Here is a 55,187-nt window from a genome sequence, read left to right as displayed (position 1 = left end):
CTCGACGAAGCGCTCGACCCCGGGATACGCCGGGATGCGGTCCTGTGGATCCCCCGTCGTCATCGTCCCCGTTCCCCCTCTCCTGCCCGCCCGTTGCAAAGGCGGTGGAAACGAGGGTTGTCCCCCGTGGGGAAGGGGGTCATGCGCGACGGCAGGGGGCGGGTCTCACGTCTCGCGCGCCTCCAGCGTGATCGCGCGCTCCCCCACGGCCGCGGTGCGCGGAAGCGGAACGAGGTGCTGGCGGACCTCGAACCGCAGCAGGCCGCTCTGCACGTACGCCGGGCCCGGCACGAACCGCCCGGCCAACGGCTCCTCCACCGACCAGCGGTGCGTCAGCCCGTCGCAGAGCGCCGACCCGCCGTTGAGCCCCCGCCGCTCCTGGCCCTGGGTGAGCGTGACGAGGATGTCGGCGCGCGGGATGTTCACGCCGTCGCCCGGACAGCGGTACGTCCCCGCCAGGGCGACGGTCCCGGTGGTGCCCACGTATCCGACGCGGTCCACGGTGACGTTGTCGCCCCACGGCAGCGGCAGGCCCCGCTGCCCGGTCCGCTGCATCCCGGGGAGCCCCGCGGCGCCGGCGGACGGCACGGCGGGGGACGGGGCCGCGTGGGCGGCGGGGGTGAGGGGGACGGCGATGAGCAGGCCGGTGACGGCACCGAGGAAGCGGCGGCGGTTGCGCATGGGGTGGATACCTCCGTGAGCGGGCGGGTTCCCGGTACAGCTACCGGGGCCGCCGTACGACCCGCGGGAACGTCACCCCCGTGCGGCGTGTCCGGTACCGCTGAGCGAGTGTTCCCGCGACGGCGTGTTGACCGCCGCCCGGGGGCAGGGAGAGGAGACCGGGGACGACGGCGCCCGCCGGACGCTCCCGCCGCCCTGGGGGACGCCACGGACGGCGGCAGCGGCGTCAACCCACGCGCCCAGAACGACAGTTCGCAGTACCCTCTTCATCTGACCGCCGGCCCGACCGCCTCCGCCGGATGGCCCCGGGACGGGGAGGTCAGTGTTCGATAACCATTCGACGCAGGACCATTGACACCTCTTACACCCGGTGATTACCGTCACGCCAAGATTTCGAACGAGTGACGAAATATCGAACACCGCGAAGGGTCAGAGCCTTGCGCATCACCGGAATCAGCACGCATGTCGTCGGCACCCCCTGGCGCAATCTCACCTATGTGCAGGTCCACACCGATGAGGGCATCACCGGCGTCGGCGAGACCCGCATGCTCGGCCACACCGATGCGCTCCTCGGCTATCTGCACGAGGCCGAGAAGAACCACATCGCCGGGTCGGACCCGTTCGCGGTGGAGGACCTGGTACGCCGGATGAAGTACGGCGACTACGGCCGGGCGGGCGAGATCGTGATGTCCGGGATCGCCTGTGTCGAGATGGCCTGCTGGGACATCAAGGGCAAGGCGCTCGGAGTGCCGGTCTGGCAGCTGCTCGGCGGCAAGGTGACCGACAAGGTCAAGGCGTACGCGAACGGCTGGTACACGGTCGAGCGCACCCCCGAGGCGTTCCACAAGGCGGCCACCACGGTGGTCGAGCGCGGCTACCGGGCGCTGAAGCTCGACCCGTTCGGCACCGGCCACTTCGAGCTGGACCACGCCGAGACGCTGCACTCGATCTCGCTGGTCGAGGCGGTGCGGGACGCGATCGGGCCCGACGCGGAGCTGCTGGTGGAGATGCACGGGCGGTTCAGCCCCTCCACCGCCGTGCGCATCGCGGGCGAGCTGGAGCGGTTCCGGCCGTCGTGGCTGGAGGAGCCGGTGCCGCCGGAGAACCTGAAGGCGCTGGCGAAGGTCACGGAGAAGACGAACCTGCCGATCGCGACGGGTGAGCGCATCCACGACCGGATCGAGTTCCGCGAGCTGTTCGAGTCGCAGGCCGCCGACATCATCCAGCCGGACGTCGGCCACATCGGCGGCATCCTGGAGACCCGCAAGCTGGCCGCGACCGCCGAGACGCACTACGTGCTGGTCGCGCCGCACAACGTCGGCGGCTCGGTGCTGACCGCGGCCTCCCTCCAGGTCGCGGGCTGCACCCCGAACTTCAAGATCCTGGAGCACTTCAACGACTTCGCCGACGCGGAGATCAAGAAGGTGGTCAAGGGCGCGCCGCAGGTCGTGGACGGCTACTTCGAGCTGTCGCACGAACCGGGCCTGGGCGTCGAACTGGACACCGAGGCGGCGGCCGAATTCCCGCAGCAGCAGGCCCGTTTCGACCTGTGGGCCGAGGGCTGGGAGAAGCGGGACCCGAAGGGCACGAAGCGGTGACCGCGCTCGTCCTCGACGCGCCCGGCGCGTTCCACCTCGACCACACCGCCCCGGCCGAGCCCGGGCCCGGGGACGCGCTGGTGCGGGTCCACGCGTCCGGGATCTGCGGCAGCGACCGGGAGGTGTACGAGGGGAACCGGCCCGAGGGGTACGTGCGGTATCCCGTCACCCCCGGCCATGAGTGGTCCGGGACGGTCGAGGCGGTCGGCGCGGGCGTGCCCGAAGCGCTCCTCGGCTGCAAGGTCGTCGGCGAGGGGTTCCGCAACTGCCAGGTGTGCGACCGCTGTCACGCCGGGGAGACCACGCTGTGCACGGCGGGGTACGAGGAGACCGGCTTCACCCAGCCGGGGGCGATGGCCACCACCCTGACCCTGCCCGCCCGGCTGCTGCACCCGCTGTCCGACGACGCCGATCTGACCGCGGCCGCCCTGCTGGAGCCCGCCGCGTGCATCGCCGCCGCCGCGCTCAAGGCGAACGCGCGGCCCGGGCAGCGGGTCGCGGTGGTGGGCACCGGGACGCTCGGCATGATCGCCGTGCAGTTCCTGGCCGCCGTCTCCCCGGCCGAACTGCTGGTGGTCGGGACCCGGCCGGACCGGGAGCGGCTGTCGCTGTCCTTCGGCGCCACGGCCTTCCTCACGAACGACCGTCTGGAGGACGTCCGGGGCGGCTTCGACATCGTCATCGAGACCGCCGGGTCCGCCCCCGCCGCCCGTGCCTCCGCCGCCCTGCTGCGGCGCGGCGGGCGGCTGGTGCTCACCGGCATCCCGGCGGCGGGCACGGCGGACGGACTCGACCCGACCGACCTGGTCGTCCGGCAGATCGAGGTGCGGACCGTGTTCGGGGCCGCGCCGGACGCGTGGGCCCACGCGGTGCGGGTCTTCGACGCGGGGCTGCTGACGCTGCTGCCCCTGGTGACGCACGAACTGCCGCTCACCGACTTCGCCACCGCCATCGAGCTGGTGGGGAGCGGTGATCCGAAGGTGGGCAAGGTGCTGCTGCGACCCGCATGACCCCTTCCGTTTCTCCCTGCGGGGAAGCACCCCTCGCGCCCCCGAAAACCTGAACGATCCTCAAAGACGAGGGCTTGCCCTAGTCCTTACGGCGATACAAGGAGCACCGTGACGACCGCCGCCTCAGCCCTTCCCTCCGGCCCCCGCCGCCCCGCCGACGCCGCCCTCGCCCCGCTGGGCCACGCGGCCCCCGCGCCCGACCCCGCCGACGCCTCCGCGCACTCCTTCCCCGACGGCGGCACCTGGCGCACCGAGATCCCGTCCGTCGAGGGCCCGGAGGCGCTGGCCACCGTGTTCAAGGAGGCCGGGCGGCTCGACGTACCGATCCACCGGATCAGCCAGGGCAGCGGCGTGTGGATGCTCACCGACGCCGAGATCACCGAGATGGTGGAGTCCTGCGCGGAGCTGGGTGCCGAGCTGTGCCTGTTCACCGGGCCGCGCGGCACCTGGGACATCGGCGGCGCCACCCGCTCCGACTCCGGTGGCGGGGGTCTGCGGGCCCGCGGCCACGACGCGGTCGCCGGATGCGTGGAGGACGCCCTGCGGGCCGCCTCGCTCGGGGTGAAGTGCCTGCTGGTCGCCGACGAAGGCGTGCTGTGGCTGCTGCACCAGCTGCGGGAGCGCGGTGAGTTGCCCGCGGACACCACCTTCAAGCTGTCCGCGCTGGTCGGCCCGGTCAACCCGGCCTCGTTCGCGGTGTTCGAGCAGCTGGGCGCCGACTCGATCAACATCCCCTCGGACCTGACGCTGGAACACCTCACCGAGATCCGCCGGGTCTCCCGCGCCCCGATGGACTTCTACATCGAGGCGCCGGACGACCTCGGAGGGTACGTACGGCTCTACGACGCGGCCGAGTTGATCCGCCGGGGCGCCCCCATCTATCTGAAATTCGGGCTCAGCAAGTCTCCGGGGATCTACCCCTACGGCGCGCAGCTGCGGGACGTGGCGCTGAACAGCGCGCGCGAGCGGGTGCGCCGCGGCCGGCTCGTGCTCGATCTGCTCGCCCGGCTGGGCGCGGACGGCGGGCTGTCGCCGCTGGGCTCCCGGTTGCCGGGGCCGCTGCGGCGCTTCCCCGTCACGGACGCGTCCGACGCCGCCACCGGCGCGGCACCCCAGAAGTCCTGAGCAATGACGCCCCAGGGAAGGACCCCATCACCATGCGTACGGTAAGAGGCGCACGAGTCGCGGCGACAGCCGCCGGCCTCCTCGCGCTCTCGCTGACCGCCACGGCCTGTGGCCAGGAGGCGGTCGGTGGCAGCCGGTACAAGAGCGAGGAAAAGGGAGGGACGATCGGCATCGCGATGCCGACCAAGTCCTCCGAGCGGTGGATCACCGACGGCCGCAACGTGGCCAAGCAGTTCCAGGCGGCGGGCTACAAGACGGACCTGCAGTTCGGGGAGGACGACGTCCGCACCCAGGTGGCCCAGCTCGAAAACATGATCACCAAGGGTCACCGGCTGCTGGTGATCGCGCCGATCAACGGCGGAGCGCTCAACGACGTCCTGAAGCAGGCCCATGACGCCAACATCCCGGTGATCTCCTACGACCGGCTGCTCCTGGGCACGAAGAACGTCGACTACTACGCGACCTTCGACAACGAGAAGGTCGGCAGGCTCCAGGGCCAGTACATCGTCGACAAGCTGGGGCTGGCCAAGGGCCGCAAGGGCCCGTTCAACATCGAGCTGTTCGCCGGGTCGTCGGACGACAACAACACCGGGTACTTCTACAAGGGCGCCATGAGCGTGCTCAAGCCGTACATGGACAAGGGCGAGCTGGTCGTCCGCTCCAAGCAGACCAAGCTGAACCAGCTCTACACCGAGAAGTGGAGCGGAAGCGCCGCCCAGGACCGCATGGAGGACCTGCTCAACAAGTCGTACAGCACCGACGACGTCGACGCCGTCCTCTCGCCGTACGACGGCATGTCCATCGGCATCCTGTCGGCGCTCAAGAGCGCGGGCTACGGCACGAAGGCCAAGCCGTTCCCGGTGGTGACCGGGCAGGACGCGGAGCTGGCCTCCGTGAAGTCCATCGTCCGGGGCCAGCAGACGCAGACCATCTACAAGGACCTGCGCAAGCTGGCGAAGGCGACCGTGCGGATAGCCAAGGCGGAGCTGACCGGCGGCAAGGCCCCGATCAACGACACCAAGTCGTACGACAACGGCAAGAAGGTCGTGCCGACCTATCTGCTCAATCCGGTCAGCATCGACAAGTCCAACACCCAGGTGCTGGTGGACCAGGGTTACTACACCGCGTCACAGCTCAAGTAGGGCGGGGTACGGACTATGAGCACCATTCTCGAACTGCGCTCCATCACCAAGACCTTTCCCGGTGTCAAAGCCCTCTCCGACGTCAACCTCCGGGTGCGCCAAGGCGAGATCCACGCCCTGTGCGGGGAGAACGGCGCCGGCAAGTCCACCCTGATGAAGGTGGTCAGCGGCGTCCATCCGCACGGCAGCTACGACGGCGAGATCCTCTTCGAGGGCGAGCCGTGCGCGTTCAAGGACATCCGCGCGAGCGAACAGCGCGGCATCGTCATCATCCACCAGGAACTCGCGCTGATCCCGTACCTGTCCATCGCCGAGAACATCTTCCTCGGCAATGAACACGCCACCCGCGGTCTGATCAGCTGGAACGAAACCCTCAGGCACGCCAACACGCTGCTGAAGCGGGTGGGCCTGACGGATTCGCCGCAGACCCGGGTCACCGACATCGGCGTGGGCAAGCAGCAGCTCGTGGAGATCGCCAAGGCGCTCTCCAAGGAGGTGAAGCTGCTCATCCTGGACGAGCCGACCGCGGCGCTGAACGACGAGGACAGCGGCAAACTCCTTGATCTGCTGCTGGAGTTCAAGGCCCAGGGCATCTCCTCGATCATCATCTCCCACAAGCTGAACGAGATCCGCAGGGTCGCCGACTCCGTCACCATCCTGCGTGACGGCCAGACCATCGAGACCCTGACGGTGCGGGAGACCCCGGAGTCCGAGCCGGAGGTCTCCGAGGACCGCATCATCCGCGGCATGGTCGGCCGCGACCTCGACCACCGCTTCCCCGAGCGCACCCCGTACGAGGGGAAGGACGCCTCCCAGGTGGCCATGGCCATCGAGGACTGGACCGTGCACCACCCCATCGACCAGCAGCGCAAGGTCGTGAACGGGGTGTCCCTGAACGTCCGGCGCGGTGAGATCGTGGGCATCGCCGGGCTGATGGGCGCGGGCCGCACCGAGCTGGCGATGAGCGTGTTCGGCCGGACCTACGGCCGCTACGCGGGCGGCCGGGTCCTCCGCGACGGCCAGGAGGTCCGCACCCGTACCGTGCCGGAGGCGATCGACCACGGCATCGCGTACGTCACCGAGGACCGCAAGACCTTCGGCCTCAACCTCGAGGACACCATCAGCCGCAACGTCTCGCTCTCCTCGCTCGGCAAGGTGGCGCGCCGCGGTCTGGTCAACGAGCACGAGGAGTCCCGGGTCGCCGAGGGGTTCCGCAAGACGATGAACATCAAGGCACCCACGGTCTTCGAACGGGTCGGCCGGCTCAGCGGCGGCAACCAGCAGAAGGTCGTGCTCAGTAAGTGGATCTTCGCAGGTCCCGAGGTGCTCATCCTCGACGAGCCGACCCGCGGCATCGACGTCGGGGCCAAGTACGAGATCTACACGGTCATCAACGACCTGGCGGCGCAGGGCAAGGCCGTCGTCTTCATCTCCTCCGAGCTGGGCGAGTTGCTGGGGATGTGCGACCGGATCTACACGATGGCGGCCGGACGGCTGACCGGGGAGGTGCCCCGGGCCGAGGCGACCCAGGAAGTACTGATGCGCCACATGACCAGGGACAGGGACAGAGGAGACGAAGGATGAGCACGGCCACCCAGAAGACCGAGAGCCCGGCCCCACCGCCGGCCGAGGGCTCCAAGAGCATCGGGACGCTGCTGCTCCAGGGCATGCGGACCAACATGCGGCAGTACGGGATGCTGGTCGCGCTCGCCCTGATCATCGTCATCTTCCAGATCTGGTCGGACGACATCCTGCTGCGGCCGGGCAACGTCACCAGCCTGGTGCAGCAGAACGGCTACATCCTCATCCTCGCGATCGGCATGATGATCGTGATCATCGCGGGGCACATCGACCTGTCGGTCGGATCACTCGTCGCCTTCGTCGGCGCGGCCGCCGGCGCGATGATGATCAAACACGATATGCCGTGGGGCCTCGCGGTCGTCCTCTGCCTGCTCCTCGGCGCCGCCGCCGGTGCGTGGCAGGGCTTCTGGATCGCGTACATCGGCATCCCGTCCTTCATCGTCACCCTGGCCGGAATGCTGGCCTTCCGCGGCGGCACCCAGATCCTGCTGGACGGGCAGTCCCTGTCGCCGTTCCCCGACAGCTTCGAGAAGCTGAGCACCGGGTTCATCCCGGAGATGGGCCCGTACACGCAGTACCACAACCCCACCATGGTGATCGGCCTCATCGTCTGCGCCGCCGCCGTCTGGCAGGAGTGGCGCGGCCGGCAGCAGCGGGCGGCCTATGAGCTGGACGTGGCGCCGCTCGGGCTGTTCTTCGTCAAGTGCGCCGCCATCGTGGCCGCCGTGATGGCCTTCACCATGACGCTGTCCAGCTGGCACGGGGCGCCGTACGGACTGCTGATCCTGGCCGGCCTCTTCGTGATCTTCAGCTTCGTGATGCGCAACACCGTCATCGGGCGCCATGTGTACGCCCTCGGCGGCAACCAGCCGGCGGCCAAGCTGTCGGGTGTCCGGGACAAGCGCGTCACCTTCATGGTGTTCGTCAACATGGGCATCCTGTCCGCCCTCGCCGGTCTGGTCTTCGCCGCCCGGCTCGGCTCCGCCACCCCCAGCGCGGGTCTCAACTTCGAACTGGAGGCCATCGCCGCGGCGTTCATCGGCGGCGCCTCGGCCAGCGGCGGTGTCGGCACGGTGCTGGGCGCCATCATCGGTGGTCTGGTGCTCGGCGTGCTGAACAACGGCATGTCGCTGGTGGGCATCGGCACCGACTACCAGCAGGTCATCAAGGGACTGGTGCTGCTGGCGGCGGTCGGCTTCGACGTCTGGAACAAGCGCCGCGTCGGTTCGTAAGTCGTCATCCAACTACTTCTTGTGGAGCCGCACATGACGCACCGAACGAGCACGAGCAGACGCACGGTCATCACCGCAGCCGCGGCCACCGCCGCGGTGGCGGCCACCGGGACCGGCACCGCCTTCGCGAAGGACCGATCCGACGGTGAGGGACACGGGGGACACGCGGTGAAGGAACACTTCGGCACGCTGGCCGACGGCACGAAGGTCGACCGCTGGACGATCGAGAACGGCCGCACCCGGCTGTCCGTACTGAGCTACGGGGGCGTCGTCCAGACCCTGGAGATCCCCGACCGGCACGGCCGCCGGGCCAACGTCTCGCTGGGCTTCTCCGACCTCGACTCCTACGTGGCCGGCAGCCCGTACTTCGGCGCCCTCATCGGCCGCTACGGCAACCGCATCGCCCGCGGCACGTTCACCCTCGACGGCGAGAAGTACCAGCTGCCGATCAACGACGGCCCCAACAGCCTGCACGGCGGCGACAAGGGCTTCGACAAGCGGGTCTGGTCCGTCGAACCCTTCCGCAAGGGCTCGGGCGTCGGCCTCACCCTCCGCCGGGTCAGCCCCGACGGCGAGATGGGCTACCCCGGCACGCTCACCGTGCGCGTCGACTACACCCTGACCGCGGAGGGCGACTTCCGCATCGACTACGAGGCCACCACCGACAAGGCCACCGTCGTCAACCTCACCAACCACACCTACTACAACCTGGCCGGGGAGGGCTCGGGGTCCATCTACGACCACCGCCTCCAGATCGCCGCGTCCCGCTACACCCCGGTCGACAAGACCCTCATCCCGACCGGCGAGCTGGCCAAGGTCGCCGGGACCCCGTTCGACTTCCGCCGCGCCAAGGACATCGGCCGGGACATCCGGGAGGCCCATCAGCAGGTGCTGTACGGGCAGGGCATCGACCACAACTTCGCGCTCGACAAGGGCCTCACCCGCCACCCCGAGCACATCGTGACGGTGACCGAGCCGGAGTCGGGCCGGGTGATGAAGATCGCGACGACCGAGCCGGGCGTGCAGTTCTACACAGGCAACCAGCTCACCGGCACCCTCGCGGGCACCTCCGGCCGGGTCTACCGGCAGGGCGACGGCTTCTGCCTGGAGACCCAGCACTTCCCGGACTCCCCCAACCAGCCCGCCTTCCCCTCCACCGTGCTCCGCCCGGGCCACACCTACCGCTCCACAACGGTGCACTCCTTCTCGACCCGCTGAGCCCCGCTTCCCCCTGCCCCTCCCGCCCCGCGTTCGCTCGGGGCGGGAGGTTCGTCGTTTCCCCCTTCCGAGAGGCCCCGCATGCGACCGATACGCACGCTCCTCGTCCTGGCCCTGGCCACCCTCCCGCTGACCCAGACCACCCCGGCAACCGCCCAGGACCGTGCCCCCACCGTCGAAGAACAGCGCCTCCAGGCGCCCGTCCCCCAGGAGATCCTGCGCCGCAGCGGCTTCGACGACGTGGCGCCGGACTTCGCGCGCGACCTGGCGAACACGCGGTCGTACGCGCGGGCCGAGCGGGTCGTCGCCCGTGCGGGCCGGGCGTTGTGGCGGCGTGCGGTGGACCGGGTGCAGGGGCGGGGGCCCGCCGGCGGCGATCTGAGCCGGGACGACGACCGCCCCCTGTACTGGGCACGGCTCGGGATGACCCGCGCCCTCGGCGAATGGCGGCCGGTCTTCCCGCTGCCCGAGGCGCGCCGCGCCGCGCTGCTCCAGTCCCTCGAACGCGGCTCCCGCGGACAGGACTCCCTCGGCCTCCCCGCGGGCAAGCACATCAAGCGCGTCGTCGTCACCGGCTTCGACCCGTTCCAGCTGGACGCCGACGTACGCCGCTCCAACCCCTCCGGCGCGGCGGCGCTCGCGCTGGACGGGACGACGATCCGTACGGCCGACGGCCCCGCGCGCGTCGAGACCGCCGTCTTCCCCGTCCGCTGGGCGGACTTCGCCGACGGCTCGGTCGAACACACCCTGCTGCCGGTGTTCCGCCCCGGCCCGCACCAGGTCGACGTCTTCATGACGGTGAGCCAGGGCCGGGTGGGCCGCTTCGACGTCGAGCGCACCAACGGCGCCTGGCGCGGCGGCGCCCCGGACAACGCGGGCGTCTCCCGGACCGGGACCGTCCCCATTCCGGCGGATGTGCCGACCCCGCGCCCACAGCCCCAGTGGACGACCACGACCCTGCCCCACCAGCGGATCGTCGCGGCGGACACCGGTCCCGCGCCCGTGTACGACAACACCGGCGTCACCGAGATCCCGGCGGGCGCCACCGCCCCGGTGGTCCGCCCCGACGGCCCGACGCCCGGTTCGACGGCCCGCGCGGGCGGTGGCGGCGACTACCTCTCCAACGAGATCGCCTACCGCGCCACCCTGCTGCGCGACGCCGTCGGCCTGAGGGTCCCCGGCGGCCATCTCCACACCCCGGTGCTCCAGTTCGGCCCGGACAACACCGACCCGTCGACGGGCCGGATCACCGCCCCGGACTTCGTCCGCAACCGCGAGGCCATCACCGCCCAGGTCCGCGCGGTGCTCACGGTGGCGGCCACCGGCCGGTGACGGGTCGGTGGGCGGTGCGGCCGCCCGGTGGCGCGCCTACGAGCCGTTGACGGCGCCCGGGGCGTAGCCGGGGGCGCCGTCGGAGGACTCGCCCTGCGACGGTGCCTGCGCCTCGCCCGTGAGGTCGCGGACGAGCAGGGTGGCGCCCGCCACCGCGCCCGGCATGAGGAAGACGGAGACCAGGGGGACCAGGAAGAGCAGGGCGAGGGGGAGGCCGAAGCCCACGGTGAGGAGGCGGCGGTCGCGGAGCATGCGGCGGCGCTCCGCGAGCAGCACGCCGCGCCGCAGCAACGCGACCGAGGTCAGCTCCTCGGCGAGGAAGAAGCCGGTCACGCAGAGGGCGAGGGCGGGGATCACGGTCTGGCCGACGACCGGGATGAAACCGAGCGCGAAGAAGAGCACGCTCCACAGCGTGACGCGGATGAGCAGCGCGATGGCCTCGCGGAGCCCTGTCCACAGCTCCTGCCAGGTCGACAGGCCGGACTCGGGGACCTCGCCGCCTTGCGTGCGGTCGACTTCCTCGGAGAGGGATTCGTAGAAGGGCTGGCCGACCAGGAGCGTGACCGCGGTGAACGTGATCACCGCGAGGAAGAGGGAGGCGGCGGCGAAGAGGAGCGCGAGAGCGCCGCGGAAGACACCGAGCCAGGGTGAGGACCAGTCGTCGGCGAAGGGCGTGGCCCAGGCGATGACGTCGTCGGTCCAGTAGAAGAGCACGACCAGTGCCGCCGCGTAGCCGACGAGGGTGATGAGGGCCGGGAGCATCCCGATCCCCCACCACCGTCCGTGCCGGGCCACCCAGCGTTGGCCCTTCACCAGATAGCCGATGCCCACTCCAAGATCGCGCATGGGCGAAAGCCTACTGGGCTACCGGGGCGCGTAGATGACGCCCAGCTTGTCGACCTCCTCACCGGCGCGGCCGGTGAGGCCCACGATCTGCCAGCCGTCGGGGGCGGTGTAGGTGGCGGTGTCGGCGGTGGGGGTTCCGGCCGAGACGGTGCGGCCCGTGTCGGTGGTGAAGGCGGCGGAGAACAGGCGGGTGCGGCCGTCCTTCCGGCCCCGGGTGAGGGTGACGGAGGTGAGGTGTTCGGCGGGGCCGAGGGTGAGGGTGGCGGGGGTGCCGCCGCTGCCGCCGTGGCTGAGGGTCGTACCGCCGGACAGGGTCAGGGACACGGCGTCCAGGCGGGAGCCGCCGCGCAGGGTGAGGGTGCGGGGCGCGGGGGCGGCGGGCAGGTCGTCGGCGTCGTTGAAGGCCGTGCCGTGCGGCCCGCCGAACTGGTCCCCGGCGCGCAGCGCGGCGGGCACCTTCCAGGAGAAGTCCACGGTGTGCGGGTAGTGGTCGGACAGCGGCTTGCGGTCGGCGTCGAGGAAGGCGGTGTTCTCGTTGTTGTAGCGGGTGGCGGTGAGGGAGAGCAGCGGGCCGGAGCGGTAGAGGACCTTGTCGACGACCTCGCAGGTGTTGGTGACGTTGTCCGGGTCGCACACGAGCGCGTCGGATCCGGCGGGCGGGGCCGAGCCGCCGCGGACGAGGTCGACCCAGGCGTCGGTGAGGCCGTTGCGGGTGGCGAGGTCGCGGATGTTGTCGGCGGCGCGGGTGTAGCGGGTGTTGGTGTCACCCATGACGAGCACCGCGTTTCCGGCCGAGTTGGCGGTGATGAAGTCGGAGAGCTGGGTGATGTTGGCGCGGCGGGCGGCGAGGTCGGCGTCGGTGGTCCCGGCGTTGGTGTGCACGTTGTACAGGTCCAGGTAGGCGCCTTCGGCGAGCCGCACCCGGGCCAGGGTGAAGCCCTTGGGGGTGAGGCAGTCGGTGCCGTTGCACTTGGTCCACTTGACCCGCTCGAAGTCGTCGTACGGCAGGTCGGAGAGGGTGTTGAGGCCGTCACCGAAGGCCGCGCCACCGCTGGTGGGGGTGCGGTACGGGTGGTCGTCTCCGGCGTAGAGCGCGGCGTGGTAGTTGAAGTCCTCCTGGACGTTGACGATGTCGTACGGGCCCAGGCGGGGCGAGATCAGCGGGGTGTTCTTCTCGGGGTGGCCGGAGGACAGGCCCTCGGGGAGTCCGGCCACGTTGTACGTCAGGATGTCGAACGAGCCGGAGGGGGCGGGGGCCACGGGGGCGGGCGCGCCGGTGTCCGCCTGGCCCGTGGTGGCGTCCGCGTCCTGCGCCGAGACCGCGGACAGGGCCCCGAGGGCGAGGGTCGCGGCCACGCCCGCGGCGACGGCCGTCAGGCGGCGCCGACGGTGGCCGGTGGCGGCGCCGGCGGTCGTGTCCGTCGTGAAGTGGTGGTCGCCTGCGGAGTTCATGGAGGAGCCCTCTCGGTCGGAGGATCCCCACCCGGAAGGGGCAATCGCTCGCGGGAGCGGGCGGCAAGCAGGAAGGTCACTGGGCCGGTGGAGATCGTCAAAGGTGTGGCTCTGACGGTGGCGGAATGCGCTGCCCGGCACGGTGTGGTCAGGACCGCCCCGGCAGACGACAGCCATCACAGAAGAAGCTAGTAAGCGCTTGTCGAGTATGTCAACACCGCTGACTCATAAGGGAGTTGGCGATAAGAAGAGTTGACGCGCGAAGACTGTGCCGAACTGACAGGCGCCCCGGGCCGGCCGCCCGGGGGACATCTGTCAGCCCGGTGAAGGGGACCTGACGGCCAGCCCGGTGGCGAAGGTGTCGACGGCCAGGGCCGTGCGCAGGCAGAGGGTCAGGGCGCGGGCCCGGGCGTGGGCGATGCCGTCCGGGGAGCGGTGGTCGGTGAGATCGGTGAGCCCGCCGCGCCGGGCCGACTCGTCGAAGGACACCCGCAAGGTGGCGTCCGGAATCGAAACGCCGCTGTCCAGGGCGTCGGCGAGGGCGGTCAGCCGGGCGTCGAAGAGGGCCGCGATCTCGGCGGCCTCCGGCACGGCGTCGGCCTCCCCGCGCGGTTGCGCGGCGTACAGCTGCGACGCGCACCGGCTCAGCTCCGCGATCGACCGCTGGATGGACGCGATCTCGGCGGCGCTCCAGCGGGCGTGGTGGCCGCGCGGCTCGTGGCGGACCGCGGCGACCGCGGCCTCCAGCCGCTCCCGGGTGTGGCGGCTGGAGGAGCGCAGCGCGTCGATCTCCTCGTGCCGCACCACGCCCGGCTCGGTCAGCCCGCCGACGAGTACGTTCAGCAGCCGCCGCTGTACGTCCGTCCACGCGGCGACCAGCGAGGACAGCCGGTCGTGGTGGTACGTGGGCAGGACGACGAAGACGAGGAGCCCGATCATCGCGCCGAGGAGGGTGTCCGCGGGGCGGCCCCAGGCGATGAGGTCGGACGCCTTGCCCAGCCGGGTGATGAGGACGACGAGCCAGGCGGTGATGAAGAAGTTCAGCACCAGCTGGCCGACGCGCAGGGTGAGGAAGACGCACACGGCGAGCACCACCGCGGCGATGACCAGCCCGTCCGGGGTCCACCAGGCGGGCCGCAGGGCGGTCCAGGCGGCGAGCCCGCCGAGGATCGAGCCGATGGGGCGGGCCCAGCCGCGGGCGAAGGTGTGTCCGTAGTCGGGGAACAGCACCAGCATGGTGGTGAGCGCCGCCCAGAAGCCGTGGCCCGGCAGGCCGTGGCCCCCGAAGTCGCCGAGGGCGCGGCCCGCCGCCTCACCGGCCGTGGTGCCGATGGCCACGCGCAGGGCGTGCGGGAACAGCGGGTCGCCGGGGCGCGCGGCGGACCACAGCCGCCGGAACCCGGCGCGGGCGGGGTGTTCGGCGGGGAACAGGGCCAGGACGGGGTGCGTGCCGCCGGGGGCCTCCGCGTCGGCCCACAGGCCGGCCAGCCGCCCGGCCTCCTCCAGTGACGGCAGCAGTTCCTCGGCGATCGGTCCGCGCCAGGTCTCCAGGGGCCGCGCGACGTCCGGTGCGAGGGGCTCCGGGCGGGAGGCGCGCAGGGCGCGCGCCACGGAGTCGAGCGCTTCGGCGATCTCCTCGCGGGGCGCCTTCGGGGTGTCGGACACGAGCAGCAGGGCGCGCCGGATGCGTTCGGCCTCGACGAGCAGTCCGTACAGCGGTGCCGCGCCGGAGCGGGCGAAGCGCGGCAGCAGATCGAGCGCCCTGCGGGCGGCGGTGAAGGGCGCCGGGGCGGGGTGGCCGCCGGGCCCACCGGTCCGCGCGTACGCCGCCAGTGAGGCGTAGAGCGCGGCCAGCGCCTTGCGCTGCGCGGGGTGGCGCCGCCCGTACGGGGGCAGCAGCTGGGCGGCGAGGGTCAGGGCCGCGCCCGCGGCCATCCAGCGCACCATCACGAGCCCCGCCTCGACGGTGGCGGCGAGGTCGGCGGTGATCAGGCAGCCGATGACGACGAGACAGGCGCGGATGCCGGGCGCCACGCCCAGCGCCCGCCACAGACCGGCCAGGTACGCGAGGACCGCGAGGGCGATCAGGAAGTACCAGCCGGTCCGGTGCAGCCAGACACCGGCGAGGGCGGCGAGCGAGAAGCCCGCGCCGAACGCGAACGCGTTCACCGCCCGGTGCCGGACCGGTGCCAGCAGGGTGCCGATGCCGCAGATGAAGGTGCCCACCGTCATCATGACCCAGGCCGGCGGATCGCCGGTCAGGGCGCCGAGCACCGCCGCGGCGACGACCGCCAGGACGGCGCGTGCGATCGCGGCGGGCTCCGAGGACACGCGTTCCATGGTCAGCGCGGCCCGGAAGCTGCGGCCGACCGCCGATGTCCACCCCTGTATCTCGTCCTGTGTCTCGCGCACCGTACCCATATAGGTGCACTATACAAGTTATTTGCGGGCTACCCCAAACGGATCATGTTCCAGGACATCGGCTCCAGGGTGGCGCGCAGCACGCCGTCCACCAGCGCCGTGCCCCGGCCCGGGTGCGGGGTGACCCGCTCGGGCTCGGCCAGGGTGTTGCGGGCCTCCGGGTCGGCGTCGGCCAGCACGCTGTGTTCGACGACCCGGGCGGGCGCCATCCCGTGCAGCGCCACCTCCAGCGGGAGCGGCCGGTGCTGGTCGCGGTTGACGGCGAAGACGGTGACCTCGCCGGTCTCCTCGTTCCGCACGGCCGTGGCGTGCAGCAGCGGCACCTCGCCGTACCGCGCCGTCTCGTGCGCGGGGCCGTCGGCCGCGACCTGGAGCACCCGGCCGCGGCCGTACGCCGAGGCCTGGGCGAAGGGGAAGAAGGTGGTCTGGCGCCAGGCCGGGCCGCCCGGTTCGGTCAGGATCGGGGCGATGACGTTGACGAGCTGGGCGAGGCAGGCGACCGTCACGCGGTCGGCGTGGCGCAGCAGCGCGATGAGCAGCGAGCCGAAGACGACGGCGTCGGTGACGGAGTAGTTGTCCTCCAGCAGCCGCGGCGTCTCCTCCCAGTTGGGCGGCTCGGCGTTCGCGAAGCGGCTCTGGTACCAGACGTTCCACTCGTCGAAGGAGAGGTTGATCTTCTTCTTCGACTTCAGCCGGGCACCCACGTGGTCGCAGGTCGCGACAACGTTCTCGATGAAGGACTCCATGTCGACGGCGGAGGCGAGGAAGGAGTCGCGGTCGCCGTCGTGCTCCTCGTAGTAGGCGTGCAGGGAGATGTAGTCGACCAGGTCGTAGGTGTGCTGCAGGACCGTGGCCTCCCAGGCGGCGAAGGTCGGCATGGCCTGGTTGGAGCTGCCGCAGGCGACGAGTTCGACGTCCGGGTCGATCTGGCGCATGGCGCGGGCGGTCTCGGCGGCCAGCCGTCCGTATTCCTCCGCGGTCTTGTGGCCGGTCTGCCAGGGGCCGTCCATCTCGTTGCCCAGACACCACAGCCGGATGGCGTACGGGTCCTTGTCGCCGTGGCCGACACGGCGGTCGGACAGGGCGGTGCCGGACGGGTGGTTGGCGTATTCCTGCAGCTCCAGGGCCTCGGCGACGCCGCGCGTGCCGAGGTTGAGCGCCATCATGGGCTCGCCGCCGACCTTGCGGACGAAGTCGACGTACTCGGAGATCCCGAAGCGGTTGGTCTCGGTCGAGCGCCACGCGAGGTCCAGGCGGCGGGGGCGCTCGTCGGCGGGGCCGGTGCCGTCCTCCCACTTGTAGCCGGAGACGAAGTTGCCGCCGGGGTAGCGCAGGGCGGTGACGCCGAGTTCACGGATCAGCGCGAGGACGTCGGTGCGCAGCCCGGCCTCGTCGGCGGCGGGGTGGCCGGGCTCGTAGATCCCGGTGTAGACGCAGCGGCCGAGGTGTTCGACGAACGAGCCGAAGAGCCGGGGGTCGACGTCGCCGACCGCGAAGGCGGGGTCGAGGGTGAACCGGGCGGGGGCGGTCGACTGCATGGCGGCGTCTGCCTCTCTGCTGCTCTGCTGCTCTGCTCGATATGCTTTTCTGTTCGAAATACTGGATTGCGATCGCATATCCGAACGAGACGGTAAGAGCTGGCCGCCCCCGCGTCAACGCCCCCGCGCGGCACGCGCGTGGTGTGTCAGTAGGCGGTCGGCCAGCCACCACTCCAGTTCAGCAGGTTGACACCGAGCTTGGCCGTGCCGCCCGCCTGGCCGTCGTAGTAGTGGTAGACGAGCAGGTCGCCGTCGCTGTCGCTCATGATCGACTGCCCGCCGGGGCCGATGTAGCGGCCGTGGGACTCCAGGACCGGGGAGCCGCCGTTGTTCATCATGTCCACCCCGTTCTTGTCGTAATACGGCCCGGTGGGCTTGGCGGCGCGGCCGACCTTGATCTTGTACGTGGAGCCGGTGCCCGCGCAGCAGGTGTCGTAGGACGCGAACAGGTAGTAGGAGCCGTTGCGCTTGACGACGGACGGGCCCTCGACCGCCTTGGTGCCGGTGGGCCGGGAGGCGATGCCGTAGACGGTCTTGTCGCCCGTGTACTGCTTGCCGGTGCCCGGGTCGAGGCGGATCATCTTCAGCCCCGACCACCACGAGCCGAAGGACAGCCACCACTTCCCGTCGTCGTCCACGAAGAGGTTCGGGTCGATGGCGTTGTAGTCGCTGCCGGCGCTCGTGGAGTGGACGATGCCGTAGTCGGTCCAGGTGCCGGCCCGGCCGCTGGGCGAAGTGGCGAAGCCGATGGCGGACTTGGCGGAGCCGAAGGACGAGACGGCGTAGTACATCAGGTACTTGCCGCCGTGGTACGAGATGTCCGGGGCCCAGGGGTCGTTGCCCGGGGAGTACGTCTTCCACCAGGACGGCGGGGAGTTGAAGGCGTTCCCGGAGCGGCTGAAGGCGATCCGGTCGGTGGAGGTGCGGGCCTCCAGCCCGCCGTGGGTGGAGTAGAGCAGATAGGTGCCGTCGGCGGCGCGGAGCATCGTCGGGTCGTGGACGGTGATGTCACCCGTCACCCGGCCCGGGTTCGGATAGGCGGAGGCGCTGGTCGGGAGCAGGGCGAGCAGGAGTGCGGCGGGCAGGGCGAGCCATCTGGTGCGGTGACGCGTTGTCATGCGGCGGTTCTCCTCTCGTGTTGCCTTGCGTGTGCTCACTCTTGACCAGGGTGGGGGCCACCTCTGGCGTGCGGCCGACGTTACGGAAACGTTCCGGAGGTTTTCGGAGCCCGGGAAGGGAAGTTTTCGTGATCAAGACGGTCCGTACCGCTCTCGTCGGCGCGCTCGCCGCCGCCCTGATCCCTCGGCCACGCCCTCCGTCGCCGCTGAGCAACCTTCCATCCCCGGCGCGGATTTCGGAAGACCCCTCCAGCCGATCGACGGCATCGGTTTCTCGGAGGCCTGCCGGATTACCGCGGCCGCGTCATGGCCATCTTCCAGCTGGTCTACCGCTCCGGCTGGCTGCTGGGCACCCTGCTGACCAGTTGGCTGGCCGGAGTGCTGGGTCCGCGGCCCGTGATCGGTCTCGGCGGAGCCGGTGTCACCCTCGGCGTGACGCTGATCATCATGATCATGGTGACGTTCGGGGTCATGTCGGTCTCCTTCACCGCGGCCCGCCGCCCGCGGCTCCACGTCGAACTCCCGCAGCCGCCCGAAGGCCGCCATCGGCGCCGCCCCCGCCACGCGACAGCCGATTGAGGCGGGGGCGTTCGCCGGACCGCTCCGGTCTTCAGTCCTCCAAGGCGACGATCATCTTGCCGATGTTCTCGCCGCGGAGCATGCCGAGGAAGGCGTCCACCGCGTTGTCCACGCCCTTGACGACGGTCTCGCGGTAGTGCAGCTTGCCCTCCCGCACCCAGGCGCCGACCTCCTCGAAGAACTGCGGCTGGAGGTGGTTGTGGTCGCTGACCAGCATGCCCTGCATGCGCAGCCGCTTACCGATGAGGAGCGCGAGGTTGCGCGGGGCGGCGGGCGGCTCGGTCGCGTTGTACTGCGCGATCATGCCGCAGACGGTGATGCGGCCGTGCACCTTGAGGCTGCTGAGGGCGGCCTCCAGGTGGTCGCCGCCGACGTTGTCGAAGTAGACGTCGATGCCGTCGGGGGCGGCCTCCTTCAGCTGCTCGGCTACGGGTCCGTTCTTGTAGTTGAACGCCGCGTCGAAGCCGTACTCGTCGAGCAGCAGCCGCACCTTCTCGTCCGAGCCCGCGCTGCCGATGACCCGCGAGGCGCCCTTGAGCTTGGCGATCTGGCCGACCTCGCTGCCGACCGCGCCCGCCGCGCCGGAGACGAACACCGCGTCGCCCTCCTTGAACGACGCGACCTCCAGCAGCCCCGAGTAGGCGGTGAGGCCCGTCATGCCGAGCACACCGAGGTACGCGGTGAGCGGGGCGACCCGCGGGTCCACCTTCACCGCGCGCTTGCCGTCCACCGCCGCGTACTCGCGCCAGCCGCCGGAGTGCAGGACGTGGTCGCCGACCGCGAGGCCGTCCGCGTTCGAGGCGATCACCTTGCCGACCGCGCCGCCGTCCATGGGCTGGTCGAGCTGGAACGGCGGCACATACGACTTCACGTCGTTCATCCGCCCGCGCATGTACGGGTCCACCGACATGTACAGGTTGCGGACCAGCACCTGGCCCGGGCCCGGCTCGGCCACCGGAACCTCGCGCAGCGCGAAGTCCTCCGGCTTCGGCCAGCCCTGGGGGCGGGCGACGAGGTGCCATTCACGGCCGGTGGCGGGGATCGCGGACATGGAAGTGCCTCCTCTTAATTACTTCACTAGCTGAAACAATCATTGGCATCGATATTTCATGTTGTCAAGTAAACGGGTACCCTGAGGGGCATGACGCCTCCCATCGACCCGCTGACCCTCGAGGTCGTCGAGCTGATCGGCACCATCGTGGCCCGCTATCACGAGGAATACGAGGAAGCCGCCGCCCAGCACGCCCTCACCGGCGCCCAGGCGCGCGTCCTCGGCCTGCTCTCCCGGGGGCCGACGCCCATGCGGCGCATAGCGCAGCAGCTCAAGTGCGAGCCGTCGAACGTCACCGGGATCGTGGACCGCCTGGAGTCCCGCGGCCTCGCCGAGCGCCGCCTCGACCCCGCCGACCGCCGCGTCAAGCTCGCCGCCGCCACGGAGACGGGCCGCGAGACCGCCGAGCGGCTGCGCGGCTCCCTGGACTTCGCCCGCGAGCCGCTGGCCGGGCTGTCGGCGCAGGAGCGGACGGTGCTGCGGGACCTGCTGCAGCGGATGGTGTGCGTCACCCCGTAGGTCACCCCCGCAGGTCACCCCCGCAGGTCACCCCGTAGGTCACCCCGCCTCGCGGTCCGCCCCTCCCCGCCCGGGGCCGGAGCCCCCGGTGGCGCTCCGGTCAGGCGCACCACCACAGGAATCGGGTGCAGGTCGGCGACGGGCCGGGGGCCGGGGCCGCCGACGAGGGCGGGGGTGGGTTCGGGTGCGTGGGATCCGGGCCCTGGGCCGGGGTCCTGTTCCCGGCAGCGGGGGTGTTCGGGGATGGCTCGGTCGGGTCGGTGGACGTGGGCGCGTCGTCGTCGGAGGTGGGCGCGTCCCCGGGTGCGTGAGTGGCGCCGTCGGACGGGGGAGCCGTGCGCTCGCCGCTCGGCTCCGGGCCGGCGGACGACGTACGGTCCGAGGCCGGGCGGCCCGGGGAATCGGGGGACGAGAACGTGGGCGACGGGGTGCGCCAGTAGCCCTCGGTGTCCAGCTCCGCCACGAAGACCGCGGCGAGCACAGGGCCCAGCACCGCGGCCAGGATCAGCACGCGGCGGCCCCGCCCCCGGCGGGCACGGCGGCCGCGGGTGTGGGGTTTCGGCTTTCGGCGGGAGGTACGCGGATCGTTCATTTCGCCGGGCAGGTTATGTGCCCGGCGCGGAGCGTGGGGGCCGCCGGGTGTGAGGATCTTGTGGGGAGAGCCGTCGGGTCCGGCGGTGTACGGCCCCGCTCAGCCCGCGAACGCCGGTTGCGCCAGACCTCGTCCCGCGTCCGGGATGACCAGCACCGACCCCGCGAGCGGCGGGGCGGCGGCGCCGAGGCCGACGCGGGCGGAGGACACGTACAGGTCGCTGAGTCCGGCGCCGCCGAAGGCGCATGCGGTGGGGCGGGGGAAGGGCAGCGGGATCACCCGATCGAGTGCGCCGTCGGGGGTGTAGCGGCGGACCGCGCCGCCGTCCCAGAGGGCGACCCACACACACCCGTCGGCGTCCACGCACAGCCCGTCCGGGTAGCCCGCGCCGTCCTCGATGTGGGCCAGGGGTCGGCGGCCGGTGACGCCCTCGCCCGTGACGTCGAAGACGTCGATACGGCGGGTCGGGGAGTCGACGTAGTACATCAGGCGGCCGTCCGGGCTCCAGCCGGTGCCGTTGCTGACCGCCACGTCCGAAAGGATCTCCGCCACGGAGCCGTCGGAGCCGACGCGGGACAGGGTGCCGCCGCCCGCCGCCTCGTCGTAGCGCATCGTGCCCGCCCACAGCGAACCGTCCGGTGCGACGGCCGCGTCGTTGCCCCGGCGGCCGGGTACCGCGTCCCGGACCAGCCAGCGGAAGCCGTTCGCGGCGGAGTCGTACAGCCCGATGCCGTCGCGCAGGTTGACCACCAGCCCGCCGCCCGCCCGCGGCTTCGCCGCGCCGACGTGCTGCTCGGTGGCCAGGGTGGTGTGCCGCCCGGTGGCCGGGTCGTAGGTGTGGACGCGGGCGGAGAGGATGTCCACCCAGATCAGCCGCCCGGCCGCCGGGTCCCAGGTCGGGCCCTCGCCCAGTTCGGCGGTCGCCCGCACCGCCACGTCCCATGTCCGGCCGCTCATACGCCGCGTCCCCTCCGGTGTCCGAGGCGGGCGGACAGCTCGCCCGCGCCCTTGGCCGCCAGTTCCTCCAGCTCCGTCTGGCGCTCCTCGCTCCAGCGGATCGTCGGCACCGAGATGGACAGCGCCGCCACCACCTTGCCCGCCGAGTCCCGCACCGGTGCGGCCACGCAGCTCACATCGGGGTTGGACTCCTGCCGCTCGACCGCGACACCGCGCTCCCGCACGGCGGCCAGGTGGCGGTGCAACTCGGCCGGGGACGTGATGCTGTTGTCCGTCATGGCGACCAGCGGCCGGTCCTCGGGGAACCGGGCGGTCAGCTCGTCCTCCGGGAGGGAGGCGAGCAGCATCTTGCCGACCGAGGTGCAGTGCGCGGGCAGCTTGCGGCCCGCGGCGGAGACCATGCGCACGGCATGGGTGGAGTCGACCTTGGCGATGTAGATGACGTCCGTGCCCTCCAGAATGGCCACATGGACGGTCTCGTCACAGGTCTCGGCGACGCTCCGGGCCACCTGCCGGCCCTCGGCGGCCAGGTCGAGCTGTTCCGCGTACCGGCTGCCGAGCTGGTACGGGCGCACACCGAGCCGGTAGCGGCCGGGCTGGTCGGGCACATGGACCAAATAGGAGCGAGCGGCCAGAGTGGTCACCAGCTCATGGACGGTGGTCCGGGGCAGTCCGAGCCGGCGGGTGATCTCGGGGGCGGAGAGTGTGCCGTCGCCGTCGAGGAACAGCTCGAGAATGTCCAGAGCCCGGGTCACCGCGGGCACGAGGCGTCCCATGTGGTTCGCCCACCCCTTCTGGTCCAGATGGCAAGTGTTCGAGATTACGGCCGCTGGCCGGTATCGCGAACATAGATTACGCGTAGGCCACTTCCTCCGGCAATGGTTGCGCAAAGACCCTGAAGATCGCTGACAAGACTGCCGGGGTCCGGCCGCTACGACGCGGGGGGCAGCAGGTCGCCGCGGAGCCGCCGCGCCCGCAGCACCAGCTCCAGTTCGAAGCGGCGGTCCGGATCCTCCACATCCTCGCCCCACAGCTCCCTGATCTGGCGGAGCCGATAGCGCACGGTCTGCGGATGCACCCCCAGCCGGTCCGCGATCTCCGGCGCGCCGCCCCGCGTCTCCAGCCACGCCAGCAGCGTCTCGGCGAGGCGACGGCCCTGGGCGGGGCCGCACCCGGCGAGCGGGGCGAGACGGCGGCGGGCCAGGGCGTCGATCAGCTCCTCCGGGGGCAGCAGCACCAGCGCCTCGGTGTGCTCGGTGCAGTGCAGCACCTCCCCGGCGGGCAGCAGCCCGCGCTCCATCAGGTGGACCGCGGCCGCCGCCCAGCGCAGCGACTTGGCGGCCTCGGCGAGCGGTACGGGCGGGCCGACCGCGCCCGACCACCCGGCGGTGGCGCGGCGCAGCAGCTCGGGGCGGCCCGCCTCCTCGGGGTCGGGGAGCACCATGCGCGGCTGTTCGCACTCCATGTCCAGGAGGACGTCCCGGCCCACGGCGGGGGCCAGCGCCTCGCGCGCGGGGCGCTGCAGGACGGCGACGGCGACCCGCTCGGGCAGCGGCCAGCCGATGCGGGCGGCCCGTTCGGCGAGGGCGTCGGCGTCGCCGGGGCTCTTGCGGGGGCGTTCGGTGAGGAGCAGGTCGAGCAGCCGGCGCTGGAGCCGCAGCCGCTCCCCCGCCTGGCGCGCGGCGGCCTCGGCGTAGCCGCGCATGGACTCGGCGACCAGCCCGTCCAGATACTCGAAGCCGGACTCGGCGAGTTCGTACATGGCGGGCGCGGGGATCTCGACCCGCTGGCCGATCTCGGCGAGGCGGCGCCAGGCGAGCCGTACGCCGAGCCGGTACATGGCCTGGAGGGAGTCGAGGCTGCGGCCGTGCTGCACCTGGCCGCGGCCGAACTCCTGGAAGACCTGGGGGTGTTCGCGGGGGCCGCCGGAGCCGTCCGACACATAGCCGACGAAGTGTTCCAGGGCGCGCCGGATGCCCACCAGCGCCACCGGTTCGCCGCTCTCGTCCGGGACGATGGTCAGGTTGGGGTACTCGCGGCGGATCTCGCGGAAGATGTCCTCGGCGAGGACCGGCACCTCGTCCAGGGCGAGCCGGGCGAAGTGGCGCACCCGCGACCGGGGCACCTCCCGCCAGGCGGAACGCGACGGCGACACCATCCCCGTCTCTCCCCCTACCGCTTCTCCGCCGGGGTCGCGGGGGAGGCGGAACGCGACGAGGTCGGGAAGGTGACGAGGGGGACGTTCGGCTGGTCGGGGGTGGCGCCCAGCAGGGCGACGATGCCGAACGCGGCACCGGCCGCGAGGGCGGCGGACAGGAGGCAGGTCACGGCGGCGGCGAGCAGTCTGGGCATGGCGCGGTGAGCCCCTTCCGTATGGCGTGCGCACCGGCCCGGTCCGGCAACTCACCAGCATGAAAGGAGGATTGACACTCCGTCAACCCTGCGCTTACGGTCCCGGCCTGAAGACTCGCCGGTCATATCCGGCCGCATCGAGACGGAGTGCCTGCCATGCGCCGCTCGGTACCACCCACTTCATCCGTTTTCTGGCCGCTGTCGCTGGTCCCGCTGGGGCTCGGCGTCTTCCTGCTCGTCCTCGCGCCCCTGCTGACCTGGTACGTCGAACCGCGTGCGAAACGCACCCCGATCGACACCGATGTGACCACGGTGTTCACCGGCCGGGGCAGCTACTTCGACACCGACGACGTCAAGGAGCGGCGGGGGAAGAAGCTGACCATCACCCGCCGGGTGCTGGGCGACGTCCACGACAGCGACCGCACGGGCCGCGCCGTCTGGGACGTGTCGACGACGGTCGACACCCCGCGCACCCTGCCGCTGCGGGATCCGCGCCGGGCCTTCCAGTGGAAGACCGAGCGCTGGGTCACCGACCGCCGCACCAACGAGCCGGTGCACTGCTGCGGCGAGGCGCCGGGGCCGTTTCAGGGGGACGCGTACCTGAAGTTCCCGTTCGATGTGGAGAAGCGGACGTACCGCTGGTGGGACAGCACGCTGGGCGACGCCGTCCCGCTCCGCTTCGCCGGGACCGCGAAGATCCAGGGGTACGAGGGCTACCGCTTCACCGGCACCGTGCGGCCCACCAGGACCGGCACCCGCCAGGTGCCCGGGCGGCTGGTCGGGCGGGCGAAGCAGGGCCAGGTGCAGGCCGAGGAGTGGTACGCCAACACCGGCATCGAGCTGGTGGCCGACCGCCGCACCGGCCGGATCATCTACGCCGGGATCTCGCCCAAGGTCACCCTGCGCGCGCCCGGCGGCGACCGGGACCGGGTGACGCTGCTGCGCGGCGAGGGGCTGGCGTTCACCGAGGCCACGCAAGCCGGCCAGGTGAAGCTGGCCAGGGACGACAACCGCAGGCTGAAGCTGGTCGGCGAGACGGCGCCGCTTGCCGCGGGGATCGCCGGGGCGGTGCTGACCGTGGCGGGCGTGGTGCTGGTGGTGCGGGGGAGGCGGGTACGCGTGAGTGATACTGCGGGAGGTGATGAAGCGTCAGCTTCCGGGGGCGGTCAATTTGTCACGCCGGTGAGTAGCCGGGGCGAACGAGGAAGCGAAAACTGACCACCCCACGAGCATCACGCCATCGCACACCCCCGGTTCGGCACGTCTCCTCCCGCAGTCTTCCCGCGAAGTCTCCGCATCCCGAGGCGAGTTGGAGCACCCCGTCATGCCCCAGCCGTTACGACCGTCCCCCGCCGCGACCCATGGATCATCCCCCGCGGAGGCCATCGCCCCGCTGCCGCACCGGATCGTCTTCCTCGCCCGCCGCGACCTCGGCAACCCGGCGGCCGGTGGCTCCGAGCTGCTGGTGGACCGGATCGCCGAGGGGCTGACCGCCCACGGCCACCAGGTCACCGTGGTGTGCGGCGGGCCCGCCCACGCCCGCGGCTACCGGGTGGTGTCCGCGGGCGGCAACGGGCGCGCCCTCGGCGAGCTGGGCCACTTCCTGCGCGCCCCGCACACCCTCGCCCACCGGGTCGGCCCCTGCGACCTGCTGGTCGAGGTGTGCAACGGGCTGCCCTACCTCGCCCCGCTGTGGCATCGCGGCCCCACCCTGTGCCTGGTCAACCACGTGCACACCGACCTGTGGAAGCTGCGCTTGCGGGGCCCGGCCGCCCGGCTCGGCAGGCGCCTCGAACACTGGGCGCTCACCGGCACCCACCGCGGCAACCTCATGGTGGCCGTCTCCGACTCCACCGCCGCCGGCTTACGCTCCCTCGGCGTGGACCGGACCCGGATCCGGGTGGTGCACAACGGCGTCGAGGAACCCGGTCCCCTGCTGCCCACCTCCCGTGAGCCGCTGTTCGTCGCGATGGGGAGGCTGGTCGAGTACAAGCGCGTCGACCTGCTGCTGCGGCTGTGGGAGCGGGTGCGGCCGGTCACCGGCGGACGGCTCGTCATCGTCGGCGACGGCCCCGAACGGGCCCGGCTGGAGACGATGGCCGGTCCCGGGGTCGCCTTCGCCGGCCATGTCACCGAGGAGGAGAAGCACCGGCTGCTGTGCCAGGCGTGGCTGCTGCTGCACCCCTCCCTGATCGAGGGCTGGGGCCTGGTGGTGATGGAGGCGGCCACCCGGGGCACGCCCACGCTCGGCTTCGACATCCCCGGGCTGCGGGACTCCGTCGACGACGGGGTGACGGGTGTGCTGGCGCGCGGTGAGAGCGCGTTCGCCGCCGCCTGGTGCGCGCTCGCGCTCGGCCCGGAGCGGCGCGACGCGCTGGGCCGGGCGGCGCGGCTGCGCGCGGAGCGGTTCCGGTGGAGCGCGACGGTACGGGGCTTCCGGGCCGTCGCCGCCGAGGCGTATCTGTCGGCGCCACCGCCGCTCCCCGCTGTCCCGCCCTCGCCCGGACCCTGGCGGTGAGCGGCCGTGCGGGACCCCTCCCTCCGTCGCTCCGTCGCCCTCTTCCGCGCCTTCCTGCGGGAGCAGACCGACCCCGAACACTGCTACCGGCTCCTCGCGCGGGACGCCGCACAGCAGCTGACGCGCTACGCCGGGCCGCTGCGCGGGCGGGTGGTGGTCGACGTGGGCGGGGGCAGCGGCCACTTCACCGAGGAGTTCCGGCGCCGTGGCGCCCACGCCTATCTCTTCGAGCCGGACACCGGTGAGCTGACCGCCCGGGGACGCCCGCCCGCCGGGTCCGTCCTCGCCGACGGGTATCTGCTGCCGCTCGCGGACGGCGTGGCCGACATGACGTTCTCCTCCAACGTGCTGGAGCACGTGGCCGATCCGTACACCTTCCTCAGCGAGCTGGTGCGGGTCACCCGCCCCGGCGGGCTGATCTACCTCTCGTACACCAACTGGCTCTCCCCCTGGGGCGGCCACGAGTGGGCGCCCTGGCACTATCTGGGTGCCGAGCGCGCCCGGGCCCGCTACCGGCGCCGCACCGGCCGGGCCGCCAAGCACACGCTCGGCGAAAACCTCTTCCCCCTCCACATCGGCCCCGTCCTGCGCCACGTCCGCGGCCGCGCGGACGTGTCCGTGGTCTCGGCCCGCTCCCGCTACTGGCCGTTCCTCACCGAGGCGGTCACACGCGTGCCGGGGCTGCGGGAGGTCGCGACGTGGAATCTCCTCCTGATCCTTAGGCGGTCGCCATGACCCAGGTCGTCCCGTCCCCGCCCCGGTCACGCACCCCGGCCGCCCCGCCGCCGACCGCGCCCGGTGAACGGCCGCGCGGGCGGCGGTGGCTGGTCGGGTTCTGGGCCGCCGTGCTGGTCGCGTTCCTCGCGCCCTCGCCCGGCAGGATGTCCTTCGACACCAAACTGCCGGTGGTCCTCGACCCGTTCGGCTTCCTCGCCGACCTCGGATCGTTGTGGCACGACCGGGCGGGCTTCGGCGGGATCGCGGACCAGTACGTCGGCTACGCGTTCCCGATGCTGCCGTACTACGCCCTCGCCCACCTCCTCCACATCCCGGTGTGGTTCGCCGAGCGGCTGTGGATGTCCCTCATCGTCACGGTGGCCTTCTGGGGCGCGCTGCGGCTGGCGGAGCGGCTGCGCGCCGGGAGCCCGGCGGGCCGGCTGCTGGGCGCGGCGGGGTACGCGCTGTGGCCGGTGTTCACCATCGTCGTCGGCTCCACCTCCGCGGCCGCGCTCCCCGGCGCGCTGCTGCCGTGGGTCGTGCTGCCGCTCACCGACCCGGCGAGCCGCCCCCGTATCGCCGCCGCCCGCTCCGCGCTGCTCGTGCCCTGCATGGGCGGCGTCAACGCCGCCTCCACGCTGGCCTCGCTGCTGCCGGTCGCGCTGTATCTGCTCAGCCGCCCCGCCGGGCGGCGGCAGCGGGCGCTGCTGGGGTGGTGGATCCCGGGGGTGCTGCTGGCCACGCTGTGGTGGGTCGTACCGCTGCTGCTGCTCGGGGTGTACGGCGAGAACTTCCTGCCGTACATCGAGCAGGCCGACACCACCACCGCCACCATGTCCGCCACCGAGATGCTGCGCGGCGCGGGCAACTGGGTGGCGTATCTGCACTTCGGCGAGGCCTGGCTGCCCGGCGGCTGGACCGTGGCCGCGTCCGTCGCCGCCGTCCTCGGCTCCGGGCTGGCCGCCGCGCTGGGGCTGGCCGGGCTCGCGCGGCGGGATCTGCCCGAGCGGCGGTGGCTGCTGCTCGTCGTGCTGTCCGTCGCGCTGATCACCCTCGCCGGGTACGGGGGGACGCTCGGCGGGCCGTTCCACGAGGCGGTGCGCGGGTGGCTGGACGGGTGGCTGCGGCCGTTCCGCAACGTGTACAAGTTCCAGACCGGTCCGGCCCTGGCGCTGGCGCTGGGGCTGGCGCACGTGGTGGGCGTGGCGGCCACCGGAGCGGCCGGCGCCGCCGGGGACACCGCGGCTGCCCGGCCGCGCCTGTTCCGCGGCCGCCGCTTCCTCCCCGCCGTCCTGGCCCTGCTGCTCCTCCCCGCCCTCGCCTGGCCGTACCTCAACGGAACGGTCCTCCAGCCGGGCCGCTTCAGCGCGCTGCCCTCCCACTGGAAGAAGACCGCCGACTGGCTCGACGCACACGCCGGACAGAGCCGCGCCCTCGTCGTCCCCGCCACCGCGCACGGCCTCTACACCTGGGGCAGCCCCATCGACCAGCCGCTCGACGTACTCGCGGAATCCCGCTGGGCGCAACGCGACTTCGTGCCCTTCGGCACCGCCGGATCGCGGCGGGCGCTGGACGCGGTCGAGCAGGCGCTGCTGAGCGGCGGCGAGGTGCCGGGGCTACGGGACTTCCTCGCCCGGGCCGGACTGCACGAGGTCGTCGTGCGCAACGACCTCGACCCGGACCAGATCGGCTACGTACCGCCGCAGACCGTCGCCCGCACCCTGGAGGCCTCCGGCTACCGCAAGGTCGCCGGGTTCGGGCCGCTCATGACCGGGGGCCGGATCGCGGCCGGCACCCCGGTGCAGGTGCAGGGGCTGTTCCCGCGCCGCCAGGCCGTCGAGATCTACCAGCCCGAAGGGGTACGGCGGCCGGGCGCGGTGGCGGCCAAGCCGGTGTCCCGGGCCGCCGCCGTCAGCGGCGGCCCCGAATCGCTGCTCCAGCTCTCCGCCGACCCCTCGATGGCCGACCGCCCCACCGTCCTCACCGGCGACCGCCACCCCGGCACGAACGCCCCCGCCCTGCAGGCGGTCGGCGACGGCATGCGGCGCGCCGACACCCGCTTCGGGCTCGTCAACTCGGGCACCTCGTACACGTACACCGCCGACGAACGGAACCCGTCCGGCAGCCTCACCGACCCGGGCGACGCACCGCGCCAGATCCTGCCGAAGAAGGGCACCGCACACCAGACGACCGCCACCCTGCGCGGGGCGCTCTCGGTGACCGCCTCCAGCAGCGGCAACTGGCTGTTCCAGCTGCCCCAGTACGACCCCGTGGGCGCCTTCGACGGCAACCCGGACACGGCGTGGGCGGAGGGCAGCGCGGGCAAGCCGGTGGGGCAGTGGCTGCGTATCGAGTTCGCGCGGACCCTGCGGCTGCCGGACTCCCTCCAGCTGACCCCGCTGCCCGGTGACGGCATGCGCGCCGCGCCCACCTCCGTACGCGTCGAGACCGACAACGGGTCCGCGGACAGCCCGCTCCAGCCGCACGGCACCCCGCAGCCCGTCAAGGTCCCCTCCGGCCCGGCGAAGTGGCTGAAGATCACGATCACCGGTTCGCAGACACCCCGGCCCGGCCTTTCGGGGGCCGGTTTCTCCGAGGTGTCCGTGCCGGGTGTGCAGGTCACGCGGCTGCTGTCGCTTCCGGCCGACGCGGAGCGGAGCAAGGCCCCGGCCGAAGTGGTCTCGCTGCACCGGTCCGCCGACCCGGGGGGCCTCGCGCCCGTGTCGGCGGAGGTCGGGCTGCACCGCCAGTTCCGCACCGGCGGCGGCGGTACGTACGCCATCGCGGGCCAGGCGCTGGCCGTGCCCGGTGGCGCGCTCGACGCCCTGCTGAACCGGACGGGTGCCAAGGGGCCGCGGATCGAGATCACCGCCGACTCCACCAGCCGCACCGGCACCGCGCTCAGCGCACGCAACCTCCTCGACGGCGACCTCACGACGGCGTGGATCGCGGGCGACTCCCCCGTCCTGCATCTGCGCTGGCCGGAGAAGAGACGCGTCAGCGAACTGGTCCTCGCGGCGGCCGGCGGGCTCTCCACCCGCCCCGAGGAAGTGCTCGTCAACTCCCCCGACGGCGCCGCCACCGCCGGAGTCGACGCCAATGGCTGGGTCCGCTTCCCGGCGTTCACCACCGACCGGCTCGACATCACCATCAGCAAGACCGCGCCCTTGACCTTGCACAACCCGGTCGCCGGGCAGGAGTTGCAGCTCCCGGTGGGACTCACCGAGGTCGGCCTCCCCGAACTGGGGGACATACCGCGCGTCACCCGGCCCTCGCCGAAGGCCCGTTTCTCCCTGCCGTGCGGCCAGGGCCCGGCGCTGGCGGTGGACGGCACCCTGCACGCCACCAAGGTGTCCGGGCCGGTACGGGATCTGACGGAACGGCGGCCGGTGAAGGTCGAGCTGTGCGGCGGCGAGGCCAAGGGCGGCAGGCTGCGGCTGGACGCGGGCCGCCACACGGTCGAGGCGGGCGACGCGGGCCCGCTGGCCCTGACCGATGTGACCCTGACCCGCGGCAAGCCCGCCACCGCCGCGGTGGAGACGCGTACCGTCCGGGCCGAGGACTGGTCGGGCGACCGCAGAACGGTCGAGGTGACCCCGGGCCAGGCCGTCTACCTCCAGACGTACGAGAACCACAACGACGGCTGGAAGGCCACGCTCAACGGCCACTCCCTCACCCCGCTGCGCGTCGACGGCTGGCAGCAGGCGTTCCTCGTCCCGGCGGGCCAGGGCGGCACGGTGACGCTGACGTACGAGCCCGCGACGACGTACCACGCGGCCCTCGTCGGCGGCGCGGCCGCGCTCCTGGTGCTCGCCGGTCTGGCGTTCGCCCGGCGCCGCGGGCCCGAGCCGGAGGGGGCGGAGGCTTCGGTGCCCCCGGCGCCGGGCTGGGTGCTCGGCACCCTCGCCCTGACGGCGGTGATGATCGCGGTGGCGGGCTGGCTCGCCCTGGCCGTTCCGCTCCTGGCGCTCCTGGCCCGGTACCGCCCCATCTTGCTTCCTCCCACCGCCCTCGTGGCGATGGCCGCCGCGACGGTGGTGGCGGCGACGGGCGCGGGCGAACCGGCGGCGTCCGGCGAGGGCGCGTTCAGCGGTGCGGCCCAGGCTCTGGCGCTCGTGGCCCTGACGGCGGCGGTGGTGACGCCACCGTCCCGGGCCGCCGGGCACGCCTCCCACGGCGCTCCGCCGCCACCGCCGCCTACCGGCGCGCACGGTGCCCGGCGGCCGGCCGGAGGTGAGGACCGATGACCGCGGTCGAGCGGAGCGCGGGCAGCGGCTCCGGGGCGGCCGCGTACGGGCAGCCGGCGGACCGCGCGCGGCGGATCCCGTTCCCCACCGTCGACGAGATCTCCCGGCACTGTCTGCGGGACGACGAGCCCGAGACCGTGCACATCGAGGTGCATCTGCCGGGGCGGCCCGAGCCCGACCGGTTGCGGGCCGCCTTCCGGGAGGCGCTGCGGCGGCATCCGCGGATTCTGGTGCGGGAGGCGCCCGGGCGGTGGTGGCGGCGGCGGTACGAGTGGGAGGTGACCGACGGCCCGGACGTGGAGCCGGTGAGCTTTCCGCCGTGCGCGGCCGACGCCCTCACCCGGGCCCGGGAGCGGGCGCTCGCGGTGTGCCCGCCGCTGACGGCGTCGCCTCCGGTGCGGCTGGAGGTGGTGACCGAACCGGACCGTACCGGCTGTGTGCTGGTCCTCACCGTCAACCACACCGCGCTCGACGGACCGTCGTGCCTGCGAGTGCTCGCCACCGCCGCCACCCTGTACGGCGGCGGCGCCGCCCGAACGACGCCCCCCGCGGCGCCCCCGCCGCCCACGGTGACCCCGCCGCCCACGGCGGCCGGGACCCCGCCCGCGCGGGGGCTCGCCCGGCCCGTACGGATCGCCGGGGACACCCACACGCCCCGCACCGGCAACGCCATGCTGCTCTCCGAACTGCCCGTACCGCCCCGCCCGCCCGGCGCGCCCGGCCCCGCGCCGCGCCCCACCGTCAACGACCAGCTCCTCGTCGCCACCTGCCTGATGGCCGCCCGCTGGAACGCGTCGCACGGCCGCGCGCCCGCCCCCGTACGGATCACCATGCCCGTGGACGACCGGCCGCGCGGCGCGTCCGAGATGGCCATCGGCAACGGCACCCGCCTCGTGGAGGTCGGCTTCGGACCCGAGGAGCGGGCGGATGCGCGGCTGCTGACCCGGGAGACGCCCGACCCGGCGGCGGTGGCGCGGCTGCTGCGCCGCACCGCGGCCCGCACCCGGGCGCTGAAGGCCGCGCCGGGGGCGCAGCTGGGGGTGGCGGGGACACTGCTCACGCTGCCCGCCGTACCGGTCGGGCTGCGGGCCGCCGTGACACGGGGGCTGCGGCGGGCGGCCGGGCCGTGGACGTCCACCACGCTGCTGAGCAACATCGGCCGGATCCCGTACGCGCTCGACTTCGGCGAGGCGGGCGAGGCCACCGCCGTGTGGTTCTCGGCCCCGGCCCGCATGCCCCGCGGGCTGACGGTGACCACGGCCTCGACCGGCGGGCGGCTGCACGTGACGCTGCGCTGGTCGCGGGCGCTGCTGGACGACGCGGCGGGGGCGGGGCTCGCGGGCCTGTTCCAGCGCGCGCTGGCGGCCACCGCACGAGCACACGCGGAAGGCACCACGTGAGCCCGGCGCTCCGGGAGTTCTACGAGAACCCGGCCGTGCCCGTCGCGTCCGGCCCGGACCGCAGCCGCCGCCAGGCGCGGATGCTGGCACGGGCGCTCGACACCGCGGGCCCCGGCAAGGCCGCCACCATCCTCGACATCGGCTGTGGCGACGGCACCGCGGCCGCCACCGCCCTCCCCCTCCTCCGCGGCCACCGCCTCATCGGCGTCGACTGGTCGCAGGACGCGCTGCGCCGCGCCGCGCGACGGCTGCCGACGGTCGTACGGGGCGAACTCGGCCACGGCGGGCTGCCGTTCGCCGACGGGAGCGCCGACGCGTGCGTGTTCAGCGAGGTGGTCGAGCATCTGGTCGACCCCGACGCGGCGCTGGACGAACTGCGCCGCGTGCTGCGCCCCGGCGGCCATCTGCTGCTGTCCACGCCCAACCTGGCCGCCTGGTACAACCGCGGGCTGCTGCTGGCCGGGGTGCAGCCGGTGTTCTCGGAGGTCAGCCTGCGGGGCGTCCACGGCCGCCCCGGCCGCGAGGTCGTCGGCCACTTACGGCTGTACACGGCGCGGGCGCTGCGCGGGTTCCTCACCGCGTCCGGGTTCGAGGTGGTACGGCTCGCGGGGGCGCCGTTCCACGGCGTACCGCGGGGCCTGCGGCCACTGGACCGGGCCGCCTGCCGGGTGCCGTCGCTGGCCTCGATCCTGCTGGTGCACGCGCGGCGGAGGGAGGACGCATGGGGTGGGGCGTGATGGCGGCGCTGCTCGCGAACGTCGCGTACAGCACCGGTTTCGTCCTGGAGAAGCGCGCCCTGTCGGCGCTGCCGCCGCTGAGCACCACCCGCCCGGCGCGGCTGCTGCGGCTGCTGCTGGGGAGCCCGCTGTGGCTGGCGGGTTCGGCGGCGCTCGCGGCGGGGTTCGCCGCCCAGCTGGTGGTGTACCGCACGTTGCCGATCGCGGCCGCGCAGGGCCTGTTCGTGTCCGGTCTGGTGCTGCTCCTGCTGCTGTCCTCGCGGGTGCTGGGCGAGCGGACCAGTGGCCGCGAACGGGCCGGGATCGGGTTGATCCTGTGCGCGCTGGTGATGGTGGTGGCCTCACTGCGGGGCGGCGGTGACGTCAGCCGCACCGCCACCGGCAACGGAACGCTGCTCGCCCTCTGCCTCCCCTCCCTGGCGGCGGGGGTGTGGCTGTACGGCGCGACCGAGTGGCGCGCCCGCCACTCCGGCCGGCGGCCGCCGACCGGGGTGGAGTACGGGGTGGCGGTCGGGCTGCTGTACGGAGTCAGCTCGCTCGCCATCAAGGGCGTGTCCGGGCTGCTGAGGACGGACGGCCTCGGATCGCTGGCGCTCACGCTGCTGCGCGGCCCGTATCCGTATCTGCTGCTGTTCACCGGCGCGGCGGGCCTGGTGCTGTCGCAGACCGCGCTGCAGCGCTGCCGCGCGTCGCTGATCGTACCGGTGTGCACGACGGTGACCTGCGTGTTCACGGTGGTGTGCGGGACGGTCGCGTTCGGCGAGCCACTGCCGCACGAGCCGTGGCGGCTCGCGCTGCGGCTCGGCGGGACGGCGCTGGCGGTGTGCGTCCTGCTGACCCTCCCCCGCCACGACGCCGCCCGCCCCGATCCGGTACCCGAAGGAAGTGAACGATGACCCCCGACGACCCGATCCTGACCATCCTGGCCTGCCCGCTCGACAAGGGCCCGCTGACCCTGCTGCTGCCCGAGGACGTCCTGTACAACCCGCGGCTGCGCCGCCGCTACCCGATCGTGGACGGCGTCCCGCAGCTGCTGCCGTCGTCCGGGGAACGCGTCCCGGACGAGGAACACGAACGGCTGGCGCGGCGCCTCACCCCCTAGGGGGTTACGTCGTACGCCACGATGGAGCCATGGACACCGCGCACGACCCGTCGTTCCCCACCCCCTTCCCCTTCGTCCTCGTCCTGCTGCGCCGCATGGCCGACTACCAGCCGGGCCTGGTCGAGGACGCGCTGCGCGAACTGGGCCACGGGCGTGCCGTGATGCGCGAGGCCAACCGCCGCTGGCAGGCGATGCGGCGCTCACCGCGGCGGCGCCCCGCCGTCGCCCGCTACCGCTCGGTGCTGGGCCCGCCGGAGACCACCGCGCGGCGCCGCATCGGCGATCTGACATGCGACGCGCTGAGCTGGCCGGTCCCGCTGTGGCCGGATCTGCGGTTCGAGGTGCTGACCGCGCCGGGCGGGGCGGTGTGGAACGAGTGGCTGGTCCGCGCCCCCGGCGCCCCCGCGCCCGCCCTGCGCACCGCCGCCGACCTCGCCCCCTGGTCCTGCACGGTGGACGACGTGGCGCGCGCCTTCCCGCCCGCACGGCCGATGGAGGGCTCCGCCCCGACCCGCTCCCGGCTGGCCTTCGACGCCCCGGCCGACGCCGAAAATGGTGAACTCCGCCACTATGTGGCGGAGTTCACCTGGGGACTGCTGCAGCGGGTGGCGGACGTCAGGCCAGCTTCGCCGTCAGCGTGATCTCCGTACCGGCGAGCGCCTGGCTCACCGGGCAGTTCTTCTTCGCGTCCTCGGCGGCCGCCGTGAACCCGGCCTCGTCGAGCCCCTCGACCGTGCCCTCCACCGTGAGGTGGATACCGGTGATGCCGGTGCCCGGCTGGAAGGTGACGTCGGCCTGGGTGGTGAGCCGGGTGGGCGGGTTACCGGCCTGGGTCAGACCGTGCGACAGCGCCATGGAGAAGCAGCTGGAGTGCGCGGCGGCGATCAGCTCCTCCGGGCTGGTCTTGCCGTTCGCCTGCTCGGCGCGCGACGGCCAGGAAACCGGCTGCTCGCCGATCCCGGACGAGTCGAAAGTGACCGTCCCCTTGCCCTCGGCCAGATTGCCCTGCCAGACGGTGTGCGCGGTACGCGTCGTAGCCATGCTCGCTGTTCCCTGCTTCCTCTGCTCGGTGTGTTCGGTGGCGTACGGAACTTACGGGATCTGCTGCTCCGAGCCTACGTTCCACGCCATGAGAGCCGGACGCCCGTGCTCGGTTCCCAGTCGAGAGACGGTCGCGGTCTCCAGCCGGAAGAGCGCCCCCGCGGACGGCGGCAGGCCCAGCCGGCGGGCGGTGAGCACCCGCAGCACATGCCCGTGCGCCACCAGGACGACGTCGCCGCCGTCCGCGCCCAGCTCGGGCTCGATCCTGGCCAGCACCCGGTCGACCCGCGCCCCGACGTCCCCGGGCGCCTCCCCGGGGTGCTCGGCATCGCCCGGGGCGACCCCGTCGGTCCACAGCTCCCAGCCGGGCCGGGTCTCGTGGATCTCGGCGGTGGTGACGCCCTCGTACCCCCCGTAATCCCATTCGTGCAGCTCAGGCTCGGTCGTCAGGTCGGTGAGCCCGGCGAGACGGGCCGTCTGCACGGCCCGCCCCAGCGGGCTCACCAGCGTGAGCCCGATCTTCCGCCCCGCGAGCAGCGGGCGCAGCGCCCGGGCCTGCTCCTCCCCGCGCGCCGTCAGCGGCAGATCGGTCCAGCTGGTGTGCTTTCCGGTCCGGCTCCACTCGGTCTCACCGTGCCGGATCAGCACCAGCTCAGCCACGGCCGTCGGAGGGCGCCGGAGTGGCGACAGAGGCGCGTACGGCGTCCATGTCGAGGTCCCGGGCCTGCCCGATGACGTCCTCCAAGGCCTGCTCGGGCAGGGCGCCGGGCTGGGAGAAGACGGCGATGTTGTCGCGGACGATCATCAGCGTGGGAATCGACTGGATGTCGAACGCGGCCGCCAGCTCGGGCTGCGCCTCGGTGTCGACCTTCGCGAAGATCAGGTCGGAGTGGCGCTCCGCGGCCTTCTCGTACACCGGTGCGAACATCCGGCAGGGGCCGCACCAGGAGGCCCAGAAGTCGATCAGCACGAAATCGCTGCCGGAGACGATCTCGTCGAAGTTGTCCTTGGTGAGTTCCACAGTGCTCGCGCTCATGGGTCCGTAACCCCGGGCCCGTCCCCGATATTCCGTTCCCACCACCCCGCAGGTCAGCGGCCTCTTCCCGACCCCGGTGCTGCGCCCCGGGCCCCGGGACACCGCGCGACGCCTCGACGGTGCGCCCCGGGCGCAGCCCCAGAAGCAGGGTCCAGGGCCCGCCCCGGGGCTCCCCGCATGGCGGGTCAGCGGGCCTCGGGTTCGGGCCGGGGAAGCTCGTCCAGGTCGAGCGTGAAGGTCCGCCCGTCCGCCAGCTGGATCGGGAGTTTGCCGGTGCCGTACTTGTGGGTGCGGGCCGTGATGTAGCCGGTCCCGGTGGGCTCGGTGTGGACGACGACCTCTCCGGCGTACGGGTCCACGATCGCGTAGACCGGGATGCCGTAGCGGCCGTACTTGGCGGTGCAGTCGTCGTAGTCCTTGCGCGCCGAGGAGATTGACACCACCTCCGCGATCAGCAGCACGTCCTCGAAGGAGTAGCGCTTGCCCTGCCGCTGCGCGTCCTCCCGCAGGACGGCCAGGTCCGGGGCGGAGTTCTCGTCGGCCGGAAAGTCGATGTACACATCGGAGACGGTCTTCGCGTGACGCCCGAGCGACACGATCGTGTCGTACTGCAACGACTTGATCGTGCTGGAACGCTCAACGCTCTGCGGGGTCATGACCACCTTCCCGTCGACACCGAAGAAGACCGTGTATCCGGCGGGGAACTCGGTGTGCATGATCGCATCGACGCTCATCGACTACTCCTTCCCGCTCATCCCTCAGAATACGGTCGGCATGCCGGTGAGCGATGGATGTTACCGACACAGGCCCCCGGACGGCTCCAGGGCCTTGCGTCCTCGTCCTGGCCGGCCTCCTCGGCGCCTACCAGCGGATGCGACCGAGCGTGCCGGGCCTTCGTGTAGGGGAAACCTACTGACGCCGCTGCCCCAGGACGCAGAACTCGTTGCCTTCGGGATCCGCCAATACCACCCACGACTGATCACCCTGGCCGATATCGACACGCTGTGCGCCGTGCGCCACCAGACGGGCCACTTCGGCGTCCTGGTCGTCGGGCCTGAAGTCGAGATGCAGTCGGCTCTTGGCCTTCTTGCCCTCATCGAGCCGGACGAAGTCCAGCCCCGGCAGGCGATCCGGCTCCGGGCGGATCTCGAACTCCTCGTCGGAGGAGTGGACCACAACCCAGCCAAGGGCCTCGGCCCACCACCGCCCCAAGGCCACCGGGTCCGCCGAGTGGACAATGACCTGTTCCCATTCCAAAGCCATCCGCCGAGCCTAGGGGATGCCTTGTGGATCATGCCGGACTTCGGACAACAGGCATTTCAGGAGCGGTGCGGTTCACCGGAGGCCGCGGCCCCGCCCCTCCTGCGAGAAAGCCCCTCCTCCGTTCCGGCGCCTCGGCCCGCTGCGTTACCGTAACCGCGGCCGGAAAGGGAATACGGGGGTCCGCAGTGGAGCTGGTGGAGCATATAGCGGCAGTACGGGACGGATCGGGCGATCCCTCCGCGATGGTGGGCGAGTTCCGGCGTACCGCGGTACTGGTGCCGCTGGTCGACGACGACTTCATGACGGCGACCTATGGCGGGATCCACTGGATCTACGCCTTTACGGACGAGTTCGCCCTGGCGCGGTTCGCCGAGGCCCGCGGCGCGGCGCGCGAGGAGTGGGAGTTCGCGTCCGTGCTGGGGGCCCGGCTGCTGGATGTGATGGTCCCCGCGCTGGACGGCCCGGCGGGGGTCGCCCTCGACGTGGCCGACGAGGACGGCTCGATGATGTTCCCGCCGGTGAAGGGGATCGTGCCGGACGAGGCGGCGGTGGACCTCACCGAAACCGAGGCCGCCGGGATCCGGGCCGAAGCCGGCCCGAACACCACCCCGGGGACCCCCCGATGAGCGGCGGCGGCAACGCCGACTTCAAGGTCACCCAGGAGTCCGTCGACCTCATCACCAAGGGCCTGCGCTCCGCGATCGGCGAGCTGAAGGACGTGGGCAGCTCCACCGGCGCCCTCCAGGGCAGCGGCTTCGGCGACATGACGATGTCGAAGACGGAGGCCGGTGGCGGCGGCCTGGCGGACGCGTTCGAGGGGTTCTGCGACCGCTGGGAGTGGGGCGTACGGGCGCTGATCCAGGACGCCAACGCACTCGCCGGTCGGCTGGGGATCGCCGCGGGCGCGTCCTGGGAGGAGGACCAGTACTGGGGCGGCACGTTCAAGGTGGCCGTGAACGCCCTGTCCCCCACCGGCAATCCGCACGCCACCGAGGAAGAGATCGCCAAGCAGAGCTGGGGCGACGTCCTCATGCCGGACGCGCCCGACTACAGCGCGGAGTCCTGGAAGCAGGCGGGCGCCGAGATGGGCCAGACCTGGAAGGACACCGGCCGCAGCCTGGTGACCGAGGGATACGGCGGTTTCCAGACCGGGCTGGCGAACGACATCGCCGGGGTCGACGACCGGCAGTTCGACCAGGCCGTGGACGACACGTTCGGCCCCTCCCCCGAGGAACGCGCCCAAGCCCAAGCACAACAGCAACAGCAACAGCCAGGTCAGGGCGGCGGGGGTGAGCACTGATGGGGCTCGGTGACTTCGTACCGGACGGCGTCGAGGACTGGGTCGAGGACCGGGTCGAGGACGTCGGCGACGGCATCGAGAGCGCGGGCAGCTGGACCGCGGACCGGCTGGACGACGCCGGCTGGGAGAGCGGCGCGGAGTGGGTCCGCGACAAGAGCGCCACCGCGGCCGACGCGCTCGGCGCCGACGTGGACGAGTGGCAGCTCGACCAGACCGACGACCCCAAGAAGCTGATCCACGGCGACCCCGACAAGCTGCGGTCCACCGCCGAGCACCTGACCGACTTCGCGAAGGCGTTCAACGACGTCGGCCGCGGCCTCAAGGGCGTCGACCCCGACCAGCTCATGAAGGGCGTGTTCGCCAACGCCTTCTACAGCAGGGTCTCGGTCGAGCCGAAGAAGTGGTACAAGGCCGCCGACGCCTGCGAGAAGGCGGCCGGCGCCCTGAGCGGCTTCGCCGCCACGGTCGAGTGGGCGCAAGCGCAGGCGCAGCTGGCCATCGACAAGTACAAGGCGGCGAAGAAGGCGTCCGACGACGCCCGCTCGGCGCACAACAGCAAGGTGGACGCGTACAACTCGGCCGTGTGGAAGTACAACCTCCTCCCCGCCGACCAGCGCGATCCGAGCACGCTGCCGGACAAGCCCGGCGCGTTCCACGACCCGGGCGCCGAGGGCTTCAAGGCGGCCGAGGACATCCTCGAAGAGGCCCGGCGGCAGCGCAACGAGGCGCACGACACGGCCAAGAAGTCGGTGGAGAAGGCCCGTGACGAGGCGCCCGCGAAGCCGTCGTACAGCGAGCAGGTCTCGGACGGGTTCGAGGGGCTGAAGCTGGACGCCTCGCATCTGGCGGGCGGCATCATCAAGGGCACGGCGGGCGTGGTGAACTTCGCCCGCCAGGTGAACCCGATGGACCCGTACAACCTCACCCACCCCGCCGAGTACGTCACCAACCTCAACAGCACCGCGGCCGGTCTGGTCCAGATGGCCAACAATCCGGGCGGCGCGCTGAAGGCCATGTACAACTCCTTCACCAAGGACCCGGCGGAGGGCATCGGACGGCTGCTGCCCGAGTTGATCGGCACCAAGGGGCTGGGCGCGGCCAAGGGGGCCGTCACCGCCGCCAAGACCGCCAAGACCGCCGAGACCGCCGCGGCCGCGAGCAAGGTGGAGTCCGGGCTCGCGCATCTGGCGAAGGACGGCCACGCGCCGCACTCCATCCCGAACGCCGCCAAGACCCCCGGGCCCACCGACCCGGTGGACCTGGCGACCGGCCGGATGTATCTGCCGCAGACGGATGTGTCGCTGCCGGGTGTACTGCCGCTGATGTTCACCCGGCAGGGGATGTCGGGCTACCGGGCGGGCCGCTGGTTCGGCCCGTCGTGGGCGTGCACCGCCGATCAGCGGCTGGAGATCGGTCCGGCGGGCGTGGTCTTCGTCCAGCAGGACGGGCTGCTGCTGGACTATCCGCATCCGGCGCCCGGCGTGCCGACGCTGCCGAAGGCGGGCCCGCGTTGGCCGCTGGAGCGCACCCCCGAGGGCGACTTCACCATCACCGACCCGGGCACCGGCCACGTCCGGTACTTCACCGGCCCGGCGGACGGCGGCGACGGAGACGCGCCGCTGGCGGAGATCGGCGACCGCAACGGGCACCGGCTGACGTTCGAGTACGGCGCGGACGGCGCCCCGACGGCCATCGTCCACAGCGGCGGCTACCACCTGAAGCTGACCACGCGGGACGGCCGGATCACCGCGCTGCACCTGGCGGGCGGCGCCCCGGACGGCTCGGACCGGGAGCTGGTGCGGTACGGCTACACCGGCGGCGATCTGACCGAGGTCATCAACTCCTCCGGCAGCCCGATGCGCTTCGCCTACGACGACGAGCGCCGGATCATCGCGTGGACGGACACCAATGGCCACACCTACGACTACGTCTACGACAACCGCGACCGGGTGATCGCCGAGGGCGGCACCGAGGGCCACTTCGCGGCCCGCCTCCACTACGGCGCGCCCGACCCCGCCACCGGTCACCGGGTCACCACGGTCACCTCCGCCGAGGGGCACACCAGCCGCTACGTGGTGAACGAGCGGTCCCAGATCGTGGCCGTGACGGACGGCGCGGGCCATACGGTCCGCACCGAGCAGGATCGTTTCGGCAGGGTGCTGTCCCGTACCGATCCGCTCGGCCGGACCGTCCGTTACGCGTACGACGCGGCGGGCCGCCCGGTCCTCATGGTCACCCCCGACGGCCACCGCGCCGAGGCCACCTACAACGACCTGGGCCTCCCGGTGGAGATCACCGCGGCCGACGGCACGGTCCGGCGCCACGCGTACGACGAGCGCGGCAACCGCACCGCCTCCACCGACCCCATGGGGCAGACCACGCGCTACACGTACGACGCGCGCGGCCATCTGTCCGCGATCACCGACCCGCTCGGCGCGACCACCCGGGTGCGCTGCGACGCGGCCGGGCTGCCGGTGGAGATCACCGACCCGCTGGGCGCCGTCACCGTCTACCACCGGGACGCCTTCGGCCGCCCCACCGCCGTCGTCGACCCGCTCGGCGCGACCACCCGCCTGGAGTGGACGACCGAGGGCAGGCTGGCCCGGCACATCGCCCCGGACGGCGCCGAGCAGGCTTGGGTCTACGACGGCGAGGGCAACTGCACGTCCCATGTGGACGCCGGTGGCGGGGAGACCTCGTACGAATACGCCCACTTCGACCAGCTGGTCGCCCAGACCGGACCGGACGGGGCGCGCTACGAGTTCACCCACGACAAGGAGCTGCGGCTCACCCGGGTCACCAATCCGCAGGGGCTCACCTGGGATTACACCTACGACCCGGCGGGGCGGCTGCTCTCCGAGACGGACTTCGACGGCCGGACCCTGGAGTACACCTACGACGCCGCAGGGTCGCTGGTCTCCCGTACCAATGCGCTCGGCCAGACCGTCTCCTTCGAGCGGGACGCCGTCGGCCGCGTGGTGCGCAAGGATGCCGACGGCCGGCCGACCACCTTCTCCTACGACCCGGGCGGGCGGCTGGCGACGGCCTTCGGCCCGGACGCGGAGGCGGTGTTCCGGCGGGACCGGGCGGGGCGGCTGACCTCCGAGGTGGTGGGCGGTCGCGCGCTGACCCACGCCCACGACGCGCTGGGCCGCCGTACCCGCCGGACCACCCCCTCCGGCGCCACCTCGACCTTCGCGTACGACGCGGCGGGCCACCGCACGGGCCTCACCTCCTGCGGCCACACCCTCGCCTTCGCCCGCGACGCCATCGGGCGGGAGGTCGGCCGCCACATCGGCGACCACCTCACCATCGCCCAGATCTGGGACCCGGCGGGCCGGCTGGCCGAACAGTCCGTCACCGGCCCCTCCGCCCAGCCGCTCCAGCACCGCGCCTACCACTACCGCGCCGACGGCCACCTGACCGGCATCGACGACCAGCTCGGCGGCGCCCGCCGCTTCGACGTCGACGCGGGCGGCCGCGTCACCGCCGTCCACGCCAGGAACTGGACCGAGACCTACGCCTACGACGGCGCGGGCAACCAGACCTACGCCGCCTGGCCGGCGAAGGTCCCCGGCGGCGCCGACGCCACCGGCCACCGCGCCTACGACGGCACCCGCATCACCCGCGCCGGACGGGTCCGCTACGAACACGACGCGGCGGGCCGCATCACCCTCCGGCAGAAGAACCGGCTGTCGAAGAAGCCCGACACCTGGCGCTACTCCTGGGACGCCGAGGACCGGCTGACCTCCGTCACCACCCCCGACGGCACGGTCTGGCGCTACCTCTACGACCCGCTCGGCCGCCGCATCGCCAAGCTCCGGCTCGGCGAGGACGGCGAAACGGCCGTGGAGCGGGTCGACTTCACCTGGGACGGCTTCACCCTGGTCGAGCAGACCACCACCGCCCCCGGGCTGCCCGACCCGGTGACCCTCACCTGGGACCACGACGGCGCCCGCCCGGTCGCCCAGACCGAGCGCATCACCGACGCCACCACCCAGGCCGAGATCGACCAGCGCTTCTTCGGCATCGTCACCGACCTGGTGGGCACGCCCAGCGAACTGGTCGACGAATCCGGCGAGATCGCCTGGCGCACCCGCACCACGCTGTGGGGCACCACCACCTGGTCCCGGCACAGCAGCGCGTACACCCCGCTGCGCTTCCCCGGCCAGTACTACGACCCGGAGACCGGCCTCCACTACAACCTCCACCGGTACTACGACCCGGAGACGGCCCGCTACACCACCCCGGACCCGCTGGGCCTGGAGGCCGCGGCCAACGCCGCCACGTACGTCCCCAACCCGCACGCGGCCATCGACCCGCTGGGCCTGTGCCCCAAACTCCCCCACGAACAACCCCCGCAGGGCGCCTTCGGCCCGGCCCCCGAGCCCTTCGCCCGCCCGGACGGCGACGCCGTGCTCAGCGGCCACGGCGGCATCGCCCCGGGCGACGGCGCCGCGGCCACCGTGCCCGAGGGCACGTATCTGCACATGTACAGCCGGCACGGCGAAACCATCTCGGACGCCCTGGGCAACCAGATCGAGATCGGCAATCCCAAGGCCCTGGAGGTGTACGGTCCCGGGGAGAAACTGCCGGACTACATCCTGTCTCCCCCGGAGGGCCTGAAGATCATGGGCTCGCCCACGACGGTGGCGAGCGACACCCGCCTCTCCCAACTGCTCCAGCCGAACATGGGACGCGTGCACTGGGCCGCGTGCCGCTGGGTCCCCGACATCTTGTAGCCCTCTCTCCACAGGAAGGAATCGCCACCTTGTCCCGTTTCGAGGACCTGTCCCCGTACGCCTACACCCCCGGCATCGGGGTGCCACCGGGGGTCGAGGCGTTCACCGTCGGCTGGCTGGAGAAGCAGGACGACTTCCCGCGCGGCGAGGTGCCGGTGGCCTTCGTCGAATCCCTCGGGGTGCTCTGCCGGGACGACTCGCAGAACGCCATGCGCGGCCTGTTCCCCTGCACACTCCCGCACCCGGAGGGGAAGCCGCCGTACCCCGTCGCCATCGAGGTCGGCGGCCGGCGGGTCACCCTCGGCGCCGCGGAGATCAGGGTGGTGGCCGAGGACGGCAGGTGGCTGATCGCCCCGAACCTCGTCCACCACTACATCACCGCGCACTCCTACCTTCCGCCCACGGAGTTCATCGAAGCGGTGACGGCCCGGCGCACCGCCCCCATGATGTAGCCGGGCCGTGCGGCTCAGCCCTGAAGGCCCGCCCCCAGCAGACGGCCCACCGGCTTGCGCGTGGCGAGGAGGGTGAGGCCGATGATGCGGCCGGATGGGTCGCGGTCACGCTGTGTCCGGCGAAGCCGCGCGCGACGCCGATGCCGGTGGCGGATCCAAGGTGATGCCGGGACGCGCACCGTACGGGCGTCCACGCTGCCCTCGCCGGGGGTGCCGGAGTTGAAGGCGTAGTGCGTGCCGCGGCCGCGCTCGGTGGTCACAGCGCCGGGCGCGATGCGCTTCCTGACGGCTTCGGCGTCGAGGAGTTCGGGGTCCTCCGCACGGTATCCGCCTGCGAGGTCAGCGGCCTGGGCGCGTTCGAGGCGCTTCATCACGGCCGGGGTGGTGGCCACGCGCAGGTTGCCGCCCCGGTGCTGATCCGCCTGGAATTTCCGGAACATCCCCGGCGGTGAGACTGCCGAGCAGGGACAACGCGTGTTCGGAGGGGCTGCCGGGGCGGCCTGGTAGACGACCAGCTGCCGGCCGGGGGCGCCGTTCACGGTCAGCGACTCGTCATCCAGCGTCAGCTCGCCGACCACGGGATGCCGGAAGCGCTTGGTCTCCCGCGCCTTCCGGCGGATGTCATGACGGGCCCACAGCCGCCGGAACGCCTCGCTGCGCAACGGCGCGCCCTGCTGCACACCGCCCGCGCCTTCACCGACGACCTCATCGCCACCAGCCGCCGACGGCCGCCCCGCGGACCTCGTCCACATCGGCTCGGTGGCCGGACACCTTCTGTACCCCAACTGGTCCGTCTACTCCGCCACCAAGGCCGCCGTGGCCCATCTGACCCGCAACCTGCGCGCCGAACTCGGCCCGCGCGACGTCCGCGTGACGAACGTCGAACCGGGCGTCACGGTCACCGAGCTGGGCAACGACATGAGCGACCCGCGGATGCGCGCCACCCTCACCGGAATGCGCACCACCCTCACCCCCTCACCGCCGAAGACACAGCGGAAGCGATCGCCTTCGCGGTCGCGGCCCCGCCGCATGTGAACATCGCCGAGCTGGTGGTGGTCCCCGTACAACAGGGCTGACACCGCCGCCCCCGGCCGCGACCGGGGGCACCATCGGCGACCCGGCGGTCGTCCCGAACCGGTACGCCCTGAGCCTGAGCAGCGGCACCAAGCCGTCACCGTCGGTTCTTCAGCGCTGCTGCCCCGAGGTGAGCCGCCCGGCGCTGCGGTAGGTGGAAACACCGAGGGCCAGCAGCCAGCAACTGAAGATCGCACCCATCAGAGCCGTGGTGCCCCAGCCGTTCGCCGCGTAGAAGTCCGCAGGGGTGTTGCCGAAGAACAGGGACGGCACGAAAGCCAGGTTGACCCCGGCCAGGACGTACGCGGAGCGGCTGGTCCACCGCGGGAGCAGGTTCGTACGGGAGACGGCGCAGCCCACCGCGGCCAGGAAGAACGCCAGCATGAGGCGGGAGATCGACCCGTAGAGGATGTACGTGCCGCTGACGGTGATGGTCGGATCGATCCGGTGATCCACGGCGATCACCGCACCCGCTTCCAGGCCACTGGAGACCAGGCTGACCGTCGCATAGACCAGCCCCGTGGCAAAGGCCATCGACCCCACCCACTCATACGCCGGGCTCACGCGCTTGACCAGCTCCCGAAAGGCCGTCACGAACACGACCAGGAACGCGAGCGCGACGATCCCGATCAGCAACCTGGCCAGGACGTTCGAGTCGGGCGGCGGACCCGAGTAGACGAAGTACAGGGGCACTTCGACGATGATGGCGGCCGCCGTGAGGATGCCCGCGCCACCGGTCATACGTCTGGCAAAGGTCTCGTCCATGAGTGCCCCCGGCTCGTTCCTCGTCCGTCCATCTGGTGACGAGGTACATCCTGCCGACCACGGCACTCGCCGTCGGTGGGCCTGAACACCGGATCAGGGGTGGACCTACCGACACCCCACCCGAGCGCTCGGCTTCGTCGAACACCACCGAAACCAGCACGCGCCGCTGTTCACCTCCATCCCGGAGGCGGAGCGCTACGTGCGCAAGTACACCGTGTCCCACCCGGTCCCCGCCGAGAACTACCCGCCCCGGGCCTACGACGGCCTGACGGGGATCTGGTTCGAGAACTGGGAAGACCACGACGCCTTCTTCGCTTCCGGGAACTACCGGACACTGGTCAACCCCGACGAAGCACGCTTCATCGACATGGACTCGGTGGCCGTGATGGTCACCGAGGAGAAGGAGGTCATCTGACAGACGGACTCAACGGACGGATACGGACTCAGCTCCAGCGGCTCACCCCGTACGTACCGTTGATGTCCGCGCCCGTCGCATCGTTGATGTCCCCGGCCCACTGCGCGCCCGTGGTCCCCGCGCACGCGGGGATGGTTCAGGCGATTACCCCATCGATTGCCGCTCCGTTCGACCGGGACCCATGCAGCCGGCCGGATGCGGCACGGCCGTTGGGCGCCTGGTGGCGGCCGCCGGGCGTTCGGCGTCAGCCGGGGCTGGGGCGGCCTTGGCGCCAGTAGCCGTGGAAGGTGATGTCCGGCTTCGGGATGCCGTGGTCGCGGGTCAGGTGGCGACGCAGGGCGGTGGCCAGTCCCGCCTCTCCGGCCACCGCCGAACTGGGCGGCGGCGATCTCGCCGATCGAGGGCATCTCGTCGGCCAGGGCCTGGCTCGCGGGGTCCCACAGCCGGGACCGGATGAGCGCGCGGCCGCAGTGGAAGTACGCCTCCGCGACCTCGACCACGATCGCCAGCTCCGGTGTCCTGGCCTCGGTCCGCATCCGGGCGAGGACATCGGGCTCGTCGGTGGGATAGGCGCGGCCGTTGACGCGCAGCGTCTCCCGCAGTCCGGGGATGAAGAAGAGCAGCCCCACGCCGTCGTTCTCGGCGAGGTTGCGGAACGAGTCGGCGATCTTGTTCCCGGGCCGGTCGGGGAGGGCGAGGGTGTGTTCGTCGAGGACCTTCACGAACCCCGGGTAGTCGCCGCGGGGCGAGCAGTCGGCGCGCCCCGCCGCGTCAGCGGTGGCGAGGGTCAGGAAGGGCGAATGGGCGATGAAGAGGCGGAAGTGGTCGTCGATACGGTCGCGGATCTTGGCCTCGATCATGGCTTCGGGTTCCCCGAGCCGGGCGCGGACCTCGGCCGGTGACACCCGCCGGGGGCGGGCAGGGGCATGCGTCACGAAGGCTCCTTCGGAGGCGACAGGCGGATGCGGGCGGGCGAGAGCGGACGAAGGCGCCGGGCACGTTGTCAGCGCGCATCCGCAGGGCCGAACGGTGGCGGCCACCCACCGCTCAGCCGCAGCTCATGGCATCATTGTGAGCAATCATTCAGGTTCTGCGCCACTCGCTTTCGCGGGCCCGCCCAGGAGGTGTCATGACGTCAGGCCACCGCGGACTTCGGCCACGTAAACAGCCACGCCAGGCCCGCGCCGAGCTGACCCGGCAGCGCATCCTCACCGCCGCTGCTCACGTTTTCGCCGAGTACGGCTACGCCGCCGGGACCACCAACCGCATCGCCGAGCAGGCCCGGATCTCGATCGGCTCGCTGTACCAGTACTACCCGAACAAGGACGCGATCCTGGTCGAGCTGGTGGTCCGGCACCTCGATGCCGGGGCGGCCGCCACCCAGCGCCTCCAGGTCGAGGAGCAGCCCGACACCCTCGAAGAGATGTTCCGCCGCTTCGTGCGCACCGCGATCGAGAACCACCGCGACGATCCACAGCTGCTGCGTGTCATGGTCGAGCAGGGGCCCCGGTCGCCCGAGTTGCTGGAGAAGGTCGCCGCGTACGAGCGCGAACACATCGCCTGCACAAGGGAGTTGCTCGACCGCCACCCCGAGGTCCGGGTCGCCGACACGGACGTCGCCGCCCGGCTCGTCGTCACCACGGTCGAGCTGGTCATCCACCAGCTGATCGCCGCGCCCGACCCCGTCGACGCCGTCCGCCTCGAAAACGAACTCGTCGCGATGCTCACCCGCTACCTCACCCTCGGGCAGGCCCCCTGGACGCCGGGGCCGGGCCTGCCATAGTGAGCCCATGACCGACGCGTACGAGCGGATGATGCGGGCCAACCAGTCGAACTGGGATGCCCGGACCCCCGTCCACCTCGCCAGCCGGTTCTACGGGATAGACGGGGCCGGCGGGGCCGACGGGGCCGACGGGGAGCCCGATCCGTCCCGCTGGTTCGCCCCGTGGGAGTGGGACGACCTCGGCGAGCTGGCCGGACGCGACGTTCTGCACCTGCAGTGCCACCTCGGCACGGAGACGATCGCCTTCGCGCAGCGCGGGGCACGTGCCGTCGGTCTCGACTTCTCCGCTGCGTCCGTGGAGGCGGCGACCGGCATCGCGGCGCGGGCGGGCGCCGAGGTGACGTATGTACGGGCCAATGTGTACGACGCCGTGGAAGCGCTGGGCGGACGGCGGTTCGACGTCGTCTACACCGGCAAGGGCGCCCTGTGCTACCTCCCCGACCTGGACCGCTGGGCCGGCGTCGTCGCCGGTCTGCTGCGCCCCGGCGGCCGTCTGTACGTCGTGGAGTTCCATCCGCTCCTCAACGCGCTGGGTCCGAAGCCCGCCCCCGAGGAGGGCCCCGAACTCCTCCTCCGCCACGACTACTTGGGCGGCGGCGGGCCCGTGCACCGCGACGCGACGCACACGTACACCGACGGCCCGGCCGTCGAGGGCGCGACCGACAGCTACGAATGGACGCACGGCCTGGACGAGGTCGTCAACGCCCTGGCCGGTGCGGGTCTGAGCGTCCGGCGGCTGCGCGAGTCACCCGAACTGCCCTGGCCCCGCTGGCCCCACATGACCCGCACCTCCTCCGGCTGGTGGCAGCTGCCGGAGCCGCGAATCCCGCTGCTGTACGGACTTTTGGCGTCCCGTTGAGCGAGGGGCCGCGTCCACCGCGCTCCGGCGATGTCAGTGGTGCCTGACAGACTCGGGCCGCCCCCGACCAGGAAGGAAGGCGATGACCGGTACAGCCTCCCCCGAGCACTACGCGCCCCGCTGGGACGACGACACCCGCCCGGCCCCGCCCTCCGTAGGCGGCGAGCGGGAGACCCTGAGCGCCGTCCTGGACTGGCAGCGGGCGACGTTCGAGCTCAAGTGCGCCGGTCTGCCTCCGGAGCGGCTGTCCGAACGGGCTGTGCCGCCGTCCGGCCTGTCCCTGCACGGCATCGTGCGGCATCTGGCCGGTGTCGAGCGCTGGTGGTTCCGTATCCAGTTCGCCGGTGAGAACGTCCCGATGCTCTACTACTCCGACGACGACCCCGACCAGGACTTCGACAGCCTGGACGGTGACGTCGGCGAGGCCTTCGCCGTCTGGCGGGCGGAGTGCGAGCGCTCCCGGCACATCACGGCCGCCGCCGCATCCCTGGAGGACACGGGGATCCGCAAGCGCACCGGCGAGCCGGTCTCACTGCGACGGATCATGGTGGACCTGATCGCCGAGTACGCACGGCACAACGGGCACGCCGATCTCCTGCGCGAGCGCATCGACGGCTCCACCGGGATGTGACCGGACCGGAGCCGCCGCGCCTGTCGAGGCGCCATCCGCGGCACCGGGCACGTCAGCGGTTGATCAGTTCCGCGAATCGCCGGGCGTTGATGTTGCCGCCGGAGGCGATGACGCCGATCCTGCGCGGAAGACCTTCGAGACGCCCGGTCATGAGGGCGGCCAAAGCGGTGGCGCCGCTGGGTTCGAGGACGATCTTCAGACGTTCGAAGGCGAAGCGCATGGCGTCGACGATGTCCTCGTCGCCGACGAGGGCGATCGCGTCCACCAGGCGCTGGTTGATGGCGAAGGTGATCTCGCCGGGCGTGGGCAGGGCTTGGCCGTCGGCGATGGTGCGGGGCACGGGGATGGTGACGCGCGCGCCGCCGGCCAGGGAGCGCTTGGTGTCGTCGCCTTCCTCGGGTTCGACGCCGATGACCTTGACGGTGGGGTGAAGCGCCTTGGCGGCCGTGGCGCTCCCGGCGATGAGGCCACCGCCGCCGACGGGCACGACGAGGGCGTCGAGGTCGCCGGTCTCCTCGAAGAGTTCGAGGGCGGCGGTGCCCTGCCCGGCGATGACATGGGGGTGGTCGTACGGCGGGATGAGGGCAAGGCCGCGCTCCTGGGCCAGGGCTTCGCCGAGGGCGGTGCGGTCCTGGGTGTAGCGGTCGTAGGTGACGATCTCCGCGCCGTAGCCGGCGGTGGCTTCCAGCTTGGAGCGCGGGGCGTCCTCGGGCATGAGGATGACCGCGGTGGTGCCCAGTTCGCGGGCGGCCAGGGCGGTGGCCTGGGCGTGGTTGCCGGAGGAATAGGCGGCGACGCCCTTGGCCAGTTGCCCGGCGGGCAGTTGGGCGACGGCGTTGTAGGCGCCGCGGAACTTGAAGGCGCCGACGCGCTGGAAGTTCTCGCACTTGATGAACACCTCGGCGCCGACCTGGGCGTTCAGGGTGCGGGAGGTGAGGACGGGCGTGCGGTGGGCGATCCCGTCGAGGCGCGCGGCGGCCTCACGGACGTCGTCGAAGGAAACGGACGGTGCAGCGGCCATGGTGAATCCCTTGCGCTGGTGAGAAGTCGAACCGCGTGCTGAGGGTCGCCGAGTCTAGCCTATTCGTCTAGATCTGTAATAGCAGTCCAGAACGCCCCCGCAGACATGGCACCAGATGGCACCGCATAGCGCCACCGAGGCGCCACCCGGCATCATTCCGCACCACCAAAGGCGCGCGGACCCACATAGCGCCACCCCGCCCCAGACTGACCCCTTTGCGTTTCCGCAGGTCAAGGGCGCCACACCCGCACCCACCCCGCATGCGACACCCTTCGGGCTTGCGAATGACGCCACAGTGGTGCCACTATGGCGTCATGGACCTCACGCCGTATGTCGACACCCTCCGCCGTGAACTCGCGGTGGCCGCCGAAGCCGGCGGGGAAGATGCCCGCGAGCTGGCCGAGCGGCTCACCGCTCCCCTGGAGTCGGCGACCCGTCTGACCATGCTCAATGTGCTCTCCGCCGCGATGGACGAGATCACCCGCGAGCTCGCCCCCGGCTCGGTCGACGTACGGCTGCGCGGACTCGACCCCGACTTCGTGGTGACGCCACCGCCCACCGACGGCGGCTCCATGGAAGCGGCGGCCGCGCCCGTCGAACCGCTCAGGGCGCCGGCACCCGCCGACGGCGACGAGGGCGGCACCGCCCGCGTCAATCTGCGGCTGCCGACCCACCTCAAGGCGCGCGCCGAGGAGGCCGCGAGCCGCGAGGGACTGTCGGTCAACGCGTGGCTGGTGCGGGCCGTGTCGGCCGCGGTCGACGGCGGCGCGCGGCCGCATACGCCGCAGAAGTCCCGCACCGGACAGAGCTTCACGGGCTGGGTGCGCTGACCGCGCCCCCGCCCACGCCACGCCCACGCCGCACAAAGAACGGCACTTCACCCACACCACGTCCCACCAGCGGGGACGCCCCAAGGACTCACGAGGACGGGACAGCCATGCCTTCTTTCGACACTCCCGAACCGATTTCGGTCGACGCGCACATCGGCGCCGGTTCCCTCCGGATCACCGCGAGCGACCGCCCCGACACCGTCGTCGAGGTACACCCCGGCAGCCCGAAGCGGGACAAGGACGTGCGGGCCGCCGAGCAGACCGAGGTCACGTACGCGGGCGGCGTCCTGACCGTCAGGACGAAAGAACGCCGCCTCATCGGGCCCACCGGCGCCGTCGACGTGGCGATCGACCTGCCCACGGGCTCGCGCGTCGACCTGACCGGCGCCTGGACCCCGGTAGTCGGCGAGGGCCGGCTCGGCGAGGTCCGCGTGAAGACCTCGGGCGGTGACGTCCGCCTCGACACGACCGGGCCGCTCCAGATGACCGTCTCCCACAGCTCGATCACCGTGGACCGGGTCGAGGGCACGGCCGAGATCACCACCAGCACCGGCAGCCTGCGCATCGGCACCGTCCACGGTCCCGCCGTCCTGAAGAACTCGCACGGCACCACGACCGTCGGCACCGTGACCGGTGACCTGCGGGTGAGTGGCGCCCACGGCGGCATCGACATCGAGCGTGCCGAAAGCTCGGTCACCGCCACCACCGCCCACGGCGCCCTGCGCGTGGGCGAAGTCTCCTGTGGAACCGCCCAGTTGGAGACGTCCATCGGCGCCATCGAGGTCGGCGTCCGCGACGGCACCGCCGCCTGGCTCGACGTCAGCTCCGAGCGCGGGCAGGTGCGCAACACGCTCGCCGACGCCGAGCCCCCCGCGGAGACCGAGGACACCGTCAAGATCCGTGCCCGGACCCGCTGGGGCAACATCGACGTGCGCCGCAACCGGCGCTGAGCACCGGCCCCGCCCACTCGCCCCCTTCACCAGCCACCTCATGCCTTCGAACGGGAGGGCTCCATGCCTTCGTCTGTCATGCCCACGCCCAAAACCACTGCCTCCGCCGCCGTCTCCACCGTCGGGCTGCGCAAGTCGTACGGCGACAAGACCGTCCTCGACGGCATCGATCTGCGCATCCCCGCCGGGTCCGTATTCGCGCTGCTAGGGCCGAACGGCGCCGGTAAGACCACCACCGTGCAGATCCTGTCCACGCTCATCGCCGCCGACGGCGGCCGGGCCCAGGTCGCCGGGCACGACGTCGCGGCCTCGCCCGAGGGGGTGCGCGCCGCGATCGGCGTCACCGGACAGTTCGCCGCGCTCGACGACCTGCTCACCGCCGAGGAGAACCTGCTCCTCATGGCCGACCTGCTGCGCCTCGACAAGCGCGAGGGCAGGAAGCGTGCCAGGGAACTGCTCGAGCGGTTCGGCATCGCGGATGTCGCGGGCAACCGGGCCGCGACCTTCTCCGGCGGTATGCGGCGCCGGCTCGACATCGCCATGACACTGGTCGGCGACCCGAAGGTGATCTTCCTCGACGAGCCGACGACCGGGCTCGACCCGCGCAGCCGCCGCACCATGTGGGAGACCGTGCGCTCGCTGGTCGCGGGCGGGGTCACCGTCTTCCTCACCACCCAATACCTGGAAGAGGCCGACCAGTTGGCGGACCGGATCGCCGTGCTCGACGGCGGCCGGATCGTCGCCGAGGGCACCGCCGACGAACTCAAGGCGCGGATCCCCGGCAGTCACGTACGACTGCGGTTCGCCGGGACAGAGGAGTACGAGCGCGCGGCGGCCGCCCTCTCCGGCGCGGCCCGCGACGACGAGAACCTCGCCCTGCGCGTGCCGAGCGACACCGGCATGGAGGCACTGCGTGCCCTGTTCGACCGGCTCGACGCGGCCGGGATCCGGGCCGCCGACTTCTCCGTCCACACCCCCGACCTCGACGACGTCTTCCTCGCCCTGACCGGCGACGGCAGCACCGGCACCGCCCTTCACGTCAAGGAGACCCTGCGATGAGCACCCTCACCTACGCCGTGCACGACTCGATGACGATGCTGCGGCGCAACCTGAAACACGCCCTGCGCTATCCCGCCGTGTCCCTGGGCCCGGCCATGATGCCCGTCCTGATGCTGCTGCTGTTCGTGTACGCCTTCGGGGACTCGATCGGCGCCGGCATGGGCGGCGGCCGGGACGCGTATCTGGAGTATCTGACGCCCGGCGTCATCATCATGGGCGTGGCGGCCGGAGCCATGTCGACCTCGATCGCGGTCTGCCAGGACATGACCGAGGGCATCATCAACCGCTTCCGCACCATGAACATCACGCGCTCGTCGTTCATGACGGGCCATGTCGTCGGCAGCGTCATCACGACGGTGGTGAGCCTGGTCCTGGTGGTGGGCGTGGCGCTCGCGCTCGGCTTCCGCCCGGACGCGAACCCGCTGGAGTGGCTGGCGGCGGCCGGGCTGATCACGGCCATCGCGTTCGCGGTGGCCTGGCTGTCGGCGGCGCTCGGCCTGATCTCCAAGACGGTGGAGTCCGCGAGCAACAAGCCGCTGCTCATCCAGTTCCTGCCGTTCCTCGGCTCGGCGTTCGTGCCGGCCGGCTCGATGGCCCCGGGGCTGCGCTGGTTCGCCCAGAACCAGCCGTTCACCCCGATGACCGAGACACTGCGCGGCCTGCTCACCGGTTCCCAGATCGGCAACAGCGGCTGGATCTCGCTCGCCTGGTGCGTCGGCATCACCCTGGTCGGCTACGTCTGGTCGCGTTCGCTGTTCAACAGCACCACCAAGCGCTGAGAGCCCGCCTGCCGCAGACCCGGCCCGGGTCTGCGGCAGTTGGCGTGGTCCGGCGTGGGGTCAGGGCTTGAGGAGCGCCTTGATGGCGCGGCGCTCGTCCATGGCCCGGTAGCCCTCGGCGA

At 72.2% G+C, this 55,187-nt stretch carries 54 protein-coding genes and 2 pseudogenes (2 of these 56 running past the window's edge); 32 read left to right on the top strand and 24 right to left on the bottom strand.

All coding sequences use genetic code 11. From position 1 onward, the window contains the following. Positions 1 to 63, bottom strand: partial view of a hypothetical protein gene (locus ASC60_RS13875; RefSeq protein WP_055550551.1) — the start only. The gene continues 177 nt to the left of window position 1, outside the view; the window shows 63 of its 240 coding nt (coding positions 1–63); its start codon is at positions 61 to 63; the stop codon falls past the left edge of the window. A gap of 102 nt (positions 64 to 165) precedes the next feature. Beyond that, complete coding sequence (locus ASC60_RS13870; protein ID WP_055550549.1) at positions 166 to 681, bottom strand: DUF6299 family protein; 516 nt, start codon at positions 679 to 681, stop codon at positions 166 to 168. A 437-nt stretch (positions 682 to 1,118) separates the two neighbouring features. Here ASC60_RS13870 and ASC60_RS13865 point away from each other — a divergent pair, with 437 nt between their 5' ends. The 8 genes from ASC60_RS13865 (at position 1,119) to ASC60_RS13830 (ending at position 10,919) form a co-directional block, all read left to right on the top strand. Further along, positions 1,119 to 2,279 carry a mandelate racemase/muconate lactonizing enzyme family protein gene (locus ASC60_RS13865; RefSeq protein ID WP_055550547.1) on the top strand — a complete coding sequence of 387 codons (1,161 nt, stop codon included), beginning with the start codon at positions 1,119 to 1,121 and terminating at the stop codon, positions 2,277 to 2,279. Then, positions 2,276 to 3,289, top strand: coding sequence for a zinc-binding dehydrogenase (locus ASC60_RS13860; RefSeq protein WP_055550545.1), 1,014 nt, complete (start codon positions 2,276 to 2,278; stop codon positions 3,287 to 3,289). Before ASC60_RS13865 ends, ASC60_RS13860 begins: the two co-directional genes overlap by 4 nt. Before the next feature lie 108 nt (positions 3,290 to 3,397). Further along, positions 3,398 to 4,414, top strand: coding sequence for a hypothetical protein (locus tag ASC60_RS13855; protein WP_055550543.1), 1,017 nt, complete (start codon positions 3,398 to 3,400; stop codon positions 4,412 to 4,414). Between the two features lie 32 nt (positions 4,415 to 4,446). Next, the gene (gene chvE / locus ASC60_RS13850) at positions 4,447 to 5,556 is read left to right on the top strand and encodes a multiple monosaccharide ABC transporter substrate-binding protein (protein ID WP_055550541.1); all 1,110 of its coding nucleotides are present in this window, start codon (positions 4,447 to 4,449) and stop codon (positions 5,554 to 5,556) included. A gap of 15 nt (positions 5,557 to 5,571) precedes the next feature. Continuing rightward, positions 5,572 to 7,140, top strand: a complete 1,569-nt coding sequence (gene mmsA, locus ASC60_RS13845) for a multiple monosaccharide ABC transporter ATP-binding protein (protein WP_055550539.1) — start codon at positions 5,572 to 5,574, stop codon at positions 7,138 to 7,140. After that, positions 7,137 to 8,369, top strand: a complete 1,233-nt coding sequence (gene mmsB / locus ASC60_RS13840) for a multiple monosaccharide ABC transporter permease (RefSeq protein WP_055550537.1) — start codon at positions 7,137 to 7,139, stop codon at positions 8,367 to 8,369. Before mmsA ends, mmsB begins: the two co-directional genes overlap by 4 nt. 33 nt (positions 8,370 to 8,402) lie before the next feature. Beyond that, a complete protein-coding gene (locus ASC60_RS13835; protein ID WP_055550535.1) occupies positions 8,403 to 9,587 on the top strand; it encodes an aldose epimerase family protein in 1,185 nt (394 codons plus the stop codon). Positions 9,588 to 9,668: 81 nt separating this feature from the next. Then, complete coding sequence (locus tag ASC60_RS13830) at positions 9,669 to 10,919, top strand: pyroglutamyl peptidase (RefSeq protein WP_107097072.1); 1,251 nt, start codon at positions 9,669 to 9,671, stop codon at positions 10,917 to 10,919. A gap of 36 nt (positions 10,920 to 10,955) precedes the next feature. Here the strand turns inward: ASC60_RS13830 and ASC60_RS13825 are convergent, their stop codons facing one another. The 5 genes from ASC60_RS13825 to ASC60_RS13805 form a co-directional block, all read right to left on the bottom strand. Further along, the gene (locus ASC60_RS13825) at positions 10,956 to 11,765 is read right to left on the bottom strand and encodes an EI24 domain-containing protein (RefSeq protein ID WP_055550533.1); all 810 of its coding nucleotides are present in this window, start codon (positions 11,763 to 11,765) and stop codon (positions 10,956 to 10,958) included. A gap of 18 nt (positions 11,766 to 11,783) precedes the next feature. Beyond that, positions 11,784 to 13,217 carry a jacalin-like lectin gene (locus tag ASC60_RS13820; RefSeq protein ID WP_234356938.1) on the bottom strand — a complete coding sequence of 478 codons (1,434 nt, stop codon included), beginning with the start codon at positions 13,215 to 13,217 and terminating at the stop codon, positions 11,784 to 11,786. Between the two features lie 315 nt (positions 13,218 to 13,532). After that, entirely contained in the window at positions 13,533 to 15,638 is a 2,106-nt protein-coding gene (locus ASC60_RS13815; protein WP_055550531.1) for an FUSC family protein, read from the bottom strand. 29 nt (positions 15,639 to 15,667) lie between these two features. Continuing rightward, on the bottom strand, positions 15,668 to 17,176 hold the full coding sequence (locus tag ASC60_RS13810; protein ID WP_055550529.1) for an alpha-N-arabinofuranosidase: 1,509 nt from the start codon (positions 17,174 to 17,176) through the stop codon (positions 15,668 to 15,670). A gap of 146 nt (positions 17,177 to 17,322) precedes the next feature. Beyond that, positions 17,323 to 18,294 (bottom strand): arabinan endo-1,5-alpha-L-arabinosidase, encoded by a 972-nt coding sequence (locus ASC60_RS13805; protein WP_055550527.1) that lies wholly within the window; start codon positions 18,292 to 18,294, stop codon positions 17,323 to 17,325. A gap of 306 nt (positions 18,295 to 18,600) precedes the next feature. Here ASC60_RS13805 and ASC60_RS13800 point away from each other — a divergent pair, with 306 nt between their 5' ends. Beyond that, positions 18,601 to 18,873: a hypothetical protein gene (locus ASC60_RS13800; protein ID WP_055550525.1), complete on the top strand. Its 273-nt coding sequence runs from the start codon at positions 18,601 to 18,603 to the stop codon at positions 18,871 to 18,873. Between the two features lie 31 nt (positions 18,874 to 18,904). Here ASC60_RS13800 and ASC60_RS13795 read toward each other — a convergent pair whose 3' ends face one another. Continuing rightward, complete coding sequence (locus tag ASC60_RS13795; RefSeq protein ID WP_055550524.1) at positions 18,905 to 19,924, bottom strand: NADP-dependent oxidoreductase; 1,020 nt, start codon at positions 19,922 to 19,924, stop codon at positions 18,905 to 18,907. 90 nt (positions 19,925 to 20,014) lie between these two features. Here ASC60_RS13795 and ASC60_RS13790 point away from each other — a divergent pair, with 90 nt between their 5' ends. Next, positions 20,015 to 20,443 (top strand): MarR family winged helix-turn-helix transcriptional regulator, encoded by a 429-nt coding sequence (locus ASC60_RS13790; RefSeq protein WP_055550522.1) that lies wholly within the window; start codon positions 20,015 to 20,017, stop codon positions 20,441 to 20,443. A gap of 100 nt (positions 20,444 to 20,543) precedes the next feature. Here the strand turns inward: ASC60_RS13790 and ASC60_RS13785 are convergent, their stop codons facing one another. The 5 genes from ASC60_RS13785 to ASC60_RS13765 all read right to left on the bottom strand — a co-directional run bounded on the left by ASC60_RS13785 (position 20,544) and on the right by ASC60_RS13765 (position 24,344). Beyond that, on the bottom strand, positions 20,544 to 21,035 hold the full coding sequence (locus tag ASC60_RS13785; RefSeq protein ID WP_055550520.1) for a hypothetical protein: 492 nt from the start codon (positions 21,033 to 21,035) through the stop codon (positions 20,544 to 20,546). 99 nt (positions 21,036 to 21,134) lie between these two features. Next, positions 21,135 to 21,992 (bottom strand): SMP-30/gluconolactonase/LRE family protein, encoded by an 858-nt coding sequence (locus tag ASC60_RS13780; RefSeq protein WP_055550518.1) that lies wholly within the window; start codon positions 21,990 to 21,992, stop codon positions 21,135 to 21,137. Next, on the bottom strand, positions 21,989 to 22,768 hold the full coding sequence (locus ASC60_RS13775) for an IclR family transcriptional regulator (protein ID WP_055550516.1): 780 nt from the start codon (positions 22,766 to 22,768) through the stop codon (positions 21,989 to 21,991). The genes ASC60_RS13780 and ASC60_RS13775 overlap by 4 nt, the downstream gene beginning before the upstream one ends. A gap of 155 nt (positions 22,769 to 22,923) precedes the next feature. Then, positions 22,924 to 24,150: a CdaR family transcriptional regulator gene (locus ASC60_RS13770; RefSeq protein WP_055550514.1), complete on the bottom strand. Its 1,227-nt coding sequence runs from the start codon at positions 24,148 to 24,150 to the stop codon at positions 22,924 to 22,926. 14 nt (positions 24,151 to 24,164) lie between these two features. Continuing rightward, entirely contained in the window at positions 24,165 to 24,344 is a 180-nt protein-coding gene (locus ASC60_RS13765) for a hypothetical protein (RefSeq protein WP_055550512.1), read from the bottom strand. Between the two features lie 156 nt (positions 24,345 to 24,500). Between ASC60_RS13765 and ASC60_RS13760 the strand changes: the two genes are divergently transcribed. From ASC60_RS13760 to ASC60_RS13720, 9 genes are all read left to right on the top strand, one after another. Beyond that, entirely contained in the window at positions 24,501 to 25,562 is a 1,062-nt protein-coding gene (locus ASC60_RS13760) for a DUF3068 domain-containing protein (protein ID WP_159043260.1), read from the top strand. Positions 25,563 to 25,668: 106 nt separating this feature from the next. Next, a complete protein-coding gene (locus ASC60_RS13755) occupies positions 25,669 to 26,862 on the top strand; it encodes a glycosyltransferase family 4 protein (protein WP_055550510.1) in 1,194 nt (397 codons plus the stop codon). 6 nt (positions 26,863 to 26,868) lie between these two features. Next, entirely contained in the window at positions 26,869 to 27,597 is a 729-nt protein-coding gene (locus ASC60_RS13750; protein WP_055550508.1) for a class I SAM-dependent methyltransferase, read from the top strand. Further along, positions 27,594 to 31,826 carry an alpha-(1->3)-arabinofuranosyltransferase family protein gene (locus tag ASC60_RS13745; RefSeq protein ID WP_063787128.1) on the top strand — a complete coding sequence of 1,411 codons (4,233 nt, stop codon included), beginning with the start codon at positions 27,594 to 27,596 and terminating at the stop codon, positions 31,824 to 31,826. Before ASC60_RS13750 ends, ASC60_RS13745 begins: the two co-directional genes overlap by 4 nt. After that, positions 31,823 to 33,226 (top strand): condensation protein, encoded by a 1,404-nt coding sequence (locus tag ASC60_RS13740; RefSeq protein ID WP_055550506.1) that lies wholly within the window; start codon positions 31,823 to 31,825, stop codon positions 33,224 to 33,226. The genes ASC60_RS13745 and ASC60_RS13740 overlap by 4 nt, the downstream gene beginning before the upstream one ends. Next, positions 33,223 to 33,963: a class I SAM-dependent methyltransferase gene (locus tag ASC60_RS13735; protein WP_055550505.1), complete on the top strand. Its 741-nt coding sequence runs from the start codon at positions 33,223 to 33,225 to the stop codon at positions 33,961 to 33,963. The genes ASC60_RS13740 and ASC60_RS13735 overlap by 4 nt, the downstream gene beginning before the upstream one ends. Further along, entirely contained in the window at positions 33,960 to 34,859 is a 900-nt protein-coding gene (locus ASC60_RS13730) for a hypothetical protein (protein ID WP_055551070.1), read from the top strand. Before ASC60_RS13735 ends, ASC60_RS13730 begins: the two co-directional genes overlap by 4 nt. Continuing rightward, entirely contained in the window at positions 34,856 to 35,065 is a 210-nt protein-coding gene (locus tag ASC60_RS13725) for a Trm112 family protein (protein WP_055550503.1), read from the top strand. The genes ASC60_RS13730 and ASC60_RS13725 overlap by 4 nt, the downstream gene beginning before the upstream one ends. A 29-nt stretch (positions 35,066 to 35,094) precedes the next feature. Beyond that, positions 35,095 to 35,706 carry a hypothetical protein gene (locus tag ASC60_RS13720; protein WP_055550501.1) on the top strand — a complete coding sequence of 204 codons (612 nt, stop codon included), beginning with the start codon at positions 35,095 to 35,097 and terminating at the stop codon, positions 35,704 to 35,706. Here ASC60_RS13720 and ASC60_RS13715 read toward each other — a convergent pair. The 5 genes from ASC60_RS13715 to ASC60_RS13695 form a co-directional block, all read right to left on the bottom strand. Continuing rightward, positions 35,681 to 36,106 (bottom strand): OsmC family protein, encoded by a 426-nt coding sequence (locus tag ASC60_RS13715; protein WP_055550499.1) that lies wholly within the window; start codon positions 36,104 to 36,106, stop codon positions 35,681 to 35,683. The two genes, ASC60_RS13720 and ASC60_RS13715, sit on opposite strands and share 26 nt — an antisense overlap. Before the next feature lie 51 nt (positions 36,107 to 36,157). After that, positions 36,158 to 36,766: a histidine phosphatase family protein gene (locus ASC60_RS13710; RefSeq protein WP_055550496.1), complete on the bottom strand. Its 609-nt coding sequence runs from the start codon at positions 36,764 to 36,766 to the stop codon at positions 36,158 to 36,160. Continuing rightward, positions 36,759 to 37,142 carry a thioredoxin gene (trxA, locus tag ASC60_RS13705; protein ID WP_055550494.1) on the bottom strand — a complete coding sequence of 128 codons (384 nt, stop codon included), beginning with the start codon at positions 37,140 to 37,142 and terminating at the stop codon, positions 36,759 to 36,761. The genes ASC60_RS13710 and trxA overlap by 8 nt, the downstream gene beginning before the upstream one ends. Before the next feature lie 185 nt (positions 37,143 to 37,327). After that, positions 37,328 to 37,876, bottom strand: coding sequence for a Uma2 family endonuclease (locus ASC60_RS13700; RefSeq protein ID WP_055550492.1), 549 nt, complete (start codon positions 37,874 to 37,876; stop codon positions 37,328 to 37,330). A 175-nt stretch (positions 37,877 to 38,051) separates the two neighbouring features. Continuing rightward, positions 38,052 to 38,405, bottom strand: a complete 354-nt coding sequence (locus ASC60_RS13695) for a VOC family protein (protein ID WP_055550490.1) — start codon at positions 38,403 to 38,405, stop codon at positions 38,052 to 38,054. A 185-nt stretch (positions 38,406 to 38,590) separates the two neighbouring features. Here ASC60_RS13695 and ASC60_RS13690 point away from each other — a divergent pair, with 185 nt between their 5' ends. Genes ASC60_RS13690 through ASC60_RS13675 form a run of 4 tightly spaced genes read left to right on the top strand, consistent with a single transcriptional unit; the run spans position 38,591 to position 44,899 of the window. Next, the gene (locus ASC60_RS13690; RefSeq protein ID WP_079038383.1) at positions 38,591 to 39,031 is read left to right on the top strand and encodes an SseB family protein; all 441 of its coding nucleotides are present in this window, start codon (positions 38,591 to 38,593) and stop codon (positions 39,029 to 39,031) included. Further along, on the top strand, positions 39,028 to 39,705 hold the full coding sequence (locus ASC60_RS13685) for a hypothetical protein (RefSeq protein ID WP_055550486.1): 678 nt from the start codon (positions 39,028 to 39,030) through the stop codon (positions 39,703 to 39,705). Before ASC60_RS13690 ends, ASC60_RS13685 begins: the two co-directional genes overlap by 4 nt. Continuing rightward, positions 39,705 to 44,447: a putative T7SS-secreted protein gene (locus ASC60_RS13680; protein WP_055550484.1), complete on the top strand. Its 4,743-nt coding sequence runs from the start codon at positions 39,705 to 39,707 to the stop codon at positions 44,445 to 44,447. Before ASC60_RS13685 ends, ASC60_RS13680 begins: the two co-directional genes overlap by 1 nt. Before the next feature lie 29 nt (positions 44,448 to 44,476). Then, on the top strand, positions 44,477 to 44,899 hold the full coding sequence (locus tag ASC60_RS13675; RefSeq protein WP_055550482.1) for a hypothetical protein: 423 nt from the start codon (positions 44,477 to 44,479) through the stop codon (positions 44,897 to 44,899). A 14-nt stretch (positions 44,900 to 44,913) separates the two neighbouring features. On the opposite strand, the gene ASC60_RS42850 is transcribed toward ASC60_RS13675, so the two are convergent. Then, positions 44,914 to 45,579, bottom strand: coding sequence for a hypothetical protein (locus ASC60_RS42850; RefSeq protein WP_234356937.1), 666 nt, complete (start codon positions 45,577 to 45,579; stop codon positions 44,914 to 44,916). Positions 45,580 to 45,658: 79 nt separating this feature from the next. Here ASC60_RS42850 and ASC60_RS13665 point away from each other — a divergent pair, with 79 nt between their 5' ends. Further along, positions 45,659 to 45,934: an SDR family oxidoreductase gene (locus ASC60_RS13665; RefSeq protein WP_234356936.1), complete on the top strand. Its 276-nt coding sequence runs from the start codon at positions 45,659 to 45,661 to the stop codon at positions 45,932 to 45,934. A gap of 150 nt (positions 45,935 to 46,084) precedes the next feature. Here ASC60_RS13665 and ASC60_RS13660 read toward each other — a convergent pair whose 3' ends face one another. Then, positions 46,085 to 46,738: a hypothetical protein gene (locus ASC60_RS13660; RefSeq protein WP_055550478.1), complete on the bottom strand. Its 654-nt coding sequence runs from the start codon at positions 46,736 to 46,738 to the stop codon at positions 46,085 to 46,087. Between the two features lie 163 nt (positions 46,739 to 46,901). Here ASC60_RS13660 and ASC60_RS13655 point away from each other — a divergent pair. Continuing rightward, positions 46,902 to 47,153 (top strand): annotated as a pseudogene (locus ASC60_RS13655) (EthD domain-containing protein); the annotation flags it as partial. 244 nt (positions 47,154 to 47,397) lie between these two features. Here the strand turns inward: ASC60_RS13655 and ASC60_RS39130 are convergent. Both ASC60_RS39130 and ASC60_RS39125 read right to left on the bottom strand, forming a co-directional pair. Further along, a complete protein-coding gene (locus ASC60_RS39130; RefSeq protein ID WP_079038382.1) occupies positions 47,398 to 47,520 on the bottom strand; it encodes an SIP domain-containing protein in 123 nt (40 codons plus the stop codon). A gap of 1 nt (position 47,521) precedes the next feature. Further along, positions 47,522 to 48,088: pseudogene (locus ASC60_RS39125) on the bottom strand (MSMEG_1061 family FMN-dependent PPOX-type flavoprotein); the annotation flags it as partial. Between the two features lie 194 nt (positions 48,089 to 48,282). On the opposite strand from ASC60_RS39125, the gene ASC60_RS13645 reads away from it, so the two are divergent. The 3 genes from ASC60_RS13645 to ASC60_RS13635 all read left to right on the top strand — a co-directional run bounded on the left by ASC60_RS13645 (position 48,283) and on the right by ASC60_RS13635 (position 50,426). After that, positions 48,283 to 48,936: a TetR/AcrR family transcriptional regulator gene (locus tag ASC60_RS13645; RefSeq protein ID WP_055550474.1), complete on the top strand. Its 654-nt coding sequence runs from the start codon at positions 48,283 to 48,285 to the stop codon at positions 48,934 to 48,936. Positions 48,937 to 48,943: 7 nt separating this feature from the next. Beyond that, complete coding sequence (locus ASC60_RS13640) at positions 48,944 to 49,795, top strand: class I SAM-dependent methyltransferase (protein ID WP_055550472.1); 852 nt, start codon at positions 48,944 to 48,946, stop codon at positions 49,793 to 49,795. Positions 49,796 to 49,877: 82 nt separating this feature from the next. Continuing rightward, complete coding sequence (locus ASC60_RS13635) at positions 49,878 to 50,426, top strand: DinB family protein (protein ID WP_055550470.1); 549 nt, start codon at positions 49,878 to 49,880, stop codon at positions 50,424 to 50,426. 52 nt (positions 50,427 to 50,478) lie between these two features. Here the strand turns inward: ASC60_RS13635 and ASC60_RS13630 are convergent, their stop codons facing one another. Continuing rightward, positions 50,479 to 51,447 carry a threo-3-hydroxy-L-aspartate ammonia-lyase gene (locus ASC60_RS13630; RefSeq protein WP_055550468.1) on the bottom strand — a complete coding sequence of 323 codons (969 nt, stop codon included), beginning with the start codon at positions 51,445 to 51,447 and terminating at the stop codon, positions 50,479 to 50,481. A 314-nt stretch (positions 51,448 to 51,761) separates the two neighbouring features. Here ASC60_RS13630 and ASC60_RS13625 point away from each other — a divergent pair, with 314 nt between their 5' ends. The 4 genes from ASC60_RS13625 (at position 51,762) to ASC60_RS13610 (ending at position 55,065) form a co-directional block, all read left to right on the top strand. Next, complete coding sequence (locus ASC60_RS13625) at positions 51,762 to 52,277, top strand: toxin-antitoxin system HicB family antitoxin (RefSeq protein WP_055550466.1); 516 nt, start codon at positions 51,762 to 51,764, stop codon at positions 52,275 to 52,277. Between the two features lie 107 nt (positions 52,278 to 52,384). Then, positions 52,385 to 53,227: a DUF4097 family beta strand repeat-containing protein gene (locus ASC60_RS13620; protein ID WP_055550464.1), complete on the top strand. Its 843-nt coding sequence runs from the start codon at positions 52,385 to 52,387 to the stop codon at positions 53,225 to 53,227. A 63-nt stretch (positions 53,228 to 53,290) separates the two neighbouring features. After that, on the top strand, positions 53,291 to 54,286 hold the full coding sequence (locus tag ASC60_RS13615; protein WP_055550462.1) for an ATP-binding cassette domain-containing protein: 996 nt from the start codon (positions 53,291 to 53,293) through the stop codon (positions 54,284 to 54,286). Further along, positions 54,283 to 55,065, top strand: coding sequence for an ABC transporter permease (locus ASC60_RS13610; RefSeq protein WP_055550460.1), 783 nt, complete (start codon positions 54,283 to 54,285; stop codon positions 55,063 to 55,065). The genes ASC60_RS13615 and ASC60_RS13610 overlap by 4 nt, the downstream gene beginning before the upstream one ends. Positions 55,066 to 55,125: 60 nt before the next feature. Here the strand turns inward: ASC60_RS13610 and ASC60_RS13605 are convergent, their stop codons facing one another. Continuing rightward, a protein-coding gene (locus tag ASC60_RS13605; protein ID WP_055550458.1) for a zinc-dependent alcohol dehydrogenase family protein crosses the window boundary here: on the bottom strand, positions 55,126 to 55,187 show its 3' portion. 955 nt of this gene lie beyond the right edge of the window; the window shows 62 of its 1,017 coding nt (coding positions 956–1,017); its start codon lies off the right edge, out of view; its stop codon occupies positions 55,126 to 55,128.

The sequence above is a fragment of the Streptomyces sp. NBRC 110028 genome (assembly GCF_001417735.1).
Classification (GTDB): Bacteria; Actinomycetota; Actinomycetes; order Streptomycetales; family Streptomycetaceae; genus Streptomyces.
The sequence above is the reverse complement of the archived record's forward strand: the minus strand, read 5'-3'. Positions and strand labels throughout refer to the sequence as shown.

What these genes read in the sequence shown, in the direction of transcription:
- ASC60_RS13770 (WP_055550514.1), bottom strand. Translation starts at nt 24,150, where the DNA reads ATGGTGTCGCCGTCGCGTTCCGCCTGGCGGGAGGTGCCCCGGTCGCGG.
- ASC60_RS13745 (WP_063787128.1), top strand. Translation starts at nt 27,594, where the DNA reads ATGACCCAGGTCGTCCCGTCCCCGCCCCGGTCACGCACCCCGGCCGCC.
- ASC60_RS13645 (WP_055550474.1), top strand. Translation starts at nt 48,283, where the DNA reads ATGACGTCAGGCCACCGCGGACTTCGGCCACGTAAACAGCCACGCCAG.
- ASC60_RS13760 (WP_159043260.1), top strand. Translation starts at nt 24,501, where the DNA reads ATGCGCCGCTCGGTACCACCCACTTCATCCGTTTTCTGGCCGCTGTCG.
- ASC60_RS13660 (WP_055550478.1), bottom strand. Translation starts at nt 46,738, where the DNA reads ATGGACGAGACCTTTGCCAGACGTATGACCGGTGGCGCGGGCATCCTC.
- ASC60_RS13680 (WP_055550484.1), top strand. Translation starts at nt 39,705, where the DNA reads ATGGGGCTCGGTGACTTCGTACCGGACGGCGTCGAGGACTGGGTCGAG.
- ASC60_RS13870 (WP_055550549.1), bottom strand. Translation starts at nt 681, where the DNA reads ATGCGCAACCGCCGCCGCTTCCTCGGTGCCGTCACCGGCCTGCTCATC.
- ASC60_RS13685 (WP_055550486.1), top strand. Translation starts at nt 39,028, where the DNA reads ATGAGCGGCGGCGGCAACGCCGACTTCAAGGTCACCCAGGAGTCCGTC.
- mmsA (WP_055550539.1), top strand. Translation starts at nt 5,572, where the DNA reads ATGAGCACCATTCTCGAACTGCGCTCCATCACCAAGACCTTTCCCGGT.
- ASC60_RS13795 (WP_055550524.1), bottom strand. Translation starts at nt 19,924, where the DNA reads ATGTCCGCGATCCCCGCCACCGGCCGTGAATGGCACCTCGTCGCCCGC.
- ASC60_RS13800 (WP_055550525.1), top strand. Translation starts at nt 18,601, where the DNA reads ATGGCCATCTTCCAGCTGGTCTACCGCTCCGGCTGGCTGCTGGGCACC.
- ASC60_RS13780 (WP_055550518.1), bottom strand. Translation starts at nt 21,992, where the DNA reads ATGAGCGGCCGGACATGGGACGTGGCGGTGCGGGCGACCGCCGAACTG.
- ASC60_RS13695 (WP_055550490.1), bottom strand. Translation starts at nt 38,405, where the DNA reads ATGGCTTTGGAATGGGAACAGGTCATTGTCCACTCGGCGGACCCGGTG.
- ASC60_RS13725 (WP_055550503.1), top strand. Translation starts at nt 34,856, where the DNA reads ATGACCCCCGACGACCCGATCCTGACCATCCTGGCCTGCCCGCTCGAC.
- ASC60_RS13625 (WP_055550466.1), top strand. Translation starts at nt 51,762, where the DNA reads ATGGACCTCACGCCGTATGTCGACACCCTCCGCCGTGAACTCGCGGTG.
- ASC60_RS13805 (WP_055550527.1), bottom strand. Translation starts at nt 18,294, where the DNA reads ATGACAACGCGTCACCGCACCAGATGGCTCGCCCTGCCCGCCGCACTC.
- chvE (WP_055550541.1), top strand. Translation starts at nt 4,447, where the DNA reads ATGCGTACGGTAAGAGGCGCACGAGTCGCGGCGACAGCCGCCGGCCTC.
- ASC60_RS13610 (WP_055550460.1), top strand. Translation starts at nt 54,283, where the DNA reads ATGAGCACCCTCACCTACGCCGTGCACGACTCGATGACGATGCTGCGG.
- trxA (WP_055550494.1), bottom strand. Translation starts at nt 37,142, where the DNA reads ATGAGCGCGAGCACTGTGGAACTCACCAAGGACAACTTCGACGAGATC.
- ASC60_RS13615 (WP_055550462.1), top strand. Translation starts at nt 53,291, where the DNA reads ATGCCTTCGTCTGTCATGCCCACGCCCAAAACCACTGCCTCCGCCGCC.
- ASC60_RS13775 (WP_055550516.1), bottom strand. Translation starts at nt 22,768, where the DNA reads ATGGGACGCCTCGTGCCCGCGGTGACCCGGGCTCTGGACATTCTCGAG.
- ASC60_RS13715 (WP_055550499.1), bottom strand. Translation starts at nt 36,106, where the DNA reads ATGGCTACGACGCGTACCGCGCACACCGTCTGGCAGGGCAATCTGGCC.
- ASC60_RS13825 (WP_055550533.1), bottom strand. Translation starts at nt 11,765, where the DNA reads ATGCGCGATCTTGGAGTGGGCATCGGCTATCTGGTGAAGGGCCAACGC.
- ASC60_RS13700 (WP_055550492.1), bottom strand. Translation starts at nt 37,876, where the DNA reads ATGAGCGTCGATGCGATCATGCACACCGAGTTCCCCGCCGGATACACG.
- ASC60_RS13835 (WP_055550535.1), top strand. Translation starts at nt 8,403, where the DNA reads ATGACGCACCGAACGAGCACGAGCAGACGCACGGTCATCACCGCAGCC.
- ASC60_RS13755 (WP_055550510.1), top strand. Translation starts at nt 25,669, where the DNA reads ATGCCCCAGCCGTTACGACCGTCCCCCGCCGCGACCCATGGATCATCC.
- ASC60_RS13635 (WP_055550470.1), top strand. Translation starts at nt 49,878, where the DNA reads ATGACCGGTACAGCCTCCCCCGAGCACTACGCGCCCCGCTGGGACGAC.
- ASC60_RS13630 (WP_055550468.1), bottom strand. Translation starts at nt 51,447, where the DNA reads ATGGCCGCTGCACCGTCCGTTTCCTTCGACGACGTCCGTGAGGCCGCC.
- ASC60_RS13785 (WP_055550520.1), bottom strand. Translation starts at nt 21,035, where the DNA reads ATGAACGATCCGCGTACCTCCCGCCGAAAGCCGAAACCCCACACCCGC.
- ASC60_RS13810 (WP_055550529.1), bottom strand. Translation starts at nt 17,176, where the DNA reads ATGCAGTCGACCGCCCCCGCCCGGTTCACCCTCGACCCCGCCTTCGCG.
- ASC60_RS13815 (WP_055550531.1), bottom strand. Translation starts at nt 15,638, where the DNA reads ATGGGTACGGTGCGCGAGACACAGGACGAGATACAGGGGTGGACATCG.
- ASC60_RS13740 (WP_055550506.1), top strand. Translation starts at nt 31,823, where the DNA reads ATGACCGCGGTCGAGCGGAGCGCGGGCAGCGGCTCCGGGGCGGCCGCG.
- ASC60_RS13790 (WP_055550522.1), top strand. Translation starts at nt 20,015, where the DNA reads ATGACGCCTCCCATCGACCCGCTGACCCTCGAGGTCGTCGAGCTGATC.
- ASC60_RS13640 (WP_055550472.1), top strand. Translation starts at nt 48,944, where the DNA reads ATGACCGACGCGTACGAGCGGATGATGCGGGCCAACCAGTCGAACTGG.
- ASC60_RS13720 (WP_055550501.1), top strand. Translation starts at nt 35,095, where the DNA reads ATGGACACCGCGCACGACCCGTCGTTCCCCACCCCCTTCCCCTTCGTC.
- ASC60_RS13765 (WP_055550512.1), bottom strand. Translation starts at nt 24,344, where the DNA reads ATGCCCAGACTGCTCGCCGCCGCCGTGACCTGCCTCCTGTCCGCCGCC.
- ASC60_RS13820 (WP_234356938.1), bottom strand. Translation starts at nt 13,217, where the DNA reads ATGAACTCCGCAGGCGACCACCACTTCACGACGGACACGACCGCCGGC.
- ASC60_RS13620 (WP_055550464.1), top strand. Translation starts at nt 52,385, where the DNA reads ATGCCTTCTTTCGACACTCCCGAACCGATTTCGGTCGACGCGCACATC.
- mmsB (WP_055550537.1), top strand. Translation starts at nt 7,137, where the DNA reads ATGAGCACGGCCACCCAGAAGACCGAGAGCCCGGCCCCACCGCCGGCC.
- ASC60_RS13830 (WP_107097072.1), top strand. Translation starts at nt 9,669, where the DNA reads ATGCGACCGATACGCACGCTCCTCGTCCTGGCCCTGGCCACCCTCCCG.